Source organism: Thalassolituus marinus, from assembly GCF_020320395.1.
Classification (GTDB): domain Bacteria; phylum Pseudomonadota; class Gammaproteobacteria; order Pseudomonadales; family Oceanobacteraceae; genus Venatoribacter; species Venatoribacter marinus.
Genome location: NZ_JAEDAH010000099.1, coordinates 62,326 through 119,996, shown reverse-complemented (window position 1 = coordinate 119,996; position 57,671 = coordinate 62,326). Strand labels below are relative to the sequence as shown.

Sequence of the window (57,671 nt, the reverse complement as noted above, 5' to 3'; positions counted from 1 at the left end):
ACTTTTCCCAGCCCCGGCAAGGCCAGACGGTCGACTACCGGCGCCCAGAACACCTTGATGGAGTAGGTAATGCCAATCCAGGCGAAGAAACCGATAGCGGTGCGTTCTACGCCCACATCACGCAGCCAGGCGGTCAGTGTGGAAAACACCAGCAGGAAGGGTAAACCGGCAGAGAAGCCCAGCAAGGCAATCACCATCACCGGTTTACGCGTATAGATCGACAGGGCGTCCTGCCACCACTTAAACGACATCAACTGTCAGTGGTTCCGGATCAGTCTTTAAAGTTTTTGAATGCCAGCGGCATATCAATGCTTTCGTCAGTACGATACAGCGCCATCACCGCCTGCAGATCGTCACGACTTTTGCCCTGCACACGCACGGTGTCGCCCTGTACAGAGACCTGCACTTTGATTTTGCTGTCTTTTACCAGCTTAACCATCTTACGGCCCAGATCAGAGTCGATGCCCTGACGCATAGTGGCTTTAATCCGGGTCTGCTTACCTGAGCCTTCCGGCTTGCTGTATTCCAGGCAGGAAACCTTAATACCGCGCTTCACCATGGCACCGGCAAGCATAGGTTTCATCTGATCCAGCTGAAACTCCTGCTCGGCACTCATAGTCACCACCAGGTCATTCAGTTCAAAACCAGCCTGCACACCACGGAAGTCAAAACGGGTGCTCAGTTCACGATTGGCCTGATCCACAGCGTTCTGGGCTTCGTGCTTATCTACTTCCGATACAACGTCAAACGACGGCATAAAAATCTCCTGCGAATTCGATCATCCACCAGCCAGGTGTGGTGGCGGGAAAAGCGCATTCTAACCCGTTGGCGTACCGGAACGCCAAACTGGCGTATACAGAAAAGTCAGCTAAATTTTCTGTTATGCAAACGAAAATGACACTGCACGGTGCGGGGATCTACTACTTCGCTGTCACCGGTGCCAAAGACCAGCCCATATTCCAGTCAGTATTCGAGTTCGGATACGGCCTTGAGATTCTGTCGTCGCTGCGCGGCGCCCGCTTGATGGCTTACGTACTCGAAGAGTCGCGCATGCAGTTTGTGCTGCGTTGTCAGCGCGACTGGACCGAAGTGATGGATGATATTCAGGCTGCATTCGATGCCATGCACGAACGCTGCTGGAATAAGCGCCGCCAGACGCTGTCCGATCAGGGCGTTGTGCTGCTGGTTGATGAGCAAGCCTACCTGCGCGATCTGGTGATGCAGCTGCACGACTGGCCGCGCCGCAGTGGTCTGGTGGCCAGCGCCGATCTGTGGCCATGGAGCTCTGATCGCTACTATCGCCAGCCACAACCGCCAACATGGCTGGACACCGAATCCATGCTCAACCTGCTGGCACACAGTCGACGTAATCGCTCGCAGCACTACATCGACGTGATGCAGAAGCCCGTGACCACACAACTCGACCTGAACCACGGTACTCATCCGCTGTATCAGGCGCTGGCACGCGATATGTGGGTGGATCAGCATCTGAAGCGTGAAGCGCTGGTGCAATCCGCCTATTCAAAAGACGATATCCGCCATCTGTACGACGATGCTTGCCAGCTGGTTGCACGCCAGTTTGAACTGACTCTGGACGACTTACTCGACCGTGGCCAGCGTCGCCGCTTTCACCATCTGATGCCGCTGGTCGTGTGGCTGATGAACGAACGTGGTATCAGTGTTGAAGCCATAGCACCGCTGGTCGATGAAGATGAGTTCCGCCTGCAGTTATGGCTGCGCAATCTGCCAGCCGATCACACCGAAAACGTGCGCAGCAAGCTGCTGAACCTGTGGCTGCCACAACCCGGGGCAATAGCGCCGTCAGCGGTGGCAAGCACTACTGCGGCCCCCGACAACACAGACGAAAAGGACGCTTCGGCATCCGCTGTCGAAGCTCCGCCAGAGGCCAGTGCAGACGACGCCGACCTCGAGCAACCATTGGAACATCACGACGGCTGAGCCAACCCGGCTCAGCATCCCTCGCCTGCCGCTGGTAAGCGCCCTCCGGCGGGCCCTATAATCCTGCCATGAGCAACACATCCACACCCCGCATTGGCTTTCTTGGTCTGGGCGCCCTTGGCACCCTGATAGCCTGGCACAACCGCGCTCTGCAACCACTGGCGCTGCCGCGTCAACCGCAGTCCATCACCCCACGCCGTCTTATTGATCGCGATGGCATTGCCCATGACTTTGACCTGCCAAGCTGGGACGGCACTGATCTCGACTGGCTGATTGTCACGACTAAGGCCGGTGACACCCTGACAGCACTCACACCATGGCAAGCCCAACTGCCGGCGGTTAAACGTATCGTGCTGCTGCAGAACGGCATGGGTCAGCACGAGCAATGTGCTTCCTGGTTGCAGCAACAGAAGTCAGCATGTGAACTGTGGGCTGCGATATCCACCGAAGGCGCGTATCGCAGTAGCAGCGGCGATCGGCCTGAAGTTGTGTATGCCGGGAGCGGCTCAACCCTGCTCGGCAAACTGCACCCGCAGGACACAATTGAGCCAGCAGTTGTTCCTCTGCCTGCCGGTTTCAGTCTGTGTGACGATATTCAGCAGCCAATGCGTGAAAAGCTGGCCATTAACGCCGTGATCAATCCATTGACCGGACTGTACCTTTGCCCGAATGGCGAACTGTTGCAGCAGCCGGAGTATCGTCAGCATCTGCTGCAACTGGCGGGCGAAGTCGATGCATTTTTTGCTCACCAGCAATGGCCGCTGGCAGCTCCTCTGACCGAACGTGCCGTTGCTGTCGCCACAGCCACCGCCGCCAACCGCTCGTCGACCCTGCAGGATATTCTTGCCGGTCGTCCGACGGAGCTGGCATGGATTTGTGGTTATTTACTGCAATGTGCCGACGAAGCAGGATATTCACTGCCAATTACCGCTAAACTGTATCAACAGCTGCAGACGGACAGCGTCCGTTAACAGACCAACCGGCATCAGGGAGACGCCATGCTGCTGACACGCCAGAAAACCATGCTCGCAACTGTGGTGGTGTGTTCACTGATTATTTGCATCAGTACCCTGGCCTATGTGTTCGCCGCTGACCGGGTTGGACGCGAATACCTGGCGCCTCTGGTCAGCGACAGCTTTGCCGGCCTGCTGCAGATTCAGTTCACCCACAATGAACCGGAACAGGCCGAACTGCAGGCGGCACTGGAAATTTTCTGTAATCACTATCAGGTGATGGAAGCGGCGCTGTATAACCCGAATGGCCAGCGCGTCAGCCACTGCTATCGCGACACTCCAAACCTGCGCGCGACGCAAAGCGACACCCCTGACGAAAAAGCTAACCAGTATTCCCTGCACAGCAATGAAGGTGATTTCTCACTGTGGATAATCAGTGATTTATCGCTGGCCGAGTTTTTTGTGCTCGACACCCTGACCACCACGCTGTTCGTTATGAGTATTTCAGCACTGCTGATTTTTATGCTCTACCTGGTTACCCGACACTGGCAGAAACGTCCGTATCAGATTCTGCTGAACAGTATCCGCGCCACCAACCGCAGTAACCGCGATCGCGAGCATGTCAGTTACGGCAGCATCACCAGCCCTGACCCTGATTTCCGCCCGCTGACGCAAGAACTGAACGATCTGCTATGGCAGCACGAACAACGCACACTGAACCTGCGCAATGCACATCAGCAGGCAGAGAAAGCACGCCAGCGCGCCATTCGTTTATCCAGTGAAACACGCCAGATTAACGAACACCTTGCGCAGGAGATTGCGATTCGCCGTGGCGTGGAAAATCAGCTGAATAACACCCAGCATTTGCTCGACGATATTATTAACGCCATGCCGTCGGCGTTGTTCACCCTCGATGAAAATCTGCACATTCTGCAGTGCAACCAGCAAGCCGGAGAGTGGCTGAATACACCGCGAGAACAACTGTGCGGCCGCCATCTGACCCAGGTGCTGCCAGAACTGGAAGCGCTGCTGACTGATATGTGCGTGAATCAGCAAAGTCCTGCGGTATGCAGTCGCGAGCGCGTGCAGATTCACAGTTTCAGTCAGCCAATTATTGCCGATTTAATTATGTACCCGCTGAGTGGTCAGCAGCAGGCGCGTCAGGTACTGCGTATTGATGATGAATCCCAGCGTCAGCAGCTGGAAGAAGTGATGGTACAGAGCGAAAAAATGACCACGGTTGCCGGTCTGGCCACCGGTATTGCGCACGAAATTAATAACCCTTTAGGGGCGATTCTGCAGAATTTGCAAAACGTACGCCGCCGCCTGATGGATAACCTGCCGGCCAATCAACGCTGTGCCGAAGATAATGGCATCAGTCTGCCAGACCTGCAGCAGTACCTTGAGCAACGCGGTATCGCCCAGTTTATGACCAACATTCAGCAGGCCGGCGAGCGCGCTGCGGAAATTGTTGCCAATATGCTGCAGTTCTCACGCCCGGATCAGCACCAGAAACAGTGCCTCGATCTGAACCGCTTGATTAACGATGCCCTGGTCATCGCTCAGGGGGATTCCCACCTGCGTAATACCCGCACCGAATTTATTCCAGCCAGTGAGTCTGTTATGGCAGACGTACTGGCCAGCGAAATCGAACAGGTATTAATTAACCTGCTGCAGAATGCCGAGCAGGCGCTGCACAGCTCGCTGCAGGAAATGCAGCAGCAACAGCCTGACTGGCAACCGCATATCCGCATCTCCACCCGCCATCTGCACGGTCAGGCCTGCATTCTGGTGGAAGACAACGGTCCCGGCATCAGCGAGCAACTGCTTAACCACATTTTTGAACCCTTCTACACCACCAAAGAAATTGGTCAGGGCACGGGCCTTGGACTGTTCGTTTCCTATTTCATCATCACCAGCCATCATCAGGGCCAGATCCGCTATCAGACCTCTCAGCTGGGTGGTGCCGCGTTCGAAATTACCTTCCCGCCACCGTCGAACGTGAGTGGCCTTCATAATCAGGGCCAGTAATTTTCATTTGACCACCCCCAGCCCTGCCGTTACCCTGCGTCGCTTCAGGTGCCCTCATCCATTCGACTGATGAGAGTTAAACGGGAAGTCTGGTAAGCATAAAGCGAATCCAGCGCTGCCCCCGCAACGGTGATCGACCATACTGACAGCGTTATGCCACTGTGCTTTGCATGGGAAGGTGTTGTCAGCGAGCAAAGCTCAGGTCGTCAGCCCGGATACCGGCCTGAACATGTTCAACTCGTATTGCGGTGGGCGATACAGAAGAAGTGCTGCATTCTCCTGCCGCGCTTGTTTTGATTCCCGCCGATTGGAACTATTCCATCGGACTTACTATGAAAAAATCCCTGCTGACAGCTGCCCTGCTGTCGACCATGACAGCCTACGCCGACACCACCGAACTGGCTCTGCAAACCGTTACTGCGACCCGCCTGCCGGAAAACGTCATCAATGACTCTCAGTTTATAACCATCGATCGCGCTGCAATCGAACTGAGCAACGCCCATTCCCTGACCGAACTGCTGAGTCTGGAAGCCGGTTTCCAGTTCACCCGTAACGGTGGCCACCTGAACACCACCAACCTTTACATCAATGGCCTGGATAACAAGCGTATTCTGGTTCTGGTGAATGGCGAGCGCGTTGGCTCCGGCACCAGCGGTGCAGCAGATCTGCAATTAATAGCCCCGAGCCAGGTTGAGCGCGTAGAAATTATTCGCGGCACCCGAGGCGCTCTGTACGGTGCCGATGCACAGGGCGGCGTAATTAATATTATTACCCGTAAAAACAACGATGGCAGTGAAGTGGCACTGGCGCTGGGCAGCGATGAAAGCCGTGAAGTCAGCATCAACAGCCGTACAACCATTAATGACACACAACTGTATGCAGCATTGCAACATGACCAGAGCGGCGGCTACGACGTTAAAGCCGACGACGAGCGCGACAACGACGGCTACAAGCGCTACGGTTTATCGGCCGGTGTTTCCCAGCGTATTAATGATCAGCAGAATGTCTCTGTGGATTACCAGCGCAATCAGGGTAAATCTGAATACGACGGCAACAACCAGTTCGACAACACCACAGATTTCGTTAATCAGGCATTAAGTGCGGCTTACCGTTATAACGACGGCCGTCTGTCACTGAATGCCAGCGCAGGTCGCAGCGAAGACAACAGCTGGAGCTACAAAGGCTCTGAGTCACGCGGGGACGGTGGTCTGTTTGCTACCACCAAAAATACCGCCAGCCTGATCAGCAGTTACCAGCTGAACGATCATCACAGCGTCATTATTGGTGGTGATTATCTGTCTGCGGATGTCAGCGAATCCGATACTTCCTACGACGAGAAAAATGACAGTACCAGCGGCGTACTGACAGGCTATCGTTATCAGAAAGGTATTCTGGCGCTGGAGCTGGGCGCACGCTACGACGACAACAACCGCTTTGGTGACTTCTCGTCGTTCAACAGTTCGGCAACTGTTACCACCGAAAAAGGCACAGTATTCAGCGCCGGTCACGCCACCGCATTCCGTACCCCAACTTTTAACGACCTGTACTACCCGGGCTTCGGTAATCCGCAACTGAAACCAGAACACTCCCGTGTATGGTCGGCTGGTATTGCTCAGTCATACGCCAGTGGTGCACTGCAACTGAATGGCCAGCGTGCAATTTTCAGTAACCAGATTGCTTACGACGAAAACTGGGAAGCAAATAACATCGGTAAATCCAGTGTAAAAAGCGTCAGTCTGGTATGGCAGCAGGACTGGAGTCAGTTCGTAAGTTCGAAGATCAGCCAGGAATGGATTGATGCAAAAAATGACGAGACCGGTGATCGTCTGCGTCGTATCTCTCCCCGAGCCAGCAAAGCCGTGATTTATTACTGTGTGGATGCCATCACCGCGCAGACAGAAATTCTGTACTTTGAGGGTGCACCTAAAACCGATGGTGGCGCACGTCTGGAGAGTTACAGTCTGCTCAACGTCAGCCTGAACTACCACCTGACCAGCGCCGCCAGCCTCGGCCTGCGCGTCGATAACCTGGTTGATCGTGAGTACCAGAATATTTCCGGTTACAACGCACCGGGCCGTAACTGGATGGCGACCGCCCGTTACGCGTTCTGAGCGACTGGCGGCAGCCGGTTTCCCTAGCCGTGCTGTCGCCGTCATAATTGTATTTTTTGCGCGGGGTAATCCATGTCTGCATCGTCTGCCAGCAACCACTATCAGTGCCCCGCTCTGTTTCTCTCTGCTCCGGCCTCCGGTCAGGGTAAGACTACGGTTACCGCGATCATTGCCCGCTGGTTACGCAACCAGGGCATTCGCGTACGCCTGTTTAAAACCGGCCCGGATTATCTCGATCCACAGATTCTGCAACAGGCCAGCGGCCAGCCGGTTGAACAACTTGATATCTGGATGTGTGGCGAAGACTACTGCCGCCAGCGTCTGGCACTTGCCGCAGCCGAGAACGATCTGATCCTGATTGAAGGTGCAATGGGCATGTTCGATGGCGATCCATCCAGTGCCGACCTGGCAGCCCTGTTTAATCTCCCGGTAGCCGTGATTATGGACGTTAGTGGCATGGCACAAACCGCTGCGGCAGTGGTCAACGGTCTGGCGCGCCAGCGTGCCGATGTACAGGTTGCCGGATTAATTGCCAATCGCTGTGGCAGCCAGTATCACGCTGAGCTGATTCGCAACGCTCTGCCTGCCGACATTCCATTGCTGTTCAGCTTATTACGCGACGAACGTATCCGCCTGCCAGAGCGTCATCTGGGTCTGGTTCAGGCCAGCGAAATTGAACAGGAACTGGAAGCCCTTTTTGAACAGGGCGCAGAGCTGTTAGCCGACGTCGATGCCAGCGCTTTTATGCAGCTGGCACCGACTGTGGATTTTTCGTTTAACGACACCAGTGGCAACAGCGAATTAACGATACCGCAGCCCTTATCCGGGAAAACCATCGCCATTGCCCGAGACCAGGCGTTCAGTTTTATTTATTCCGCCAATACCGAATTACTGCAAACCCTGGGTGCACAGCTGGTGTATTTTTCACCACTGAGCGACCGCGAAATTCCCGCGGCCGATGCGCTTTGGTTACCGGGTGGCTATCCGGAACTGCACGCACAGAAACTGCAGGATAATCACAGCATGATTGAATCGCTGCAGCAGTTTCACCAACAGCACAAACCGATACTGGCGGAATGTGGTGGCTTTCTCTATTGCCTGCAGCAGCTGACCACCCTTGACGGTCAGAGCTATGACATGGCCGGCCTGCTGCAGGGGCAGAGCCATATGCGTGAGCGTGGCGGCTGTCAGGGTATGCAGGCGGCCCAACTGGCCAGCGGCGAAATTCGTGGCCACTCGCATCACCGGTCAATGGCCAGCGACCTGCCAGAGCCGGTAAGTTACGCTCGTCGTTCACGCCATCCGGCACCGGGAGAAGCCTTATATCAGCACAACGGCCTGACGGCGGGTTATCTTCATCTGTTTTTCCCGGCCAATCCACAGGCTGCTGCAAGCCTGTTTCTGCCGTCACCACAGAACAGCTAACAGCACAAACACATCCGTCACAGAGGTTTACAGGTTATGGGTAACCGTTTATCAAAAATTGCCACCCGCACCGGCGACCGCGGCGAAACCGGTCTTGGTGATGGCTCCCGTGTCAGTAAAAGCAGCGAGCGTATTCACGCCATCGGCGAGGTAGACGAATTAAATTCCTGGGTTGGATTATTGCGCGCCGAGCTGACTGGTGACGATGAACTGCAGCCGCTCTTGCATCAGATTCAGCACGACCTGTTTGATCTCGGTGGTGAATTATCGGTGCCAGGCTTCAACGCCCTGAATGAAGCACTGCTCACCGATATAGAAAATCAGCTGGAAATCCTGAACGACACACTGCCGCCACTGAAGGATTTTATTCTGCCTGGTGGCAGCCGCGCCGCTTCACTGGCTCATATGGTACGTACCGTATGCCGTCGTGCAGAACGGGCATTGGTAGCGCTGACTGAACATGAAGATATCAGTGGCCTGTCCCTTCAGTACCTGAATCGCTTATCCGACCTGATGTTTGTTATGGCGCGGGTACTGGCGCGGCGCGATAACGGCCAGGAAGTCCTGTGGCAAAGCCGTTATCAGAAGAAGGATCAGTGACACACAAAAAAAGAGCCTCAACTGAGGCTCTTTTTTCAGGTTATCAGTCAGGTCTAAACCCTGAACTGCTGTACCCGTTTCGCCAGGGCATCGGTCATCGACTGAGTTTCCCGAACGGCAGTCACAGTGCCTTCGGCGTTATCAGAGGTTTCCTGTCCGCTGTCACGAATGGCTTCGAGGTTGTTATCCAGATCCGACGCACTGCGTTTCTGCTCGTTGGCAGTAGTCACAATATGCGACGTTTTCGACTGAATATCGCCCATGCTGGTCTGAATTTCGTTCAGCGTGGTGCTTACCTGCTCAGAGTTCTCGACCGTACGCTCAACCATGGTTTTATTCACTTCCATGGTTTCCACTGCACTGACAATATTTCTCTGTACCTCGCTGATCAGACCTTCGATTTCCTGAGCCGAGCCCTGAGTACGGCTGGCAAGGGTTCGTACTTCATCCGCTACCACCGCAAAGCCACGGCCCTGTTCACCGGCACGAGCCGCTTCAATAGCCGCGTTCAGTGCCAGCAGGTTGGTTTGTTCAGCAATGCTCTTAATGGTTTCCAGAATGGTACTGATACTGGTCGAGTTTTCTGCCAGACGATTTACCGCTTCCATGGAATTCGACATTTCGTCCGACAGCCCTCGAACCTGATCCATTACCCGGGTCACAACCTTGCCGGCTTCATCCGATTTCTTCTGGCCGGTTTGCGCGGCATTTTCTGCTTCTTCCGCCAGTTGCGTCACAGTACCGGCGCGTTCTGCCATGGTACTGATGATATGTGAAACCTGATTGGTCTGGTCCAGCTGAATACGCACGGCTTCACGGCTCTGATTGGCAATATTTTCAACCTTATCGACATTGTGACTGACGGAGTCGGCTGTATCTTTTACCGCCGCCAGCGTCGAGCGAATATTGCTGATCATATCGTTGAAGGCATCGCGTAGCTGGCCCATTTCATCACGGCCGGAAAACTTAATGCTGTGGGTCAGATCACCCTGAGCAATGCTTTTCGCGGCCGATGAGAAACGCTTAATGGTGTAGCGAATCGACATAAAGAAGGCGAGATACAGATACACAATAATGGTCAGCGCTGCCAGCAATACCAGCGCCAGTACAGTAATACGACGCGTCTGCTCAGATAAGCGTACTTCCAGCTTGCGGGCAATCAGCGGATACACCAGATCGGATACCCGATGCAGCGGTTTTATCTGTTCGTTGTAGAAAGCATCAAATACATCCCAGGTTGACTCGATCTGAGATGCTGCAATGATTTCTTCATCGATTTTAAAGCGGATATTTTCCACCGCAGCTTTAGACTGCTCGGCGGAGGTAATCAGATCAGCATTACCAATGACTTTGGCATTGGCAATAATCAGCTCAATATCCGGCTCTGCGGTCAGCAACTGATCGTAGGTTGCATTCATCAGATCGTAAGTGGCTGACTGCAGATACTGCTCAACAAAAGCATAAATACCCGATGCGTGGCTCATACCTACCGTGGCATTAATTTCCGGCAGAGTATTGAGTACAACGGTCAGCCGCTGAATATCGCCATCTGCATCCAGTGAAATACCACTGGCTTGCATATACTGGCGTACCACCAGATAAAACTCGTCGATAATCAGCTGATAATACTTGTACTGGTCACGGAAGGTAGGCTGACGATGATCACCGTTCATCTTCAGGCGGCCAAGGTACTGTTCGCTCCAGCGAGTAAGCCAGCCGCGTAGTTCTTCATCTTCAACGCTGCTGATTAAGGCCGAGGCTTTTTCCGGTATGGAAGTCATCATAGCGGTGGCGCGGGCATTCAGCTCCGCTTCGCTTTTATGCGGTGCCACCGATGCCAGATCGCGGAATGTCTCCAGCTCGCGGGCAAAGGCAACCAGCTCGCGGCTGACATCCAGCCCCTGCATCTCGTTGCGGGTTTTTTCCAGCGACTCGAAAGCCGCCAGGAATACCTGGCCACTCAGAACCACCAGCGGCACCATAAACAAAAAGCTGATGATGCCGAATTTGGCGGCGTAGCTCAGCCTGCCCATCAGTTTGATGGCAGGCCACATCAGAGCTTTAAGCATAGACTCCTCACATATTGCTTATGCTTGTTTTTATTCGATCCCAGTGGGAACGGCTTGGCTTCCATGTGCTACATCAGGGTGTTTCTGAGATCCTCCAGACACCCAACCAGACTTTGTGAAAACCGCGCTGCTTCCGCACCATCAATGACCCTGTGGTCATACGACAGCGACAGCGGCAACATCAGACGGGGTTCAAAAGACGCTCCGTTCCAGACTGGTTGCATGGCCGATTTACTGAGCCCCAGAATCGCAACTTCTGGTGGTGAAACGATGGGGGTAAATGCGGTACCACCAATGCCACCGAGGCTCGACAAACTGAAACAGCCACCCTGCATATCTGATAAGGATAGCTTACCCTCACGGGCCAGCCCAGCTTTGTGACCCAGTTCCTGTGTGATTTCTGTAACTGACATCTGGTCAACGTTACGAATGACAGGTACCAGCAGCCCCTTTGGCGTATCCACCGCCACGCCGATGTTGACGTATTTCTTCAGAATCAGGGATTCGCCGTCTGCACTGAGTGAGGCGTTGAAGGATGGATATTCTTTCAGCGCCCAGGCCAGAGCCTTCATAACGAACGGCACAATGGAGAATTTAATTCCATCACGGGCAAAGCGCTGGTTCTGCAGCACTCGATAGGCTTCCAGCTCGGTAATGTCGGCCTGATCAAACTGAGTAACCTGTGGCACATTGAGCCACGCAGTGGTCATCGCACGGGCTGTCGCTCGCTTTATGTTGTTCAGTGCCACGGTTTCTGTTTCGCCAAACTGGCTGAAGTCGATGACCGGCACTGGAGGAATACCACTGCCAGTTGTGACACTGGCCACCGGCCCCTGCTTGAGAGCGGTTTTAACGAAGTTCTGTACGTCTTCCTTGGTTACCCTAGAGCGACGACCACTGCCTTTTACCAGCGCCAGATCGACGCCCAGTTCGCGTGCCAGCTTACGCACGGACGGACCGGCGTGAACCTCGGCGGATGATTCGCCCGCTAAGGCACCGCCATCGCTGCGGGCCACGGCGTCTGTTTTATTTGCGGCAGCTGGCGCTTGAGGAGCGACTTCGGCAGTGACAGACGAAGCGGCAGGCATGTCGGCCTTAGCGGCAGCCGGCGCACTGACCAGCACACGTACCATCGGTGCACCTTCCGCCAGCTTATCGCCGACACTGGCCAGCACTTCCAGAACCTTGCCACTGGCCTCCAGCGGAATTTCCATGCTGGCTTTATCGGATTCCAGTACCAGTACGGTATCGCCTTCACTGGCGTCATCACCGGCCTGCAGCAGCACTTCGATCACTTCGGCGCTACCACCGATATCGGGGACATTGAATACCTGCTCACTGGCAACCTCTGCTGCCTGGGCAACAGCTTGCGGTGCAGATAGGCTTGCCTGCTTTCCAGCTTCCTGTTTTTCGGCTTTGTCTGTTGGCGCAGCATCCGGCTCAGACACTGCAGCGTCAGCGCTGTTGATTTCACCATAGCTGTCACCGCTGCTGACCTTATCACCCACCTTAACGCTCAATGCGGTAATGGTACCGGCCTGCTCCAGAGGGATTTCCATCGTCGCTTTATCGGTCTCCAGCACCAGCGCGGGTTGCTCGGCTTCAACCTGATCACCAACCGCGACCAGTATTTCAATAATCTCAACCTGAGAAGCGCCGCCCAGATCCGGTATTACTAATGTTGTCATCGGCTCGTCCCTCAGCTGTACAGCGGATCTGGTTTAGCGGCATCAATGTTCAGCTCGTCGCGCCACTCTTGTAGTTGCGCCGGCTTCAGTTTGCCGTCTTCGACCAGAGCAACGGCCGCACTCCAGGCGACGTGTTGCCAGTCCACTTCAAAGAAACGACGCAGGTTCTCGCGCGAATCACTACGGCCAAAACCGTCGGTGCCCAGTACGTGATAAGCCCTGCCTTCAGGCATATAGGCACGAATCTGGTCCGCATACGCTTTCATATGATCCGTCGCCGCAACAAATGGACCTTCGCTGGCCGCCAACTGGCGAGTGACATAAGGCATTGGCGATTTTTCACCGGCCGACAGCATTTTTTCACGCTCACACGCCATACCATCACGACGCAGTTCATTAAATGAAGTAACGCTCCAGATATCGGCAATAATGCCTTTTCCGGTAAGCCAGTCGGCAGCCATTTCCACCTGACGCAGAATGGAGCCACAGCCCATCAACTGCACTCTTGGCGGATTTTTCGCCCGACCTTTTTTGCTTCCTTCGCGCAACCGGTAAATACCGCGGCGAATTCCCTCTTCGACGCCTTCCGGCATTGGTGGATGGGCATAGTTTTCATTCAGGCTGGTGATGTAATAGAAAACTTTTTCTTTTTTCTCATACATCCGCTTCAGGCCGTCCTGCACGATCACCGCCAGTTCGTAGGCATAAGTCGGATCGTAGCTGACACAGTTGGGGATAGTGGAAGCCAGAATATGACTGTGACCATCCTGATGCTGCAGGCCTTCACCGTTCAGTGTCGTGCGCCCCGACGTTGCACCAATCAGGAAACCCTGACACTGCATGTCGCCAGCGGCCCAGGCCAGATCGCCGACGCGCTGGAAGCCGAACATGGAGTAATAAATATAAAACGGAATCATGGCCAGACCGTTGGTGCTGTAGGAACTGGCAGCCGCCATCCAGGCGGCAAAGGCACCCGCTTCGTTGATGCCCTCTTCCAGAATGCGGCCTTTTTTATCCTCGCGATACACCATCACCTGACCGTGATCGACCGGCTCATATAACTGGCCTTCCGAAGAATAAATACCAATCTGGCGGAACAGCCCTTCCATACCAAAAGTGCGGGCTTCATCCGGCACAATTGGTACCACCCGCTCGCCCAGGGTTTTATCCTTGATTAACTGCGACATAATGCGCACGAACGCCATGGTGGTGGAGATTTCACGCTCACCCGTGCCTTCGGTCTGGGCCTTAAAGAAGTCAAGCTCAGGGGCTTTCAGCGCTGTCCAGTGTTCGTTGCGCTGCGGCAGGAAACCACCGAGTTTCTCCCGCTGTTTGCGCATATAAGTTAATTCCGGACTGTCTGACGGCGGCCGGTAAAATGGCAGATGCTGCAGGTCTTCATCCCGCACCGGAATATCGAAACGATCACGGAAGGCACGAATGCTTTCCAGATCAAGTTTTTTAACCTGATGGGCCTGGTTCTGACCTTCGGCTTCGGCACCCATGCCATAGCCTTTTACCGTATGCGCCAGAATCACAGTGGGCTGGCCCTTGTGATTAACCGCTGCGTGGTAAGCTGCAAACACTTTGTACGGATCATGGCCGCCGCGGTTAAGGCGGAAAATATCCTCATCAGACAGATCTTTAATCAGATCTTTCAGTTCCGGATACTTCTCGAAGAAATGCTCACGGGTGTATTTGCCACCCTTGGCTTTGTAGTTCTGATATTCGCCATCGACGGTTTCGTCCATGCGTTTCTGCATCACGCCCTTACGGTCTTTGGCAAACAGCGGATCCCAGTGGCGACCCCAGACGACTTTAATTACATTCCAGCCGGCGCCACGGAACTGACTTTCCAGTTCCTGAATAATTTTGCCATTACCCCGTACCGGGCCATCCAGCCGCTGCAGGTTGCAGTTGATAACGAAAATCAGGTTTTCCAGTTTTTCTCGACCGGCAAGACCAATAGCCCCCAGAGTTTCCGGCTCATCACATTCGCCATCACCAAGGAATGCCCACACTTTACGGCCCTTACGCGGCACCAGACCACGCGCCGACAGATAGCGCATAAAATGCGCCTGATAAATTGCCTGCAGCGGGCCTAAGCCCATAGAAACCGTCGGGAATTGCCAGTAATCCGGCATCAGTTTCGGGTGTGGATAAGACGACAGGCCCGGTGCCAGTGCTTCGCGGCGAAAGCGCTCCAGATCGCGCTCCTCAAAACGGCCTTCCAGATAGGAGCGGGCATAAATACCCGGCGCCACATGGCCCTGGTAATACAGCAGATCGCCCAGCGGCGAGACATCGCTGGCAGAATCCGGTGCCCGGAAGAAATGGTTAAAACCAACATCGTACAAGGTGGCGCTGGAGGCAAAACTGGAGATATGCCCCCCCAGATCACCGGCACCATCTTTATTGGCGCGCAGCACCATTACCAGTGCATTCCAGCGGATTAACGAACGGATGCGGCGCTCCATAAACAGGTCGCCCGGCATCGGTGCTTCGTTCTCGGGTGAAATGGTGTTGCGATAAGGCGTATTCAGCGCATAGGGCAGCGGCATGCCATCACGCGTGGCACGTTCGGCAATGCGTTCAATCAGGAAATGTGCCCGGTCTACGCCCTCGGCTCGAATCACCGAATGAATCGCATCGACCCACTCTTTTGTTTCCTGCGGATCAGGGTCGACCATAACTTCCTGATTTTTATTAGGTTCTTCCATAGCAATTCCTGGTTCAGGCGTAGTATTTATTTCAGTATAGTTAACGAAACCAGAAACAGACGTTCATCGTAATCCAACAGAGAAATGGCCTGAAATGAGTACTCAAGACGCGACAGACCGCCATCAGCAGAAAATGCAGAAACACAAAGAGAAGGTGGATGCGGCCATCGAACGTGCTCAGGAAGAGCGCGGTGTGATTATCGTGCTGACCGGCAACGGCAAAGGCAAAAGCAGTTCGGGCTTCGGCACCCTGATCCGTACTCTGGGTCACGGCTACAAGGCCGGTCTGGTGCAGTTTATTAAAGGCACCTGGGACTGCGGTGAAGCAAAAATTCTGTCTCAGCTGGATGGCCTCAGCCACGAAGTCATGGGTTCCGGCTTTACCTGGGAAACCCAGAGCAAAGAGAAAGACCAGCAGGCGTTTGACCAGGCATGGCCAAAAGCCAAAGCCATGCTGTCAGACCCGCAGCTGCGCACAGTAATGCTCGATGAAATTACCTACATGCTGTCGTACAAGCTGCTGAATTTTGACGATCTGAAAGAAGCACTGATCAATCGCCCCCCTATGCAGAATGTGATTCTGACGGGCCGCGGCGCGCCAACGGCACTGCGTGAGCTGGCCGATACCGTGACTGATATGAAAATGGAAAAGCATGCGTTTAAAGCCGGCGTCAAAGCCCAGCCCGGTATTGAATGGTAAGCTGACCACCGTGCCTGCTGCTGTGCAGCGGGCATTTTCTTTACTGCTCCCTCTTTTGCTTCTCCCCTGTTAAAAAACTGTAACCTCGCTGACACAGATGCTGGCCAGAATCGCCCCCGATTTCTCACCTTACTGAACGGGGCAATTTATGAAAATCAGCCGTCGTCGTTTCCTGACGTCTACCGGGGCCGGGGTTGCCGGAACCACCGCTCTGACACTGCCGGGCATGAGCCTTGCGATGAGCAGCACACCAGAAGAATCCACACTGAACTCGGGGGAATTCCATTACGGTGTTGCCAGTGGTGACCCGCGCCAGGACCGCGTGATTATCTGGACCCATTTCCAACCGGAAATTGTTATGCCGGTCACTGTTGAATGGCGTGTGGCCAGCGATGCCGCCATGAGTGATGTGGTGCGCAGCGGCGAATTCCGCACCGATGCTTCACGCGACTTTACCGTCAAGGTCGACGTTGATGGTCTGTTGCCGGGCAAGCAGTATTTTTATCAGTTTAATGTGCAGTCAAAATACTCGGTAATCGGTCGCACCAAAACTGCAGCGGCCGGCGATATCGATCAGGCGCGTTTCGCAGTGGTGTCCTGTTCCAGCTACGCCCACGGCTATTTTAATGTGTACAGCGCAGTGGCCGGTCGTCGTGATCTGGATGCCGTTGTACACCTCGGTGACTATCTGTACGAGTACGGCCAGAACGAATACGACGAGCTGCTGCTGCGCAGCAAACGTTATCTCGCACCGTCACACGAGATTGTCAGCTTGTCGGACTACCGCCGCCGTCATGCCTGGTACAAACTCGATGATGACTTACAGGCCGCCCATCAGAACCATGCGTTTATTACCGTATGGGATGACCACGAATTTGCTAACGACTCCTACGTCGATGGCGCTGAAAACCACAACGATGGTGAAGGCGACTGGGAAGTGCGTAAAGCCGCAGCCAAACAAGCGTATTTCGAATGGATGCCAATTCGCGAAAATACCGACGGCAGCATCTCCCGCACCCTGAGCTACGGCAACCTGCTCGATCTGATCATGCTCGACACCCGAATCGAAGGTCGTGTAATTCAGCCGTCCGGCAGCGATAAGCAGACCGAAGCAAAAGACAGCAACCGTACATTGCTCGGTTTTGAGCAGGAAGCATGGCTGCACAATCAACTGTCAGCCAGTCAGGCACGCTGGAAAGTACTGGGCCAGCAGGTGATGATCGCCCAGCGCTATTTTATCAACCTGCCGGATCATTTTGGTGGTGGTGCTTCATTGTGGCTGGATGGCTGGGATGGCTATGCCGCTGGCCGTGATCGCTTGCTGACGCATATTCGTCAGAACCGTATCGATAACACCGTCATTCTGACCGGTGATGTTCACAGTTCATTCGCGTCGGATATCAGTGATGATCCGTACGATTGTGACAACTACGACCGCACCACTGGCGAAGGCTCTCTGGCGGTTGAATTCGTTACGCCATCGGTGACATCACCCGGTTTTCCGCCGGTCATCGCCGAAGCCGGTGCCGATACCATTATGAACGCCAGCCCGCACATCAAGTACGCAGAGCTGCGCGCCCATGGTTTTATCCTGCTGACCGTCACACCACAAGCCACTCAGGCTGACTGGTACTACGTGCCACAAATCCTGCAGCCGTCTGCCGATTATTATCATGGCCGCAGTTATCGCACACGCGATGGTCAGAACCGGGTAGAGGCAGTAGAACAACCGCTGCTGTAAGCGCTCCCTCTCAGACATGCGCTGCCTGCAGTAAATGACACGTCGTCAATTGCTGCAGGCTTTTTCAGCGCTGCCCAGGTGTGCTGTCACAAAGGCTGACCATAGCCGTATGCGGTAATCACTTTTTGCGCCTGCGCACTGCGCAGGAAGCGCATAAATTGCTGCGCAGCAGCGTTATCTTTTGCCCGACTCAGCAAAACCGCATCCTGCAATACCGGTTTGTGTAAGCTGTCCGGCACCCGCCAGACGCTGCCCTGACGTACTTCTCCATCGACCATAACCTGCGACTGCGCGACAAAACCCAGCTCCGCATTGCCGCTCTGAACGAAATGCCAGGTCTGCGCAATATTTTCGCCCATCACCCATTTGTCTTGTGTCGATTCACTGATGCCCAGCGCCGCCAGTGTCTCGGCTGCTGCCTGCCCATAGGGTGCCAGACGCGGATTCGCCAGCGCCAGATGACGAAAATTACCGGCCATTAACCGGGCCTTAACATCAGCAGCATCACTCAGCGACCAAAGCACCAGCTGACCACGGGCATAAGTAAAGCGACTATCTGCCAGCCCATGACCCGAGGCGATCAGCGCCGCTGGCTTTTGCTGGTCGGCTGACAGAAAAATATCAAACGGCGCACCATGCTGAATCTGCGCCAGTAATTTACCCGATGAACCACTGATAATATCCATCCGAATACCGTGTTGCTGAGCGAACTGATCGGCGAGCACTTTGGCTGGCTGTACAAAATTCGAAGCCACGGCCACCCTCAGCGCCTCGGCATAACTCAGATTAAATGCCAGCAGCGACAGAAAAAATACAAGTCCGCGTTTCATCATCCGATGAAGTTTCCTGTTATCAATAAGCAAAAAAAGGGCATAAAAAAGCGGAGACTAACCTCCGCTTTTTTATCAGGCGTCGTCGAAAACCAGCTCCGCGCCGGGATGAAACTGGTCGCTGCCATACAGCTCTGACAACAGCTTGGCCTCACCGTTCGGCTGCACCATACGGGCATGATGACGGGTTAATTTACGCGGTTCGTCAACGCCACAGGAGTGAGCAATAATACCGACTTCCTGCAGCATAGTTTCAACGAAATGCGCAACCCTGGCCGCTTTATCTGCCGGAACCAGACCGCGCTGCAAGCGTGGATTATGAGTGGTAATACCCGTCGGGCAGGTATTTTTATTACACTGAAATGCCTGGATACAGCCCAGTGCAAACATAAAGCCGCGAGCGCTGACGACAAAATCGGCACCAACACACAAAGCCCAGGCGACACGGTCCGGCGTAATCAGTTTACCGGAGCAGATCACGCGGATACGCGGGCGCAGATTAAATTCATCAAGAACATCCACCAGCATGGGTAGGGCCTGAGCCAGTGGCAACCCCATATAATCCATTAATGCCTGTGGCGCAGCACCGGTGCCACCTTCGGCACCATCCAGAGTAATAAAATCCGGAGCACTTTCAGGACCGCGCATCTGAATCGCGCGGCACATATCGCGAATCCAGTTGATGTCGCCAATTACCGTTTTAAAGCCGGTGGGCTTACCCGTTACCGAACGAACCCGGGCAACCATATCCAGTAAGTCATCGACTGAACGAATTTCCGGGTGACCATTGGGGCTGATCGAATCTTCGCCCACCGGAATATGACGAATAGCGGCAATTTCTTCAGTCACTTTTTCACCGGGCAGAATGCCGCCCTTGCCCGGCTTGGCACCCTGACTCAGTTTGATTTCAAACATGCGTACCTGCTCGTGTGCCGCAGCAGCACGCAGCTTATCGTCGTCTAACTCACCGAAATCGTTACGTACCCCGTATTTAGCGGTACCGATCTGAAATACCACATCACAGCCGCCCTCCAGATGATAAGGAGACAAGCCACCTTCACCTGTGTTCATCCAGCATCCGGCCAGTTTTGCCCCGGCCGACAATGCACGTACTGCCGGCTTCGACAAGGCACCGTAACTCATACCGGAAACGTTAATAATGGATGACGTGGTGTACGGCGAACGACAATGCTCGCCAATCGTCAGCGGGCGCGATTCAGCGAATTCTTTTTTCAGCGCCGGAAACGGGCTGTTCACAAAAATGACGGTACCCGGTACATCCAGGCGGCGGGTTGAGCCGAAGGCAATGGTGGTGTTTTCTTTTTTCGCGGCACGATAAACCCAGCTACGCTCGGCGCGGTTAAAAGGCATTTCCTCACGATCCATGGCAAAGAAATACTGGCGGAAAAACTCGCCCAGATGCTCGAATACATAGCGAAAACGGCCTATGACCGGAAAGTTGCGGCGCACGGTATGGCGCGTCTGACGAACGTCAATAATGTAGGCAACGATAACCCAGGCAACAATGGCCAGCGTCAGTGTTGTCAGCAATCCCAGCAGAACGATCATGCCATAGGCGGCTATGGTAAAAATCTGATCACTCATTCCTTACTCCGTGGTGCCTGCAGAAGAATCCGCCAAGCTTAGTGTTTTATCGGCAAAGTGTCATGACATCGGCCATGCTACCTGGAAAAAAGGCAAAAAAAAGAGAGCAGAATCTGCTCTCTAAGGCGGAAAGACATCCATGCTGAACCATCGATCGGGTGCTGCGATCAAATTAGTGCCAGGACTCTTCTCACCGTCTCCTGGCAGACGGGGGTCCGTTACGCCGTCGGCGTGATGTTCTTGACGTTCTTGGCAGTGAAGTAAGCAAAACCACCTTCCACATCGCCGACTTCTACGCGGTTTGGCGACAGAGGTGAACTTTTGATGGCGGCAATATAGAGGCCGTGGCTGGCCACCAGATTTTTGTCGACATCATTGAAATGAGGTTGTGAGAACGCGAAGGTCTTACGCTCGCAGTCGCGCTCAAGAGTCAGAATCAACTGGGCATCGGTCAACTCATTAGCACGTGAATAGTTCACGTAAGTGACCCGGTAACCCTGATCGAATTCGTATAAGTATTGATCGAGTGTTTGGCGACTGATGCTCATGTATGAAAAAACCTGTATCGGTGATCTGCTGGATTACTTTAGGTTTAGTCGCTAAAACGAGGGCCCGCAATGCGCAATAACACAAATCTACAGACTTTCCTGACCTGTCAGATTTCAGTTACCCGAATGGTACTTTTTCCTGCAAATTCAATAGATTGCCAGTTATGACAGGTGTCAAACTTTTGGATAGTTACAGGCTGGCAACAAGAACTTACAAAGGACGGCGCAGTTGGCCCGTTACAACAATACGGGCCAGAAAAAATACGCGACTAGCGACCAGCTTCGATCGCTAATGCGGCCTGGATGTCAGGATAGTCAAATTGAAATTGATGGCTCTGTAATACGCCGGGAACAACCCACTGCCCCTGCAACAAAAGACAGGACATTTCACCGAACAAAATCCTGGCGATCAGCGCAGGCATAGGCATCAGTGCTGGTCGCTTCATTGCTGCTGCCAGCGACTCGGTAAACTCACGGTTGGATACCGGCATTGGCGCGGTCATATTCACCGGCCCTTCAATCTCGCTGCCGAGTAGCCAGTGCACTGCCTTACGGTAGTCACTGAGATGAATCCACGACAACACCTGCTCGCCATCACCGATGATGCCGCCCAGCCCGATACGGAACGGCAGCCACAGGCGCTTAAGCATGCCGCCATGTCGTCCCAGTACGATGCCAGTACGGAGTATGACCAGACGCTCACTCATTGACGCCAGATCTGCAGCTGCCAGCTCCCAGTCCTGACACAACTGCGCAGCATAATCCTGTCCGCCAGGTGCCTGCTCCGATAACGGCTGACTGTCGCTCCCATCGAAGCCGCCGTACCAGCCAATGGCAGACCCCGATAACACCACGCGAAAGCACTGACCACTGTCCTGCGCCCAGCTCACCAGTTCACGGGTAAGATCAACGCGGCTTTCGTACAGCTGGCGTTTGCGTTGCTGGCTCCAGCGCTGGTCGGCAATGCCTTCACCAGCCAGGTTAACCAGTACCGAAAAATGATCGCGCAGGGTGTGCACGTCGTCGGTCGCGGCGACCCGCCCCTGCCAGCGACGCTCCACCCAGCCAGGACGGCGCGAGAGCACGGTGACCTGATGGCCCTGAGCGAGCCAGTCATCCACCAGTGCCTGACCGATAAATCCACTACCACCGGTAATCAGAATATGGTCCTGCATATGCCCTCCTCCGCCACTATCGGCGTGATCAGAACTGCTCGGCGGTCATCGCCATCAGACTGTCTTTACCGCTCTCGATCTCCGCCATCAGTGCCAGACTCTGCGGCAGGATGCGATCAATAAAGAATTGCCCTGCAGCCAGTTTAGCCTGATAGAAGTCGGTTTCGGTACTTCCGGCATCCAGTTGCTGACGGGCCACCAGCGCCATACGGCTCCAGAAGAACGCCACCGTAGTCAGAGCAAACAGACGCAGGTAAGGCGTTGCCGCAGCACCGGCCTGTTCACGGTCGGTCATGCCGTTCTGCATCAACCACAAAGTGGCTTTTTGCAGACGCTCCAGCGCGGCCTTCAGTGCACCAGCGTAAGGGGCATCCGGATGTTCTTTAAGGAAGCCATCGACCATGGCAAAGAAGCGTTTCACCGAACGACCGCCGTTCATACCCATTTTACGACCCACCAGGTCCAGCGCCTGAATACCGTTGGTACCTTCATAGATACGGGTAATACGCGCATCGCGCACGAATTGCTCCAGCGGCCAGTCCTGGGTAAAACCAGAGCCACCCATCAGCTGCAGACCATCGTTGGCACAGAAGAAACCTTCATCGGTAAGGAATGCCTTCACCACCGGCGTCAGCAGTTGCACCATGTCGTCGGCACGCTCACGCGCCTCTTCGTCAGCACCGTGCTGAGAGATGTCCAGCTGCATCACGGTGTAGTATGCCAGCGCCCGGCAGCCTTCAATGGTGGCTTTCTGGCGCAGCAGCATACGGCGAACATCAGGATGCACGATAATCGGATCGGCAGCCTGATCCGGAGCCTGCGGACCTGCCAGTGAGCGGCTCTGCAGACGCTCCTTAGCAAAACCCAGCGATACCTGATACGCCGCTTCAGCCAGCCCCAGCCCCTGAATGCCCACCATCAGTCGGGCACTGTTCATCATTACGAACATGGCCTGCAGACCTTTATGCGCTTCGCCAATCAGCCAGCCTTTGGCACCTTCGAAATTCATTACACAGGTGGCAGAACCACGGATACCCATCTTATGTTCCAGGCCACCACAGAAGGCGGTATTGCGACTGCCATCCGGCAGTACTTTAGGCACCAGGAACAGCGAGATACCTTTCGAACCACCCGGCGCATCCGGCAGTTTGGCCAGCACCAGATGTACGATGTTGTCAGTCAGATCCTGCTCGCCGCCGGTAATCCAGATTTTGGTGCCGGTTACCGCGTAGGAACCGTCTGCCTGCGGCTCCGCTTTGGTGCGGATCAGACCCAGATCGGTACCGCACTGCGGTTCAGTCAGACACATGGTGCCGGTCCACTCACCGCTGATCAGGCGTGGCAGGTAGTAGTCCTTTTGTTCGTCGGTGCCATAGCTGAGCAACGCATTCACCGCACCGTGGGTCAGACCCGGGTACATCCCCAGCGACAGGTTGGCGGAGCACATCATCTCTTCGGCAACTGTATTCAGCAGATGTGGCATGCCCTGACCACCGTATTCAAGCGGCGACGACAATGCGGTCCAGCCGTTTTCAGCAAACTGCTTGTAGGCCTCCCTGAAACCGTCCGGCGTTTTTACCGACTTGGTTTCCGGATCGTACACGCAGCCCTGGCGGTCGCCCGGTACGTTGGTTGGTGCGATCACGTTCTGGGTCAGCTTCGCGCCTTCGTTCAGCATGGCATCCATGATGTCGCGGGTGGCGTCTTCGTAGCCCGGCAGTGCCGGCAGCACCTCATCGCTGTGCAGAAGCTCGTACAGGACAAACTGCATTTCACGTAATGGGGCCAGATAACTCATAGTGTTACTCCTCAGATAACGCCGCTGTGACATGAATCAGCGGCTTGATAACAAGTGTCGTCGCTAAATAGTTATACATTAGTTATACACGCACAACAAAACATGTACAATAGGCGTCCGCTTACTCAGGAGTTCTGTATGGCTCATATCGCTGTTATTGGTGCAGGCCTGGCGGGCCTGACTGCGACCCAACAGCTGGCGACTGCCGGCCACCAGGTCACCGTGTTTGATAAAAGCCGCGGTTCCGGCGGGCGCATGGCAAGCAAGAAAGTGGGCGATGCCAGCTGGGACATGGGCGCTCAGTTTGCCCGTGCACACTCAGCAGACTTCGCCCGGCAACTGGCAGAGTGGTCACATCTGGGCGTAATACAGCCGTGGCAACCGCAGATTGCCAGTGTTTCCCGGCAAGGTGTTCAGGCATCGGCAGATGACGTGCGTCGTTATGTGGGGATGCCACGCATGACCGGCCTCAGCCGCCACTTGCTGGCCAGCGCTCACCACTTTGAAGCCTCTACCCGTATCGTCGATAACCGCCAGCTGGACAATGATCAGTGGTTGCTGGAAGCGGAGGACGGCCGCCATTTTGATGGCTTCGACGCTCTGATCATTAACACACCACCACAACAGGCAATTCCCCTGTTGTCACACAGCCCGCAACTGCAGCAGCGCTGCAGCACAGTAGCAATGAGCCCATGCTGGACCCTGCTACTGGCCACGGAAGATCTGCCACAGCTACCGGATGCTGCCTTTATTGAGGAAGGGCCACTGGCCTGGGTGGCGAGAAACAACAGCAAACCCGGACGTGAACCGGGCGAAAGCTGGGTTCTGCAAGCCAGCCATAGCTGGAGCGATGAACACCAGGACGCGCCACGCGAAGAGGTAATGCATCAGTTACTTGAAGCCTTTGGAGCGATCTTTAAACTGTCGGAGTTTAAGATCATGAATCATTGGTTGCACCGCTGGCTGTACGCAATTCCTAACAACCCGCTGAGCGAAACCTGCCTCAGTGACCGGCAGCGCAAACTGGCGGTCTGTGGCGACTGGTGTGGCGGCCGCAGTCTGGAGGCGGCCTGGATCAGTGGCCGCTCAGCCGCCACCGAATTACTGCAACAACTCAACTGAACGAGTCGATATGTCTGATACGCAACGCGCTTCTCTGCTGCTGGCCCACGGCAGTTCTGACCCCCTGTGGCTGGAGCCATTCAATCACCTGCTGGCGCAGATTCGTGACCAGCTGAAGGATTCCGGCAGCCGTGTCGAAATGGCGTATATGGAATTGGCTGAGCCCTCCATGACGGGGCAGATTCGCACCCTGGCTGCGGAAGGTATCCGCCATATTGATGTGCTGCCGCTGTTTTTCGCCGCAGGCCGTCACCTGCGCAAAGACGTACCGGCGATGATCGACGCTGTGCAGCAGGAGCTGGCCAGTGAAGGACACATACTGGAGATCAACCTGCACAAACCGGTTGGCCTGGAGCCGGAAGTTGCCAGCGCCATCAGCCAGGTCGTTATACGTCAGGTGCGCTGAGCAGCGCATCTGATCCATCCGTAACCGTCCCCTCGCCACCGTTCCTATACAAAGAAGTGTAAATACTTATACAAAAGTGTTTGACTTGTACAACCTGATGCCGCTTAAATAAATCTTATACATAAAGTGGTGCAGGAGTTATACAAATGGGTCAGTCACTGCCTCTTCGTCCGGCTTCGCCGGCGCGTATCCCGGTCGGTATCAGCGCTTGCCTGATGGGTCAGCCTGTACGCTTTAACGGTTCACACAAACGTTCGCGCTTCTGTACCGATACGCTCAGCGAGTACTTCGACTATGTGTCCCTGTGCCCTGAAGTGGCGATCGGCATGAGCATTCCGCGTGAACCGATCCGCCTGGTGTCTGACAACAGCGCCAGCACCGAAGTGCGCGCCGTAGGCGTCGATGATCCGTCGCAGGACGTCACCGATGCTCTGATCGACTACGCCCATGAACAAGCCAGCAAACAGACTCAGCTGTGTGGCTACATCTTCATGCAGAAAAGTCCCAGCTGCGGCCTGTTCAACGTTAAGCGCTACCTGAAAAACGGTCATCCGGAAGGCACCACCATGGGCGTGTATGCCAAAGCGTTCAGCGAAGCGAACCCGCTGCTGCCAGTGGAAGAAGCCGGTCGCCTGAATGACGCCGCCCTGCGTGAGAACTTCCTTACCCGGGTATTCACCTATCACGACTGGCAACAGTTTCGCGCTCAGGGCATTACCGCCCGTGGCCTGATTGATTACCACTCACGCTACAAGTATCTGGTAATGGCCCACAGCCTGGTGCACTACAAATCCATAGGGCGCATCCTCGCCAACCTACGCGAGCGTGATATTAACGACGTTGCCGACGAGTATTTCCGCCAGCTGATGACAGCACTGGCCAAACCCGCCAGCCGTAAAATGCACACCAATACCCTGATGCACCTGCAGGGCTATCTGAAGAACTTCCTGAGCAGTGGCGATAAAGCCGAACTGAGTCGTCTGATCGACGAGTACAGGCGGGGCATTGTGCCCCTTATCGTGCCGCTGACATTGCTGAAACATCACCTCAATCATCACGAGGAGATCGATAGTTACGCCCGCCAGCAGGTGTATCTAGATCCGCATCCTTATGAACTGGGATTGAGGAACGCGCTGTGAACAGACTGGATGATGTGCACGCATACCCCATCCGGGAATTTGCGCGCCTGACCAACGTAAACCCAGTCACCTTGCGTGCCTGGGAACGACGCTACGGCATCATCCGTCCTGAGCGTACTGAAAAAGGTCATCGTTTTTATACCGAGCAGCACATCCAGCAGGTACGCAACATTCTGTACTGGCTGGATCAGGGCTATCCCATACGCCAGGTGAAGTCGCTGCTGAAAGACGACGCGCCACGTGGCATGCAGGAAGAAGATGACGAATGGACCGAACGCCGTGCGCGATTGCTGAATGCCGCCACTCAGTTGTCGATGCATCAGCTGGATAAATTATGGAGCGACGGCTTTTCCAGTTACCCGGTCGCCGTCTATTTCGACTTCTGTTTATTACCGGTTATCCGCAGCCTGCGTGCCGACAGCTCACATCCGGCCATTGTAAAAGGCTTCGAATATGCACTGAAACAGAAGCTGAGCAGCTTGCTGCATATGCAGCAACTGGCCTGTTCCGGCGACAGTGTCCTCTGTTGCTGTACCCACCCATTAGCCGAGCTTTCGACTCTCGCCGCAGCCTGTGCACTGGGCGGAGCAGAATATCAGGTTGATTATTTCGGGCCCGAACTGAGTAGCGAAGATGCAGGCTACCTCAGTGAAAGCGGTCGCTGGCAAGCGTTATGGCTGCAATTTCACCCACTGGTTGAAGACACCACAGAACAGCGCTGGACCGAACAATTAAGCAGCAGTGAACTGGCACTGTATTGCAGTGACCTTAGTGATAGCTGCAACAGCCAATCCAAACAAATCAGGGCGATGAAAGGCTCTCTGTCACAACAGATCCGCCAGTTTATTCAGTGCCAGAAACAAGGAGATATGCAATGAACAGACTGATGTGGTTTCGCAGCGATCTGCGTGTACGTGACAACCCGGCCCTGTGGCACGCCTGTCAGCAGTCGCAACCAGTCATCGGCCTGTATTTTATCTGCGAACAACAATGGCAGAAACACGGCCTAGGCCCGCGCCGGATCAACCTGATGAAAGCGCGTGCACAAGAGCTTAAAAAACAGCTGGCCGAATTAAATATTCCGCTGATTATTCTTGCCGCCGACGATTTCACTCACAGTACCGACATTCTGAAAGCACTGATTTCAGACCTCAGTATTGCTGCCGTGAATTTTAATATTGAATACGAAATTAACGAACGTCAGCGCGATTATCACGTCAGCCGCTGGCTGCGTGAGCAGCAGATTGAAGTTAATAAATTTCACGATCAGTGTCTGTTGCCACCGGGGGATGTGCGTACCAAAACGGATCAGCCTTTCCGGGTTTTTTCGCCGTTTAAGCGCGCCTGGCTACCGAAAGCAGATGACGCAATCAGCGCACCGTTCGGCACACCAACCGCCCTTCCGCAGTCTGCACAGGCACTGCTGCGTCTTCTGCCTGCTGACAGAGAGCCTTACCAGCATACAGCACAGTCAGATAATTTATGGTCGGTCGATGAAAATAACGCCCACGATAAACTCGAGCGTTTTATCGATGAACAGATAAAAGCCTACAAAACGCTGCGTGACCTTCCGGACACCGACGCCACCAGTCGCCTGTCGTTTGAACTGGCGCTGGGCATACTGTCGCCGCGCCAGTGTTTCTATGCCGCCATGCAAAAAAATCATGGCTTACTCGCTGGCGGCAATCAGGGCATTGACTGCTGGATCAGTGAATTAATATGGCGTGAATTCTATCGCCATTTACTGGTCGCCTACCCAGAGCTGTGCAAACACCGGGCATTTAAACCGGAAACTGAGCAATTGCAGTGGCGTCAGGCGGACGAAGATTTTGCCGCCTGGTGCGAGGGACGTACCGGTTATCCGATTGTCGACGCCGCGATGAAGCAACTGCTTGAGCAAGGCTGGATGCATAACCGCCTGCGTATGATAACCGCGATGTTTCTGACCAAACACCTGCTGATCGACTGGCGCCGCGGTGAAGCCTTCTTCAACTACTGGCTGGTTGATGCCGATCTAGCTTCCAACAATGGCGGCTGGCAGTGGAGTGCATCAACCGGTGCCGATGGCGCGCCCTATTTCCGCATTTTTAACCCCACCAGTCAGTCAGAAAAATTTGACGCCGATGGCCGCTTTATCGCCCGCATGCTGCCGGAGCTTGCAGCCCTACCGGCACCATCCCGTCACAACCCTGATGCTTTCAGTCGTCAGCAGGTGGGGTACCCACAACCCATTGTCGATCATAAAGCCGGACGCGAGCGTGCGCTGGCCGCATTTAAAAATCTCACCCCAATTGAAGAGGGCGAATAACATGATCACCGGCCTGAGAAAACAGGATATTCTGCGCTGGTTTGACAGCCATGCCGGTTCAGAACAGCCGATGACCAGCACCGAGTTCAACTGGGTGCGGGTTATTCCTTTTATCTTTTTACACCTTGCCTGTCTGGCGGCCTTTTACACCGGGGTCAGCACGACAGCGATAGTGGTTTGTCTGGGCCTGTACTGGCTACGCCTTTTCGCGATTACCGCCTTTTACCACCGTTATTTTTCTCATAAATCGTTTTCGGCCAATCGCTTCTGGCAATTTATCTTTGCATTGCTGGGCAATATGTCGGCCCAGCGTGGACCTCTGTGGTGGGCTGCTCATCATCGTGCACACCATCAGTATTCCGATACAGAACAGGACCTGCACTCGCCGGTTAAACGTGGCTTCTGGTGGAGTCATGTTGGCTGGTTTACCTGTGACGCCTCCTTTCGTACCAATATGAAACGCATTGGTGATTTTGCCCGCTTTCCGGAACTGGTGTGGCTCGACCGCTTTGATGCCTTCGCACCTTTGCTGCTGGTTTGCCTGTTGTTTGGCGCTGGTGAGATTCTGGCAACCACCCATCCGCAACTGGAAACCACAGGCCTGCAACTGGTGGTGTGGGGCTTCTTTATTTCTACAGTATTGCTGTTTCACTCCACCGTGACGATTAATTCACTGGGCCACATATGGGGTAAAAAACGCTTCGCCACTGAAGATGACAGCCGTAACAATGCGTTTCTTGCACTGCTCACTCTGGGGGAAGGCTGGCACAACAACCATCATCGCTGGCCGGCATCGGCACGTCAGGGCTTTTACTGGTGGGAAGTGGATATTACGTACATGGTGCTGAAAGCCATGAGCTGGCTGCGCATTATCCGCGACCTGCGCCCTGTTCCCGCACATATTCTTGCTGAAGGCCGCCAGGCCATGGAGAAACACCATGGCTGAGCAGGCTAAACGATTTTCTGAGCTCTACCAAAAGCTCAACCGTGACACCGTAAGCGAGCCATTACTGGGTTCGGTTTATCACCCGGCGATAGAGTTTTCCGATCCGTTTCACAGTATTCAGGGTCTGGAACAACTGACCCGCTATTTTGCCGAGCTGTACCTCAACGTCAGCCATATTCATTTCGAGTTTGGCGCTATTTACGAAAACGGTGACAGCAGCATGCACCGCTGGCAAATGACGTTCGTTCATCCGCGCATTGCCGCTGGCAAACCAGTCACCGTACGCGGTTGTTCAGAACTGCACTGGCAAGATGGGCTGATTATTCGCCACGAAGATTTCTTCGACGCTGGCGCCATGCTTTACCAGCACTTGCCGCTACTGGGCTGGTTAATTCGCCAGGTGAGGAGACGAATGCAATGAAAGCACTGCCACTGGAACAACAGGTTATCTGGCTCACTGGCGCGTCCACCGGCATTGGTGAGGCTCTGACACAGGCGTTAGCCGGACGTTGCAAACGCCTTTACATCAGCGCCCGTAATGAACAGAAACTGCAGCAACTGGCGGCCGGTCAGAAGCACATTATTCCTTGCCCTGCTGACGTGACCAGCGAGCAGGAATTACAAACGGTTGCTGCCCGCATTGAACAGGAATGCGGTCAGCTGGATATGCTGATTACTAACGCCGGCACCTGCGAATATGTGGATGCCGGTGCACCAGATCCCGCCATGTTCAGGCGGGTAATGGACACCAATTTCATGGGAACCATCAATGCCATAAGTGCGGCATTGCCCTTACTGAAGAAGAGTTCGCGCGCCATGATTGCCGGTGTCAGCAGCAGCGTTACCGCACTGGCAATGCCAAGAGCACAGGCCTACGGAGCCAGTAAAGCAGCGGTCACTCATTGTTTGCAGAGTTTTGCCGCCGACCTGCATACACACGGCATTGATGTATCAGTCATCTCACCCGGTTTTGTGCGTACACCGCTGACCGACGTTAACGATTTTCCGATGCCTTTTCTGATTGAAGCCGATGAAGCCGCCCGGACCATCATTGACGGACTCGAGCGACGTCAGCGTGACATTCATTTTCCTAAACGTTTCACCCTGGCACTGCGCCTGCTGGGTCTGCTGCCGGAAGCCTTACGTTTCCGCATCAGCAGAGCTATGAGTCGCCAGAATAACAACCCGCGGAAACTCAGCTCATGAAAGAAAAAATAGCCATTATCGGATCCGGAATTTCCGGCCTGACCTGCGCCTGGTTGCTGCGGGAAAAATACGACGTTCATCTGTTTGAGGCCAACGACTACATCGGTGGTCACACCCAGACAACCGATGTCGACGTTGATGGTGTTACATACCCGGTAAATACCGGCTTTATTGTTTTCAACGACTGGACCTACCCGAACTTTATTCGCCTGATGGAACGTCTGGGCGTACCTACCGAAGCTTCGGATATGAGCTTCAGCGTCAAAAGTGAAGCCAGCGGGCTGGAATATAACGGTCACACACTGAACACCCTGTTCTCACAACGACGTAATATTTTTAATCCGGCCTTCTGGTTCATGATTAAAGACATTCTGCGTTTTAACCGTGAAACCCGAGCGGAGTTAGCCGACGGCAGTATCAGTAGTGAGGAAACGCTGGGCAGCTATCTGAAACGCAAAAATTACGGGCGCTACTTCTGTCAGTACTACATTATCCCGATGGGCGCGGCGATCTGGTCAGCCAGTGAAGATATGATGATGGAGTTTCCGTTGTATTTCTTCCTGCGTTTTTTCAATAACCACGGCATGCTCAGTGTAGATGAACGCCCGCAGTGGCGGGTTGTCAGTCAGGGTTCACAATCCTACGTGCGCCGTATTCTGCTGGACCTGCCACAGCATCAGGTTCATGTGTCGACTCCGGTACACCGCATTACTCGCTCAGAGCAATCCGTGACTATTCATTCCAGCCGTGGCGAAGAAAGTTTCAGTCAGGTTATTTTTGCCTGCCACAGCAATCAGGCGCTGGCCATGCTGGAGGATGCCAGTGACGATGAACAGGCAATTCTCGGTGCTATTCCCTATCAGCCAAACGATGTGGTTCTGCACACCGATGCTTCTGTACTGCCACAGAAGAAACTGTCATGGGCAGCCTGGAATTACCATATAGGGCGAAATAAACAGGAAACGGTAGCGGTTACCTATTACATGAATCGCCTGCAGAATTTCCATCACTGCCCGGTGGATTTCTGTGTCACGCTGAATAAGTCTGCCGATATTGATGACAGCAAGGTCATTCGTCGTTTCACGTATGACCATCCGGTATTCACCCTCGAAGGCATGAAGGCACAACGCCGCCACGCTGATATCAGTGGACGTAACCGCACCCACTACTGCGGTGCATACTGGTTCAACGGTTTTCATGAAGATGGTGTGGTCAGCGCCTTGCGTGTCACTGACGCCCTGGGAGTATCCCTGTGAGCGATCACAGTGCCATTTATCAGGGCTGGGTGCGGCACCGCCGCTTCACCCGCGCAGGCAACAGTCTGCGCTATCAGGTGTTTATGGTGCTGCTCGATCTGGATGAGGTTGAAACTGTTTTCAGTCGCCATGCCTGGTGGAAGGTGGGTCGTGGCGGGCTGGCACTGGCACGTTTTTTACGTGGCGATTATTTTGCCGCCGATAAAGCGCTTAACGACTCGGCAGAAGACCTTAAGCACCGGGTACAGGATGCGTTTGAGCAGCAAAGCGGTGAGCGCCCTGAGCGTATTTGCCTGCTGACCAACCTGCGCTATTTCGGCTACATCATTAATCCGGTGAGCTTTTATTACGGCTACCGAAAAGATGGTTCCCTGTGTGGCATTGTGGCGGAAATCACCAATACCCCCTGGGATGAACGTCATCACTATACCCTGCTGGCCGATAAATCAGATCGTCCATCAACAGCCATTGAACCCTTTCGTACCATAGTCGGCTCTGCGCTGCGCTATGAGTATCGCTTCGCCAAAAGCTTTCACGTATCACCATTTAATCCGCTGGATATGCAGTATCGCTGGGTACTGCAGGACCCGGCCGATGACCTGCTGATTCATATGGATACGCTGAACCGGGACGGCCACAGAGATATGGATGCCACCATGCGTCTGCAACGTCTGCCCTTTACCACAGCCAGTATGGGTGCCGTGTTACGACGCTATCCATTTATGACACTGAAAGTTTTCTGGGGCATTTACTGGAATGCTCTCAAGTTATGGCTACGCCGTAGCCCGTTTTACGATCACCCCGAAAGCGATAATAAAAACCTTAAGAAACCCGATGCCGCCAGCGGCAAGGAGCGCATATCATGAAAACTCTGTCTGTTAACGCTGCGAATATTCACTGGCTCGACCGCATCTGTCGCAATGGCCTGTTCGCAACCTTAAATAAATTGCATACAGGCCGACTGACAGTGATTGAAGCCGACGGCCAGACAACCTTCGGCGAGGCAGATAGCTCCGGGCTGAATGCCACTCTGCATATCCATGACTATGAGGCCTATCGCAATATTGCTCTCAGCGGCAGTGTCGGTGCGGGTGAGTCGTACATGACCGGCGACTGGAGCAGTGACGATCTGCCAATGCTGGTACGCCTGCTGGCACGTAATAATGATGTAGTCGACGAAATCGACGGTGGCCTTGCCAATATAGGGAAAGCGTTTCTGCAGATTTTTCACTACTTCAATCGTAATACTGAAAAAGGCTCGCGCCGCAATATTGCCGCTCACTACGATCTTGGCAACGACATGTTTGAGTTGTTTCTTGATCCGACCATGATGTATTCCAGTGGTATTTTTCCACACCAGGATGCCAGCATGGAGGAAGCATCGCTATACAAGCTGCAGCGCATCTGTCAGAAGTTACAACTGAAAGAATCAGATCACCTGATTGAAATTGGTACCGGCTGGGGCAGCATGGCTATTTATGCAGCGAAGCATTATGGCTGCCGCGTAACCACCACAACCATTTCCGAAGAACAGTACGCCTGGGCCGAACGACGTATCGCCGAAGAAGGCCTCGGCGACCGTATTACACTGTTAAAGCAGGACTACCGTGCGCTGGAAGGCCAGTTCGACAAACTGGTGTCCATAGAAATGATTGAGGCCGTTGGCTATCAGTATCTGCCGGTGTATACCGAAACCATTTCACGCTTACTGAAGGACGATGGTATTGCCCTGATTCAGGCCATCACCATTGATGATCAGCGCTATCACCAGGCACGTAAAGAAGTCGATTTTATTAAGCGTTACATTTTTCCCGGCAGTTTCATCCCCTGTGTTACCGCCATTACCCAGGCATTCACAGCATCTTCTGATATGAAAATGATTCATATGGAAGACATCACACCACACTATGCCCGTACACTGGCCGCCTGGCGTTCAGACTTTCTGAAAAATCAGGACGAAATCAGAAAACTTGGCTATGACGATACCTTTATCCGTCTGTGGGATTTCTATTTTTCCTACTGCGAAGGTGGCTTTGCCGAGCGCGTAATCGGTGATGTGCAACTGATGTTTGCCAAACCACTGAATCGTCGTGAGCCTGTCCTTGGTGGTCTGCAGGACTGACGTTATGGAACGCCATTACCCGCTGATTAATATGCTGGCTTTTCAGGGTTGCTGGTTCGCCTGCGTGCTTGGTGGCGATCTTATTGGTAGCAGCAGTGTACTGGCGTTCCTGTTGCTGCACCTGTGGATTACTCGGGGAAAAGGGCTGGGCTTTTCGCTACTACTCGCCAGTGTCGGCATATTATTTGATTCTCTGCTCAGCCTGCTGGGGCTGATGAGTTTCGGCCCGGGAATCTGGCCCCCCATTCCACTATGGTTGGCAGCACTATGGCTGGCATTCAGTCTGACGCCGCGCCACGCACTTGGCTGGTTGCAGGGCAGAAGTCGTCTGGCAGCCGCACTGGCGTTAACTATGGCACCACTCAGCTACTTTGCCGGTCAGCGGCTGCAGGTTCTGGAAATAGGTGAGAGCGGATATCTGATGATTGCACTGGCCTGGGCGATAACCTTTGCCGCCCTGTTCCGTCACAGGAGGGTTAACCATGCGACCTGCTGACATTTTTACAGCGTTTATTCTGGCGATGCTGGCGGCTTCAGCTTCAGCGGCTACTCAGTCTTACTACGGAGAGGCTGAAGATCTCGTGACCGGCAAGCTGTTGTACCGCGAATACCACACAGTGGAATACGGGGGTGGCATACCGGTAAAACGTACGGTCGACTATAAAAACCCACAGGGTGAGTTAATCGCCGAGAAAATTAACATTTATGCAGATAATCCGTTAACACCGTCGTTCAATCTGATTGAACCAGACACGGGCTACCGGGAAGCGCTTAGCATGATGGGCGATCAGCTGCAGATGATACTGCAGCAACCCGGTGAGCCTGTGCAGCGTGATCGCCTGACATTGCCGGATGATTTGCTGGTTGTAGATGCCGGGTTCGATGAATTGATCCGCAGCCACTGGGAAACTCTGGTCGCTGGCGATGACCTCACCTTTTATTTTGCCTCCGTGGCTCGTTTTGACCTCATTCGTTTCCGGGTAGAGCGGGTTAACAACAGCGATCAGGGCAAGGTCGTCATTCGCATGCAGCTGGCTTCCCGTCTGCTTGCCTGGCTGCTTGACCCCATTCAGTTAGAGTACGATGCCGAAAGCCGCAGACTGCTGAGCTATCGCGGCCTGACCAATATCCGCTCGGCCAGTGGGGATAACTATATCGCCAGCATTACATATTTTTATCCCTGACAGGCCGATTGTTCATTCTGCATTCATCTTTCTGTGTGATACTGCATTTCACACTGCTACTGTTGTGGCCCAGGACACGCACTTTCCGGGAACGATAAAATGAAAGCGTTGATCATTACACCCGCACTGATTCTTGCGCCATTACTGGTGCAGGCTGAGGATACAGATTCCGTTGCTCTGGATACGGTAGAGATTACCGGCCAGCAGGAACCATTAACCGAAATTTCTGTACAGAAATTACTTAAGGTGCCGGGTAGTGGTAATGATCCACTTGGCGCAGTCAGTACCTTACCCGGCGTTACTTTTGGTGGTCGAACGTCTGAGCCTGCTGTGCGTGGTTCCTCGCCGGATGACAACCAGTACCTGGTCGATTTCCTGCCTGTTGGCTACATATTTCACAGCGATAACAGCAGCATTCTCAGTGACAACGTAATTGAGGATTTCCGTCTGGAAACCTCCGCCTGGTCGCCTCAGTACAACAATGCCACTGGCGCCGTCATTGAAGCAACCTCGCGCTCCCCTTACTACGATCAGAGCCAGTTGGTTATAGATGCCAGCTTTCTTAAAGCCGGAATTTTCTACGAGCAGCCGGTAACGGAAAATCAGAGCTTCTATATCGCTGCACGTCAGAGTCTTTTTCAGTTTTATATCGACAATCTGCTCGATGATGAGGACTTCGCATTTACCACATTACCGGAATACTACGATTATCAGGGCAAGTACGAATATCGCCCGAACGATACCGACCGTATTTATTTCCAGGTGATTGGCTCGCGCGATAAAGCCGGTATTAAATTTGAGGACGATGCCGACCTGGTTCAGCAGGACCCCGGACTCAGTGGCAACATTCAGTTTGAAGCCTTTTTTAACAGTCAGGGGCTGGCATGGGAAAAGCTGTATGCCAGCGGCATGAGCCATAAAATTGGTTTATCACATCTGGAACAGAAGTTTGCTTTTAATATCGGCACCGATAATGCCATTGATGTAAAAGTGGATGACTTCAATCTGAAAAGTCATTTTCTTGCACCTGTTGGCTATCAGCACGAGGTTGGGTTCGGTGTTGAAATCAGCGAAAGCCATATCAGCTATGATGGCACTCTGACAGCACCACCAAGCGATAAGCTTGGGCCGGACCCCCGCATCGTCGACGGCGACGAAACCGTTACTGGTTCAGGCAAGCCGGTGGTCTACAGCTACGATGCCTTTGTGCAGGACATCTGGTCGGTATCACCAGACTGGACGCTGACCCCGGGGCTGGCCTTCGCCTATGACGACTACACCGAAGAAACCTTTACTGAACCACGCCTGCAAAGCCGCTGGCAATTCTCGGATGCCTGGTGGTTCACTCAGGCCTATGGCCAGCATCATATTCTGCCTGCCAACCTTGGCAGCTACATCGAACCGTTCGGTAACAAAGACCTGAAACAACAAACGGCAGAGCATTATGAGCTGGGACTGGAGCATCAGTTGCGTCCGGATCTGCTGTGGAAATTCGAGGTTTATTACAAGCAACTCGACAACATCATTATTGCCAAAGCGGCTCAGGACCCTTACTACGCCGATCTTTCTGATGCTCAGTACGCTGCTCTGCCACGCTACAGTAACGAGGCTGATGGTCACGCGTTTGGCGCAGAAGTCTTTATTAACAAGAACCTGACCGATCGCTGGTATGGCTGGCTCTCCGTCGCCTGGTCACGCACCTTCCGTCATAACGAGGTGACAGACAGCGATTTCAGCTACAACTATGATCAGCCGGTTATCATCAATATGGTGGGCAACTACAAGATCAGCTCAGGGCTGGAGTTCGGTCTGAAATGGCGCTATCAGAGCGGTCAGCTGATTACACCACTGGAAGATGCCGTTCAGGATGCGGACAATCCGGATTTGTATAACCCGGTGTATGGCAGTGTGAACTCCGAGCGTCTGCCGGCTTACCATCGACTGGACGTACGTCTCGAACGTGCTTTCACGACCCGCTCCGCCTGGGATATTAACCTCTACGCTGAGGTACTTAACCTCTATAACCGCGCCAACGTTATCTCTTACGAATACACAGGCGCCGACTACAGTGGTAAAGAGGATGTCACCGATCTGCCACTGATTCTGTCCTTTGGCATCAAGGCCCGTTACTAACGGGCCTCTGGCCCTGAGCGACCAGCAGAATCCTGAACGATAGTAACAATCGAGCAATTTTAGCTACCATTGTTCCAAATACATGGTTAAAGTAGGGATTCACTCGATCATTCAGACTGCGGGTAGCTCATATGCTGATAGGAAAACGGGAAGAATTTGACCTTAACGAGATGGCGATCTTTGTGCACGTCGTGGAAGCCGGAAGCTTTACCGGTGCGGCGCGTAACCTGAGTCTGCCGAAGTCGACGGTCAGCCGTAAGATCACCCAGCTGGAAGAACGTCTTGGCGTGCGCCTGATTCAGCGCACCACCCGCAGCCTGCGTCTCACCGATACCGGCAATGCTTACTACAACCAGTGCGCGCGTATCCTCAGTGAAATTGAAGAAGCGAACATCGCCGTTACTCAGATGCAGAGCACGCCAACCGGCACGCTACGCATTACCGCACCCGTCTTGTTTGGTTCTACCGTACTGTCCGGGCTGATTGCCGAGTACATGGAACAGCATCCGCAGGTCATGGTGGATCTGGTGCTGTCTGATCAGCGTCTGGACCTGGTACAGGAAGGCATCGACGTCGCCTTCCGCATCGGCCAGCTGGAAGACTCCTCTCTGATCGGCCGTTACCTCGGTGATGTTCGCGCTATTCTCTGTGCCAGCAGCGACTACGCTGAACGCTTCGGTCTGCCAGCAGAGCCTGAACAACTCAGCGAGCACCGCCTGCTGACCGGTAGCAACTGGGCTCAGTGGCAGATGACCGGACCGGGCGGACGTGAGTTCAGCCTGCAGGTAAAGCCACGTCTGCAGGCGAATGATTTTGCCAGCCTGTACACCCTGGCATTGTCAGGTACCGGTATTGCGCCGCTGCCAATGCTGGTTGCGGCACCGGCGATCCGTTCTGGCAACCTGTTGCCAGTACTGTGCGACTGGCCGTTTGAAGCCAGTCCGATTCATGCCCTGTATCCAAGTAACCGTCACCTGTCGGCCAAAGTACGTAGCTTCGTTGATTTTGTTATCGACAGCATCCGCCCTAACCCGCCCTGGGAGGTTGAACTGGCAGAGGGCAGCTGCGGCGCAAAACAGGCATAAAAAAAGGCAGACTACGGTCTGCCTTTTTTATGTCTGGACGTTAACGCTAATGGCCGTTACTGGGCATACTGCTCAACAGACTCTGAATCATCTGCGGATCTGTTTTCTCACTGGAGAATACTTCATCAAGGCGCGTGAGGAAGCCTTTCAGGCCTTCATCCAGTCGCATGCCGTCGTTAAAAATACGATTGGTATCGACGATGCCGGTTTCCATAATTTTCTGCAGTGCAGCCTCCTGCTGCTCGTCCATGCCCAGAAACTGAATGCTGCTCTCAACGCCGTCCGCCATATTTTCCACCACATCGGCAATATCGCGCATGACTTCCTGATAGCTTTCATCAACATGTGCCATTACCGAACGCAGGTGAGTACTCAGACGTTTTACCAGCTCACTTTCCAGCGCCAGAGACTGCAGGTTATCCAGTGCATCAATTCGTGCGTCACACCCCTGCAGCAGTGAGAACACGTTGTCCTTGATGGCACCGTACTTCTTTTCATCATCCACCGGCATATTCTTTACCAGCAGCGATACCTTTTCATAATTCATGATCGAGCGCTTACCGAAATCAACGTAGCGCCCCTGATCCTTACACTCTGCAAGCAGTACTGATTCCATTTCCTTAGCCATACCGTTGGCTTCCATATTCTTCACGGTATAACGGCTGCGCATCTGCAGGCTGCAGTTAAGGCCATAACTGGCCAGTGCCTGATACAAACGCATGCCCAGCTCATCAAGGTTGCTGCAGTTATTTACATCCAGCAGAAACTGAACGTTGACCCCCAGATCTGAGGTATCGGACATGGCAATAAATGCCATCTCATTAGCCTGCTTCAGTTGCAGGCGCAGCTGATCATTCGCCACCTTGTTGAACAACACCCGATCCAGTCGGGCTTTCAGTTCAAACATGGCATCGCGGGTGAGGAAGTCGTCACAGCCGGCTTCGTACGCCTGCATTTTGTAATCGAGTGAATCCTGATCAGAGAGAATCACAACAGGTGCGTCCTGCTGCTCCTTACATATCTGACAAGCTTCCAGGGCCTTTTCTTCCCCCAGAACGACAGCGTCAATCATGATCAGCTTTGCTTCATGCCGGGCCGCTGTTTCGATCACCGCTGAGATGGAGTCCACCGTCAACAGCCGGCATTTTTCACCCAGCAAGGATTCCAGTTGCCGGTCGTCATCCCGACCGAGAACGACTGCTATATATCCCTGGCTCATACTCTGTCCATTCAACCAATGTGCGTGAGAAACCAGTGAATAACGACCTACAGCGTCAGAAGTGCTGCAACAATCCGGCCACCGTCTGGCTCTACGAATTATTCACAGATAGATTAATTGATAGTCGAAACTGCTTATAAATGCCAGCCCAACTGCAGAGAATGGAATAAATAGAAGAAAATAACCTTATAAATTAAAGGGCTGAGAAATATTTATTTTTAATAATAAAATTAAAAATAAATGCTGTTATTCCATACTTTAAATAAGGTTAAGTTCCTGTGCTTTCCGAATCGCCTGAGTACGACTCTTCGCGGCGAGTTTGACGTTAATTTTTCGCGCGTGCGTTTTAACAGTATGTAAGGATATAAAAAGCTGGTCTGCTATTTCCTGGTTGGAATAACCCTGAGCAATTTTTCTTAGCACTTCCAATTCTCGTTCACTCAGACTCCCTTGCGCATCGGTTACTTCTGATACCAATGACTGAGTCAGTGCAGCAGTTGGAATCCACTGCAGTAAGTGAGCACCAACACCTTCCCGTTCCAGTAACTTGAGAACCTGCTGTATGGAGTTGCCATCGCCGGACTGCTGACGCATGGCCGTGGCCCGGATAATCTGCAGAATGAGAGTTACAAAGGTCCCATGCCCACCACGCACGGCCTGCTCTGTCTGCTGCAGGCATTCTCCGTACTGCGCCGCCGCCAGAAATAATCGCCCCTGAGTAACCACGGCAAAGCCAGGTAGCATCGGAAACAGTTCTGGTCGCGGTAACTGTGCCAGCGTACGGCCATTCAGGTACTCATCCAGCGCCTTCTGTGCGCGGCTGATTTTGCCTTCTGAAATCCACACATTCACTTTTACTAACTGCAACCACTGATAGCTGTCAGGTTCCACCCGCCAGCGTTGCATCAGTCGCTCGGCAACCCCTAACGCATTCAGAGCCTGCGCGTACTGACCGCTCATGCTGTTGCGCATGGCCGCTACGGCGTAACCGTAGCAGACGCAGACGTCGTGCACGCTGGCGGCGGCTGCAATCCCCTGCTGCAAGGTTTCATCAATATGAGGAGCCTCGCCATTGTGAAGCCATTGCAACATAGCGCGGTACAGCAATAGTCGGCCACGCGGCAGTCGTTCCGACTGACGGGCGCCATCTGCCAGCAACGTGAGCCCCTGCTCAACCACGTCGCCGCTATGACGAATATGACCACGGTTCAGTTCAATCCGGGCGTAATCGAACAATGACAGAGCTTCCATTGCCGGCGCCTGATACTGACGCGCCAGATCCTGTGCCAGACGGTTCCAGATACGTGCCCCGTCAGCGTCCTGCACTGCCAGGCTGAGCTGCGCCAGCGTAGAGCTCATCAGAATACGCAGGGTATAACGCTCCTGTGGCAGGTGCTCCAGCGCCTGCCGACAGGAATGCTGTGCTGCATCCAGTTGACCTTTCAGGCGCGCCAGATAACCTTGCAGAGCGTCGGCTTCATAAGCCGGCAGTTCACCGCTGCGCAGCAATCTGTCCATAACCCGCTCTGCTTTTTCTCGCTGATGTGTCAGCAGCCAGGCCCAGGCGGCAATCGCCATCAGGCGCGGCGACTGATGCAACAGATCATCACCGAGTACATCAAACCAATCGAGCAGACCGGCAATATCCAGGTTGGCGAGAATATTCTCTGCCTCGGCGGCAACCCACTGCAGTACTTCCGGGCCCATTTCTGCCTTACGCGCATGGTACAGCGCCGCGACGGGTTCTTTACGCTGACTCAGCCACTGAAAGGCACGGCGATGCAACATCTGGCGCTCAGTCAGAGGCAATCCGGCAGCCATCAGCGAGGCCATCACCGGATGCATGCGATACCAGCCAACATGGTGCTGCAGAGGCTCAACAAACAGATTCAGGCGCAGGGCCTGCTGCATTGGCTGATGATAATTTTCCGACCCTGTGCAGTGGGTCAGCAGCATCTCATTGAAGGTGCCCAGCACAGAGGCCTGCTGCAGAAAGTGACGCAGCGGTTCATCAAGGCGTAACAGTGTTTCGCCGTTCAGGTAATCCTGCAGCTCCTGCTGCGCCAGCATTGGCGAAGGATCGGCTGGACGCCCGGCAGCGCGGTAACACAACAACCAGATAGCGATACCCGCTGGCCACCCCTGTAAACGCTGCATCAGATCCGGAACCAGCGCGGCAGAATGATCGATGCCGTGTAACAACAGCAGTTGCTGGACATCGTCATCAGTGAAACTCAGTTGCGGTGGGCGCAGCCAGCCCAGCCGGCTGCTCAGTTGCAGTCGTCCCAGATGCTCAGGAATAAAACGTGAGGAGAGAACCATCCGGGCTTTAGCGGGCAACTGCTCAATCATCAGCATCACCACCTGAAAGCTGTCACTGCCATACAGGTTGTGCAGGTCATCCAGGCAGATCAGCAGTGGCTCATCAAAAGCCGTCAGCTCCTGCAGCCACAGCATCAATACCTGTTCGGTATCGGCACGCCCACGCTTACTGGTCTCATGCCAGTGAGCCAGTGCATCCGTCGCTATACCCGGTACCTGATGCTCAGCGGCTTCGAGGAAATGGCGCAGAAATATATCGGCCGGTGCATCCCGGTTATCCACCGTCAGCCAGATAACGGCTGTAGCAGGCTCCTGGGAACGCGCGTATTCGCCCATCAATACGCTTTTCCCATAACCAGCGGGAGCGTTCAGCCAGGCGATTGGCTGGCGGGACAGAGTATCGCCCAGCAGTGAAACACGGCTGAGACCATTGAGCGGGAAATCGGCTTTGCGTCCTTTAAGCGATACCCAGGCACTGACCGCCCGCTGATCAAGCGACTCAAGCCATGACTGACCCGGAGACGGCTGGATTGTGTTGGACGCCATAGTGACCTTGCTCGCTGCGGAAGGGAGTTACGCTGAAAGCAGGCAGTTTACCCCAGAGTCCTGTGAGTTTCCTGCACAGCTGCCGGGATTAAGACGAAATTGCGGGCTATGTCCGCTTAAAGTGAACGGGCAGGCGAATGCCTGCCCGGATACGATCAGAAGCTGTAACCAACGCCCAGGTTATACCCGGTAGCATTCAGGTCATCAGCCAGTTCCTCGCGGAAGTAGTCAGCTTTCAGCACTGCTGTCGGTGCCAGCCAGTAGTTCACACCGATATCCTGACGCTGGTAATCAGAGTCGCTGCTGTTGCCAGCGGCATTGTCCCAACCACTCAGACGATAGAAGACACCGACGTTATTCATGCGGTAAGAAGGCTCAATGTAGAAACCATTCTGCTTTGAAGCACCGGCACGGATCGCATTCACAGCCTTATCCAGACTCCATTCAGCGTACAGAGCCTTCAGACCGAAGCCATCGTTGGCGTAGGCTACGTGCGCCTCAATCAGGGAAGCACTGATTTCACGCTCACCGCCGCCCTGCATCAGGTCATCCTGATACTGAGCAGAGACACCCACCTCCATACCAGCAACGCCGGTGTAGCGGATGCGTCCGGTGTAGGCCGCTTTATTGGCCGTCGCTTCCGCAACCTTCTGGCGTCCCTTACGAATGGTGCCGTCAGCGGTGTTCAGACCGGAATGCATCGCCAGGTCATAATTCACACCCGGTGCCAGTTCGCCAGTCAGCGCCACACCACCTTCCCACCAGGTGGTCGGAATAATGTTTTTCTCTACGTTGTTACGTTCAACACCATAGAAGGTTTCCGGCTCGTGCGTTTCGTTCAGCAAGCCGACCGGCAGCAGGAACAAACCCGCTTTGGCACGCATACCCGGGCGGATATCCTGCTCGAGATAGGCCTGTTCCAGTTCAATTTCACCCGGCTTTCCGTCGCCCGCCAGGCTGTGCTCCAGCTCAAGCTCTGCAAAGAAGCGCGTACTCTCAGACAGTTCAGCACCGAGGAACAATACAAAGCGGTGGAAGTCGATTTCGTTATCGTCACCATTGTTCAGATTAAGGTGCATTTCACCATAGCCACCCAGCGATACGCGGGACTGATGGGCGTCCTGCGGAGCACTTTCCACAGCGTCAGCCAGCGCTGCAAGCTGCTGTTTAAGCGCCTGCATTTCAGCACGCAGTTCGTCAGTTTCACTGGCTGCCACGTTGGCAGATGCAACGGCAGCGGTCAGCGCCAGAGCTGGCAGAAAGCGAATATCACGGTTTTGCATCGGTTTTCGTCCTGTCGTTATGCGGGCCTGCGCTGCTGAACAGACAGACCTCTTTTTACTGAAAATTCTTAGGAATATGGCGCTTCACGTTTCTGTGAGCAGCCCCTCAGCGGGTATCCGGCGGCCAAACTAACAAGAGGAATATTCATTGTCAAAAGCAATATAAAGCATTCTCATTGGCATTAAATTTATCAGTATTTAACAGCGTCTCTTCTGTGCTGCAGGCATAAAAAAACCAGCCCGGAGGCCACTGCTGTCCCACAGTTTTAAAACTATCTGTTTTCTATAAACGACTTTTAAATCCGCAGAGCCTACTGCCTACCAGGGGAACTTATCCCCTGGCCGGCAGGGCCGACCCCAGCTTTTCGCTCCTGAAGCGTCACCTTCATTCTCTCGATTTTTCAGGCCTCACGCCCATGCGACATCCCTGTCGCCGTCCGCTCGTCGGGCATCCATGCCCGGCGGACCGGAAAAATCATCGTTCATTTCAGCGCTCCAGGAGGCGAAGGAATGGCTTCCTCTATGCTGCTTTTTACTACAAGGCCATCACTGAATTTCAGCCAGAGACATTAAATTCAGATTCTTCGTGATGTTTGAAATAGGGCTGTGAGATTCACTAAAACAGCGCCTCTGCGCTCGCCGCAGAAAGCGAAGATACTTCCGACCTGCCCGAAAGGACTCGGGCAAGCGGCCCCGGCCATGGATGGCCGATGGGACGTGCGGTCAGTAAATATCAAGGTTTCAAGGGTAAACGAGCCAGAACAGCGCGAAGCGGGGAGATAGCCCGTCCGGCGAGAGGGGTAAGGCCCCTCTATGAGGACAAAGGGCCCTGAATATCCCACAAAAGTTCAAATGAAAATTTGTGGGACACTAGTGAGCCCGGAGGCTGGTTTTTATGAGGCGATACGCAAGGCGATTATTCTTGCGGAGCAGCTGATTCGAGCAGCTCTTTCAGTTCACCTTTGGCGTGCATTTCAGTCACGATATCGCAGCCACCAACCAGTTCTCCGTTTACCCACAGCTGTGGGAAGGTTGGCCAGTTAGCATAAGTAGGCAGATTGGCGCGGACTTCCGGGTTCGACAATACGTCAACGTATGCGAACTTCTGACCACACTCCATAACCGCCTGCACAGTGCGTGCAGAGAAACCGCACATTGGCTGGTTAGGGGAGCCTTTCATGTACAACAGAATAGCGTTGCTTTCGATCTGGTCTTTAAGGACCTGCATGATATCCATAGCACTTCTCTCTCGGGCTGGGATGACGATGGCGGCGATTCTAGCACAATGCAAAAGCCTACCCCAGCGGTCAGATTAAATCAGTGAAACTGCACCACCAGATCATGCAGTTCCTGGGCAATCTGGCGGATACCGCGTACGGTTTCAGCCGATTGACCGCCGGATTCCATGCTCTCACGTGACAGCTGATTAATACGTACAATCTGCTGACTGATTTCACCGGATACCTGTGACTGCTGTTCAACCGAGGTCGCCATCTGAATCGACATATCAGCAATCTGTGCCACCGAGTCGACAATGGAACTTAGCATTTTCTCGGCTTCACGCATGCGCTCGAAGCCGACATCAGCCGCTTCTGAACCACGCGTCGCTACTTCGACCGATTCATTACTGCGTGTGATCAGACCACTGACCACAGAATGGATATCCGCCGTGGATTCGCGGGTTCGCATCGCCAGACTACGCACCTCATCCGCCACCACAGCAAACCCACGACCCTGCTCTCCCGCTCGTGCAGCTTCAATGGCAGCATTCAGTGCCAGCAGGTTGGTTTGTTCTGCAATCTGTTCAATATCCTGTGCCGATTTGGCGATAGTCTGTGTCTGCTGCGCCAGTTCATTCACCGATTGACGGATCTCATCAACGGTTCGCTTAAGCCCCTCAATGGACTCACGTGTCTGTAGCACCACCTGACGACCACTGGCCGCCTGTTTACGCACGGCATCCGCCTGTTCGGCAGTATGCTGAACGCTTTCTGAGACACCAGCGATGGTGGCCGACATCTCCTGTACCGCGGTAGCAGTCTGTGCGGTCTCATCCTGTTGAATCTGCAGACTGGCACAGGTTTCTTCCACCCGCATCAGGCCTTCACGTGCATGGGCATTCACCTCGTCAGCAGACTCCTCCAGGCGGGTCAGTACCGTATCCAGATGCCGGGCCTGACTGAGGATCGCCACCTTTACCTTGCCAGTGAGAATATCGTCATCCGTAAATGCCCGCGCCGCCAGCGCATCGGAAAACGCATGATCCATAATTTTCATCAGATCTTTAGGCATTTGTTTCTTCTGATACATGGTCAGCACCGCATAACAGACAGAGCTGCCAGCCAGTACCAGCCAGGCCGCCAGCGGAGATGAGGCCAGCCAGTACAATCCGGCCGACACCACTCCTGACGCCGTAAACAGCAGAGCAGACAATGGAAAGTCTTCACGCAACGACGGACGCAATTGTCCGGCATTGATTCGCTTATAGAGCGTTTCGGCACGTTTGACGTCTTCCCGGTTCGGGGTAACACGCACCGATTCGTAACCGACAACCCGGCTCTGCTCAATTAACGGCGTGACGTAAGCACTGACCCAATAAAAATCACCACTTTTTGTGCGGTTTTTTACCAACCCCATCCACGGACGCCCGGCCTTGAGATGTTTCCACATATTCTCAAACGCGGCCGGTGGCATATCCGGATGACGGATCATGTTGTGGGCTTTGCCAATTAATTCGGCACGGGTAAAGCCACTGATAACGGCAAAGGCGTCATTACAATGCGTGATAACGCCTTTCAGATCAGTGGAAGATATGAGTTTTGTGTTTTCCGGAACCAGAATTTCTTTCTGAGTGACCGGCTGATTATTTTTCATAGTCGTGCAGCCTTCTACGCTAAGGCTTTAAGCATAGACGGCTGCACAGGGTTCGTTGGGTTTTATGACAGTATTTACCGTTATTTACAGGCCGGTGCCTTCACCATAGCCACCACCTCCCGGCGTATGAATACAGAACACATCGCCAGCGTCCATCTCAACGTCGGCACAACCGGATAACCAGTCAATACGGCCCTGATGCCGTTTCACGAAGTTCACCCCGCAGTGCCCATCGCCACCACCATTCAGCCCTTGCGGAGCCTGCTGGCGGTGACCGCTGATGATATTGGCCCGCATCGGTTGTAAAAAGCGGATATGGCGCTCAACACCATCACCACCAGTGTGCAGACCATTTCCCCCGGACTGAGGCCGGAGGTGAAAATGATCGAGCACTACCGGGAAGCGCTGTTCAAGAATTTCCGGATCCGTCAGACGCGAATTGGTCATATGCGCATGTACACCACTGGCACCCGGTCCCTGAGCACTGGCACCGATGCCGCCGCACAGGGTTTCGTAGTACTGATGCGTCGCATCACCAAAGGTGAAGTTATTATTGGTTCCCTGACAGTTAGCCATCAAGCCCAAAGCCGCCATCAACACATCGACCAGATACTGAGCGGTTTCAACATTACCGGACACCACCGCTGCCGGATATTGCGGAGCAATCACGGATACTTGTGGAATGCGCACATCCAGCGCGCGAAAGAAACCGGCGTTAAGCGGCATCGGTTTATTCACCAGCGCACGGAAGCTGTACAGCACCGCAGCCATGACGACGGATGACGGCGCATTAAAATTCCCCGGATGCTGTTTCTGCTCAGCCCGGTACTCAGTGCCGCTGAAATCAACAACCGCAGAACGCGCTTGCTGATCGACCTGTACTGCCACCTTAAAGGTTGTGCCATCGTCCATCTGAGACTGCCAGGTTCCGGATGGCAGCCCGGCCAGACACTGACGCAGTGTTTCCTCGGCGTTATCCATTACGTGCTGCATATAAGCGTGCATACACTCGGTACCATAACTGTCGCACAAGCGCTGTAATTCACTGGCGCCTTTTTCACAAGCCGCCAACTGCGCCATTAAATCGGCAATATTCTGGTCGGGATTACGCGCAGGGTAACGTGCTGCAGCTAATACTGAGCGGATTTCTTTTTCCTGCAGCTGACCATTACGCATCAGCAGCAGGTTATCGAGCAGCACGCCTTCTTCCTCAATGTGACGACTATCGGCCGGCATTGAACCCGGCGTAATACCACCAATATCAGCGTGATGACCACGAGCTGCCACATAGAAATCCGGGTGGCTATTCATTTTTTCCGACTGAATAAACACCGGCTTAACCACAGTGACATCGGGCAAGTGCGTGCCACCGTTATAGGGGGTATTCAGCACAAAAGCGTCGCCGGGGCGCATCTCGGGTTGATCGCGCATAACGACTTTAATGCTTTCGCTCATAGAGCCTAAATGAACCGGGATGTGCGGAGCATTGGCAACCAGCTCACCCTGCTTATCAAACAGCGCACAGGAAAAATCCAGACGCTCTTTTATGTTGACGCTGCTGGCGGTTTTTTCCAGCACAAAGCCCATCTGCTCCGCCACAGACATAAACAAATTATTAAAGATTTCGAGTTGAACGGGATCACGCTCGCAACGATTGCTGACAGGCGGTTGCCGGATGTCACTGGTATCTTTAATCAACAGTAACGCACCACTTTCCAGCACCTGTATTGACCAGCCTGGCTCCACCACAATGGTGCTGTTGGCATCGGTAATCAGTGCAGCACCACTGTAGCTGAAACCCTTCGCCAGTTGCTGCCGATGAAACACCGGTACCGATTGCCAGGCAGCGTTAAAATACAGTTGCGCGTGTTCATCACCGGTCGATGTTTCAGCGGCCAGCTCCAGTGCCGGTGCGGCCGCCGACGAACCAACCATTTCGAGCTGCACTGCATCAATCTGCAATGCTTTATCGCTACTGATAAATCCAAATAACTGCTGGTGCTGACGTTCAAACTCTGCGCGCATATCGGCAACGTCTGCTGCTTCCACCAGCAATTGGGTATCACTACCCAGATATCGCAAATACACGCGTTGAATTTCGGTTTCAGGCTGCGCCATATCGCTGCGTTGCCGGAGATTGTTAAATGCCTGCTCTATCGCTGCCAGACTTTCGTCCTGCAATGGCATCTCTACGGCTTCTTCAGCCAGCCAGCGCTGTTCTGCCAGACCGATACCAAATGCCGATAACACACCGGCAAAGGGGTGCAGGTAGACTTTATCCATATTGAGAGCTTCAGCGACCAGACAAGCGTGCTGAGCACCTGCACCACCAAAGGCATTCAGCACGTAATCACGCGTATCGTAGCCACGCTGCACCGATATTTTCTTTACCGCCAGCGCCATACTGTCGACGGCTACAGCAAGAAAACCTTCGGCCAGTGCCTCGGGCGTGTAATCGTGCCCTGTCTGCTGCTTTACCTGTGCCGCCAATTCGGTAAATTTCCGCCGCACGATATCGCTATCCAGCGGACTGTCTTGCTGTGGGCCAAACACATTAGGAAAATGCTGCGGCTGAATTTTTCCCAGTAATAAATTGCAGTCAGTAATGGTCAGTGGTCCGCCGTTGCGGTAGCAGGCAGGTCCGGGAAATGCACCCGCAGATTCAGGACCTGCCTGAAAACGGCCATCCGTGAAGTGCACCACCGAGCCACCACCGGCGGCGACCGTATGAATATTCATCATCGGCACACGCAGTTTTACACCATTTACTTCGGTCAGACTTTCACGTTCAAGCTCACCGGCATAATGGCTGACATCGGTAGAGGTTCCTCCCATATCAAAGCCAATAATGCGTTCAAAGCCGTCGGCCAACGCGGTTTGCACCATGCCTACAACACCACCGGCCGGGCCGGATAAGATGGCGTCTTTACCGTGAAAATCGGCAGCATCGCTGAGGCCACCATTAGACTGCATAAACTGCAGTTCCGTTGGCGGCAATGCGTCACTTACCTGCTCTACATAGTGGCGCAGCACCGGTGATAAGTAGGCGTCGGCTACAGTGGTATCACCACGCGGCACCAGTTTGATTAACGGGCTGATCCGGTGGCTGAGGGAAATCTGTTTAAAGCCCAGCTGTTGTGCCAGTTCACCGACACGCTGCTCGTGCTGCGGGAAGCGATAGGCATGCATCAGTACAACCGCCACACAATCAAAACCCAGTGAACGCGCTTCCAGTAACTGCACCACCAGCGCTTCTTCGTCCAGTTCGTAGTCGATGGTGCCATCCGCCAGAATTCGTTCCGGCACTTCGTACACCCGTTCGTACAGCGGTGCAGGCTTATCAATATCGATGGCGAAGATATCCGGACGGGTCTGGTAGCCGATGCGTAGCTGGTCTTTCAGACCTTTACTGATCATCAGCAGGGTACGCTCACCTTTGCGCTCCAGCAGCGCATTGGTGGCCACCGTCGTACCCATTTTCACCTGCCCGATGGCAGAGGATAACTGTGGAAAACGTGCCTGAATCTGACGAATTCCTTCGACCGCCGCGTCTTTGTAATGCTGAGGATTTTCCGACAGTAATTTATGCGTCAGCAGTTTGCCTTCCGGGGTAATGGCCACGATATCGGTAAAAGTACCACCGCGGTCAATCCAGAATTGCCATCGTAATTGCGAGTCGGTATGGGACATGGGAAAACCTGCTGCCAGACGAAGCAGGCATTTTAACCCAGCGCAGGATCAGGCTACAGCTCGGTCTCGATGGGTAAAAAACCCAGCACCCAGGACTGCAGACGGCGCCAGACAGATGCACGCGGGTCCTGCTCCCGCACCACGGTGCCATTGAGGGTATTCCGGCTCCAGCGCAGCTCTCCATTCTGCAAAGACAGCATCCAGGCATTTTCACTGATCACCTGCATAAAGCCGTTAGCGGTCATTTTTCCCAGTATCGGCTGACGGAACAACATCCCCATTTCTGTGTTCTGCAGCACGGATCGCGGATCGAAATTCATAGAGCCAACGTAAAAGAATTCATCATCCACCACCAGCGCTTTGGCATGCAGGCTGACCGATGACGACCCCAGCCAGCTGCGTTCCGTTGCCCCCTTACCGGCTTTCGCATCCAGCTCATACAGTTGCACGCCCGCTTTCAGCAGAGACTGACGGTATTTTTTATACGCTGAATGCACCGCTGGCACATCGGTACTGGCCAGTGAGTTGGTCAGAATAATCAGCTCGACACCACGTTGAGCCAGCGCCTGCAGAAATCGGGTCCCCTCCTCACCTGGCACAAAATAGGGGGAAATCAGAATCACCCGCCGCTGCGCGCTGTTCAGCAAACCGCCAACGCTCAGCATCAATGGAGAAACCTCCGGAGTCTGTGAAATTTTTTGCGGGGAATCTGTCAGCACATAGGCCTGCCCCCAGAACAATGCATTCTGGCCAGTGTTCAGCCACTGATCTGCACGGCCACGCAATGCCACAGCGTAGGGATGCTGCTGATTTGAATCCAGCCACAGCTGCAACTGGTCGCGTAATCGTTGCAGCGACTCATGGCCGGTACCCGCTGGCTCCCCCAGGTGTTCTGCGACCGGAATTGAAAACGGATGATTCCAGAAGGTGTCGAATGCCTGTGACACATCACTGACCACCGGCCCCAGGGTAAGAACATCAAGGTCGCCAAAAACCACCGCATCGGTCGCAGCATCAAAGTATTCATCACCGATATTACGACCACCGACAATCGCGACACAATTATCGGCCACCATAGCTTTGTTGTGCATACGCCGGGTCGAAACGCCGTAGCGGGTCAGTAATTGCAGGTCACGGGAATATTCGCGCCGGAAAGGATTAAACAAACGAATATTTACATTCGGATGAAGGGCAAGAATACGCAGATAATCATCTTTATTGCGGCTGGCCATATCGTCCAGCAACAGCCTGACGCGAACGCCACGGTCAGCCGCATTAAGCAGCGCCCAGGCCAGTAAACTGCCGGATAAATCATCATGATAAAGATAATACTGGAGATCCAGAGACTGCTTTGCGCTGGCCGCCAGCAGAAGACGCGCGATCAGTGCGTCACGGCCATCAGTGAGCAGGGAAAAGCCATTCTGGCCCGGGTGGTGTTGCAGAAGTTGTGCACTGGCTTGCACCAGAGGGGCATCTGCCGGAGGCTCAAGATACTGGCTGTTGCCAGCTGACTGACGCAGTGCGTGCCCGGAACACGCACTCAGAAGCCCCACCAGTGTGAGGCAAAGTATTTTGCTATTGCATATTCGCAACATAAGCAGCCACATCGGACAGCTGTGCTTCCGACATACCGCGAATTACACCCATCATTGGTGAGTTCTGACGCTCCGGATCGTTATTACGGAACTTCATCAATGTGGCTTTCAGATAATCATATGGCTGACCCGCGATACGCGGATATTGCTGACTACCCTTGCCTTCTTTGCCGTGACATACAAAGCACACACTGTTGTAGACAGTTGCGCCTTTTTCACTGGAAGCTACAGGCTGAGGACGCGCTTTTACTTCATTGCGTGAAAAGTACAGAGCAATTGCAATACGCTCATCCTTGGTCAGGTTGGCGGCCAGTTTACTCATAACATAGTTTTTACGTGTGCCATCGGCAAAATGTTCGAATTGAGTAAATAGGTATGAAGCATTCTGATCAGCCAGATTCGGAATGTAATCACGCTTACTGTTACCGTCTTCGCCATGGCAGTGAATGCACAAACTCGCTCGCTCCTGGCCATCTTCCAGGGCGGCACCTAACAGCGCCGTATTTTTCTCGATAATGGCCATTTCCTGCAGCATGGATTCCACACTATCAGCCTGCGCTGCGAACGGCAGCATCACCAACAATGACAACAGAAATCCCCGGTACATAGATCGACACCCTAAATGACAATGATTCAAATTTTCTGGAAGGCGATACCTTACGCGCTGCCAGATAGTAAGCAAGCATCGCGGGCTGCCTGCTTTAGGAATCTCTAATAAAGTGTGACCTGAATCAAGCGACACCTTCCCGCAGTGTGACGGAATCCGCCAGAGAGCGGAAAAATGCGGTGAAATCCAGCCAATTGGCCTTACCAAAGCAAAGGGTTTAACCCGCAATCCTCCTAGGCTACAGCAGCGCATTCAGGTACACTTGCGGGCTTTCTAAACTGCACTCAGATCCGATTATTACGCCATGATGCAAGAGACCTACAGCCCACGCGATATTGAATCTTCCATTCAGCAACAATGGGAAGAAAATCAGGTATTTAAAGCCGTCGTCGACAGCAATAAAGAGAAATTCTACTGCCTGTCCATGTTCCCGTATCCAAGCGGCCGGCTACACATGGGTCATGTGCGTAACTACACCATCGGTGACGTAATCTCCCGCTACCAGCGTATGCAGGGCAAGAATGTGATGCAGCCAATGGGCTGGGACGCATTCGGCCTGCCAGCGGAAAATGCTGCGATCAAGCATCAGGTGGCTCCGGGCAAGTGGACTAAAGAAAACATCGCCTACATGAAAGGTCAGCTGAAATCACTGGGCTTTGGTTATGACTGGAACCGTGAACTGGCCACCTGTGACCCGGAATACTACCGCTGGGAACAGTGGTTCTTCACCAAACTGATCGATAAGGGTCTGGCCTACAAGAAAGTGTCTGCGGTTAACTGGTGTCCGAATGACCAGACCGTACTGGCCAACGAACAGGTCATCGACGGCTGCTGCTGGCGCTGTGATTCCGCCGTTGAGCGTAAAGAGATTCCACAGTGGTTTATCCGTATTACTGATTACGCTGAAGAACTGCTGAACGACCTTGATCAGCTGGATGGCTGGCCTGATCAGGTTAAGGCCATGCAGCGCAACTGGATTGGTAAATCCCGTGGCGTGCAGATGACCTTCGGCCTGAAAGACCGCGAAGACGCGCTGGAGATCTACACCACCCGTCCGGATACCGTGATGGGTGTAAGTTATGTCGCTGTCGCCGCCGGTCACCCGCTGGCGAAAGAAGCGGCAGAGAACAACGCCGATCTGGCTGCCTTCATTGAAGAGTGCAATAAATCCGGTACTGCTGAAGCCGATCTCGCCACCGCCGAGAAAAAAGGCATGGCTACCGGATTCACCGCCATCCACCCGCTGACTGGCAAAGAAGTGCCGGTTTGGGTTGCTAACTTCGTGCTGATGGAATTCGGTACCGGTGCGGTGATGGCCGTTCCGGCTCACGATCAGCGCGACTGGGAATTTGCGCAGAAATACGGCATCGACATTCAGCAGGTTATCCAGCCAGCAGAAGGTGAAGAGTACGATCTGAATAAAGCGGCTTACACCGAAAAAGGTACGCTGATTAATTCCGGCGAATTCGACGGCCTCGACTTTGACGCTGCTTTCGATGCCATCGCCGCCAAACTGGCCGCTGAAGGCAAAGGCGAAGTGAAAACCAACTACCGTCTGCGTGACTGGGGCGTTAGTCGTCAGCGTTACTGGGGTGCGCCGATTCCGGTTATCCGCACTCAGGACGGTGACACCATTGCCGCACCAGAAGAACTGCAGCCGGTTATTCTGCCAACCGACGTAGTGATGGACGGTGTGAACTCACCGATCAAGAACAACCCGGAATTCGAAAACATCGAATACAACGGTGAGCCGGCCTTCCGTGAGACCGATACCTTCGACACCTTTATGGAGTCGTCCTGGTACTACGCGCGTTACTGCTCACCACGTGACGACACGCAGATGCTGAACCCGCAAGAAGCCAACTACTGGCTGCCTGTGGACCAGTACATCGGTGGTATCGAACACGCCATTCTGCACCTGCTGTATGCGCGTTTCTTCCACAAGCTGCTGCGTGATGCCGGCTTAGTGAACAGTGATGAGCCATTCAAGAACCTGCTGACCCAGGGCATGGTACTGGCGGAAGCCTTCTTCTACGTGACCGAAAACGGCGCTAAAGAATGGGTTAACCCGACCGAAGTGGAAATCGAAACCGACGACAAAGGCCGCGTGGTATCTGCCAAGCGCTCAAGCGACGGCAAAGAACTGCAGGCAGCGGGCATGAGCAAAATGTCCAAGTCGAAAAACAACGGCGTTGATCCACAGGAAGCTATCGATCAGTACGGTGCCGACACCGTGCGTCTGTACACCATGTTCGCAGCGCCACCAGAGCAAACTCTGGAATGGTCTGATTCCGGTGTTCAGGGTGCCCAGCGCTTCCTTAACCGAGTATGGCGCCTGAGCTACGATCTGCTGCAACAGGCCGACCGTGGTGATCTGTCCGCGCTGAGCAAAGACGAGAAAGACGCCCGTCGTAAAACCCACGAAACCATTCAGAAAGTAAGCGATGACGTTGGTCGTCGTTACAGCTTTAACACTGGTATCGCAGCCGTCATGGAGCTTATGAACACGCTGCAGAAAGTCGATCTGGCTTCTGCCGGTGGCCGTGCGGTTGTCGCCGAAGGTCTGGACGCCAGCATTCGCATGCTGGCCCCAATTGCTCCGCACATCGCTCAGGCCCTGTGGGTTGCTTTTGGTAACGACGGCCTGGTGGTCGATGCTGCCTGGCCAGAAGTGGATGAGTCCGCACTGGTAAAAGACAGCATCCTGCTGGTTGTTCAGGTTAACGGTAAAGTCCGCGCCAAGCTGGAAGCACCGGCCAGTGCCTCGAAAGATGAACTGGAAGCCATGGGCAAAGACGCTGTGGCCAGTCATCTGGATGGTCTCACCATTCGCAAGGTGATTGTAGTGCCAGGCAAGCTGGTGAATATCGTCGCTAATTGACCAGCTATTCGTAGCTGGCTGCGTTGCCCTGGCGGCGTTAAAAACCAGATTCAAATGCTCATTTATAACTTATAAACTGCGCTTTAAATCTGGTTTTTGCCTTGCCATAGCGGCCTCGCCGACGCTCCGGAAACATCTGTACCAGCTCAACCAGATTCAGCAAGGAATAGATAAATATGCGCCACCTGATTTTCGTTTTATCGCTGACTCTGATTACCAGCTGCGGCTGGCATCTGCGTGGCGTGATGCCACTGCCAGACAGCTATCAGGTGCTCAACCTGCAAAGCCAGGCTGGCAACAGCTTCAATCAGCAACTGACCCTGCAGCTTGAATTCAATGGCGCAACACTGACCAGCACAACTGAAGATGCACAGGCGATTCTGTCAATCGACCCGGTGGATATCGAAAAGCGCACACTGTCAGTCAGCAGTACCGGCCAGATTGCTGAATACGAACTGAACGCCCGCCTCAACGCTCGGGTCATCAGTGTGGCTGATGGCAACGAAACCGCACTGGAGTTTAAAGCACGCCGCCGCCTGACCAACGATGTGGACAACGTCGTGGGCACCGCCAGCGCTGAACGTGAACAACGTGCTGACATAGAAAAAGAACTGGTGCGTAAACTGCTGCGCCGACTGCAGGCTCTGGGCAACAAACCGACCAGTGCTGCCAGCGCGCAAAACGGAGTAGCACAGTGAAGATCCGTCAGGATCAGCTGACCGCCACCCTGAGCAAAGGCCTGGCGCCCTGCTATCTGATATCCGGTGACGACCCGCTGCTGGTGATGGAAGCCTGTGACGAGATTCGTGCTGCCGCCCGCGCGGCCGGCATTGAAGATCGTGAATTATTCCATGCCGAAGCCGGATTTGACTGGCGCTCCCTGCTTGAAGAAGCCAACGCTATGTCGCTGTTTTCCAGCCGCCGCATTCTTGAAGTGCGTATCGGCAACGGTAAACCTTCCGACAAAGGCAACGCCATTAAAGAAATCATCGACCACCCGAATCCGGATAACCTGCTGCTGATCGTTTGCCCGCGCCTGGACGCCACCGCTCAGCGCAGTGCCTGGTTCAAAGCGGTCGAAAGTGCCGGTGTCTTTCTGCCGGTATGGCCGATTGAACGGAATCAGTACCCCGGCTGGCTGAAGCGCCGCCTGCAACAGGCAGGTCTGCAGATTGAGCCTGCCGCACTGGCCACCCTGGCCCACCAGACCGAAGGTAACCTGCTGGCCGCGGTGCAGGAAATCGAGAAGCTGCGCCTGCTGAATGTCACCACTGTCAGCGAGGAGATGATCCTCGACGCCATTGGTGACAGTTCCCGCTTTGACGCTTTTTCTCTGGCCGATACCTGTTTGCTGGGCAACCTCGCCGAAGCCAGCCGCATCCTCTCCCATCTGCGCGCGGAAGGCGTTGAAGCCCTGATGATTCTTGGCGCCCTGACGCGAAAAATACGCCAGCTGATTGCCATGCACGGCATGGGAGGCCAGCAACTGAGTGAAGCCTTCAAGAAGCAGAACATCTGGCCTAAACAGCAGCCACCTTATAAAAAGGCGCTGCAGAACCTCTCCCTGAAAGATTTACACAAGGCTTTACATAAAGCGGAAGCCGCGGATTCTGCGGCCAAAGGCAGTGGTGAAGACCCCTGGCTTTTGTTAAGCGAGTTGACTGTATTGTTAACAGGTGTAAAGCTGCCAACCACTTAACACTTTTGGCGTAATCGAACGCACAGTTTCGTTTGACCAATGAGTGCATACTGCCTTCTATAGTAGTAACAACTTTGAAAAGGCAAGCTGACACA

The 57,671-nt window shown here is 53.9% G+C and carries 44 protein-coding genes and 1 riboswitch (1 of these 45 running past the window's edge); of the genes, 26 read left to right on the top strand and 18 right to left on the bottom strand.

Annotated features, from left to right (window positions below; all coding sequences use genetic code 11):
* Positions 1-251, bottom strand: partial view of an AmpG family muropeptide MFS transporter gene (locus tag I9W95_RS16380; protein ID WP_225676837.1) — the 5' portion only. It extends 1,117 nt beyond the left edge of the window; the window shows 251 of its 1,368 coding nt (coding positions 1-251); it begins with the start codon at positions 249-251; its stop codon lies off the left edge, out of view.
* Positions 252-271: 20 nt separating this feature from the next.
* The gene (locus I9W95_RS16375) at positions 272-757 is read right to left on the bottom strand and encodes a YajQ family cyclic di-GMP-binding protein (protein ID WP_225676835.1); all 486 of its coding nucleotides are present in this window, start codon (positions 755-757) and stop codon (positions 272-274) included.
* Positions 758-894: 137 nt separating this feature from the next.
* Between I9W95_RS16375 and I9W95_RS16370 the strand changes: the two genes are divergently transcribed.
* From I9W95_RS16370 to I9W95_RS16345, 6 genes are all read left to right on the top strand, one after another.
* Positions 895-1,959: a hypothetical protein gene (locus I9W95_RS16370; protein WP_225676832.1), complete on the top strand. Its 1,065-nt coding sequence runs from the start codon at positions 895-897 to the stop codon at positions 1,957-1,959.
* A gap of 68 nt (positions 1,960-2,027) precedes the next feature.
* Entirely contained in the window at positions 2,028-2,930 is a 903-nt protein-coding gene (locus I9W95_RS16365; protein WP_225676830.1) for a ketopantoate reductase family protein, read from the top strand.
* 27 nt (positions 2,931-2,957) lie between these two features.
* Positions 2,958-4,943, top strand: coding sequence for a two-component system sensor histidine kinase NtrB (locus tag I9W95_RS16360; protein WP_225676828.1), 1,986 nt, complete (start codon positions 2,958-2,960; stop codon positions 4,941-4,943).
* Between the two features lie 29 nt (positions 4,944-4,972).
* Positions 4,973-5,184, top strand: a riboswitch (cobalamin riboswitch).
* A 91-nt stretch (positions 5,185-5,275) separates the two neighbouring features.
* On the top strand, positions 5,276-7,054 hold the full coding sequence (locus tag I9W95_RS16355) for a TonB-dependent receptor domain-containing protein (RefSeq protein ID WP_225676826.1): 1,779 nt from the start codon (positions 5,276-5,278) through the stop codon (positions 7,052-7,054).
* Positions 7,055-7,126: 72 nt separating this feature from the next.
* Positions 7,127-8,479 (top strand): cobyrinate a,c-diamide synthase, encoded by a 1,353-nt coding sequence (locus I9W95_RS16350; protein ID WP_225676823.1) that lies wholly within the window; start codon positions 7,127-7,129, stop codon positions 8,477-8,479.
* Between the two features lie 36 nt (positions 8,480-8,515).
* Positions 8,516-9,079, top strand: a complete 564-nt coding sequence (locus tag I9W95_RS16345; RefSeq protein WP_225676821.1) for a cob(I)yrinic acid a,c-diamide adenosyltransferase — start codon at positions 8,516-8,518, stop codon at positions 9,077-9,079.
* Between the two features lie 53 nt (positions 9,080-9,132).
* Here the strand turns inward: I9W95_RS16345 and I9W95_RS16340 are convergent, their stop codons facing one another.
* From I9W95_RS16340 to aceE, 3 genes are all read right to left on the bottom strand, one after another.
* A complete protein-coding gene (locus I9W95_RS16340) occupies positions 9,133-11,148 on the bottom strand; it encodes a methyl-accepting chemotaxis protein (RefSeq protein WP_225676819.1) in 2,016 nt (671 codons plus the stop codon).
* A gap of 68 nt (positions 11,149-11,216) precedes the next feature.
* Positions 11,217-12,836: a dihydrolipoyllysine-residue acetyltransferase gene (locus I9W95_RS16335; RefSeq protein ID WP_225676817.1), complete on the bottom strand. Its 1,620-nt coding sequence runs from the start codon at positions 12,834-12,836 to the stop codon at positions 11,217-11,219.
* 11 nt (positions 12,837-12,847) lie between these two features.
* Positions 12,848-15,556, bottom strand: coding sequence for a pyruvate dehydrogenase (acetyl-transferring), homodimeric type (gene aceE / locus I9W95_RS16330; protein WP_225676815.1), 2,709 nt, complete (start codon positions 15,554-15,556; stop codon positions 12,848-12,850).
* Positions 15,557-15,650: 94 nt separating this feature from the next.
* Here aceE and cobO point away from each other — a divergent pair, with 94 nt between their 5' ends.
* The gene (gene cobO, locus I9W95_RS16325; protein ID WP_225676813.1) at positions 15,651-16,256 is read left to right on the top strand and encodes a cob(I)yrinic acid a,c-diamide adenosyltransferase; all 606 of its coding nucleotides are present in this window, start codon (positions 15,651-15,653) and stop codon (positions 16,254-16,256) included.
* A gap of 148 nt (positions 16,257-16,404) precedes the next feature.
* Entirely contained in the window at positions 16,405-17,997 is a 1,593-nt protein-coding gene (locus I9W95_RS16320; RefSeq protein WP_225676811.1) for an alkaline phosphatase D family protein, read from the top strand.
* 86 nt (positions 17,998-18,083) lie between these two features.
* Here I9W95_RS16320 and modA read toward each other — a convergent pair whose 3' ends face one another.
* The 5 genes from modA to I9W95_RS16295 form a co-directional block, all read right to left on the bottom strand.
* The gene (modA, locus tag I9W95_RS16315) at positions 18,084-18,830 is read right to left on the bottom strand and encodes a molybdate ABC transporter substrate-binding protein (RefSeq protein ID WP_225676809.1); all 747 of its coding nucleotides are present in this window, start codon (positions 18,828-18,830) and stop codon (positions 18,084-18,086) included.
* A gap of 72 nt (positions 18,831-18,902) precedes the next feature.
* The gene (locus tag I9W95_RS16310; protein ID WP_225676806.1) at positions 18,903-20,432 is read right to left on the bottom strand and encodes an FMN-binding glutamate synthase family protein; all 1,530 of its coding nucleotides are present in this window, start codon (positions 20,430-20,432) and stop codon (positions 18,903-18,905) included.
* Positions 20,433-20,650: 218 nt separating this feature from the next.
* Positions 20,651-20,980, bottom strand: coding sequence for a hypothetical protein (locus tag I9W95_RS16305; RefSeq protein WP_225676804.1), 330 nt, complete (start codon positions 20,978-20,980; stop codon positions 20,651-20,653).
* Positions 20,981-21,249: 269 nt separating this feature from the next.
* Entirely contained in the window at positions 21,250-22,155 is a 906-nt protein-coding gene (locus tag I9W95_RS16300; RefSeq protein WP_225676803.1) for a TIGR01777 family oxidoreductase, read from the bottom strand.
* Between the two features lie 28 nt (positions 22,156-22,183).
* A complete protein-coding gene (locus I9W95_RS16295) occupies positions 22,184-23,953 on the bottom strand; it encodes an acyl-CoA dehydrogenase C-terminal domain-containing protein (protein WP_225676801.1) in 1,770 nt (589 codons plus the stop codon).
* A gap of 138 nt (positions 23,954-24,091) precedes the next feature.
* On the opposite strand from I9W95_RS16295, the gene I9W95_RS16290 reads away from it, so the two are divergent.
* From I9W95_RS16290 to I9W95_RS16220, 15 genes are all read left to right on the top strand, one after another.
* Complete coding sequence (locus I9W95_RS16290; protein WP_225676799.1) at positions 24,092-25,075, top strand: NAD(P)/FAD-dependent oxidoreductase; 984 nt, start codon at positions 24,092-24,094, stop codon at positions 25,073-25,075.
* 10 nt (positions 25,076-25,085) lie between these two features.
* On the top strand, positions 25,086-25,481 hold the full coding sequence (locus tag I9W95_RS16285) for a sirohydrochlorin chelatase (protein ID WP_225676797.1): 396 nt from the start codon (positions 25,086-25,088) through the stop codon (positions 25,479-25,481).
* A gap of 146 nt (positions 25,482-25,627) precedes the next feature.
* Positions 25,628-26,620, top strand: coding sequence for a YbgA family protein (locus tag I9W95_RS16280; RefSeq protein WP_225676796.1), 993 nt, complete (start codon positions 25,628-25,630; stop codon positions 26,618-26,620).
* Positions 26,617-27,498: a MerR family transcriptional regulator gene (locus tag I9W95_RS16275; protein WP_225676794.1), complete on the top strand. Its 882-nt coding sequence runs from the start codon at positions 26,617-26,619 to the stop codon at positions 27,496-27,498. The genes I9W95_RS16280 and I9W95_RS16275 overlap by 4 nt, the downstream gene beginning before the upstream one ends.
* Positions 27,495-28,928 carry a deoxyribodipyrimidine photo-lyase gene (gene phrB, locus I9W95_RS16270; protein ID WP_225676792.1) on the top strand — a complete coding sequence of 478 codons (1,434 nt, stop codon included), beginning with the start codon at positions 27,495-27,497 and terminating at the stop codon, positions 28,926-28,928. Before I9W95_RS16275 ends, phrB begins: the two co-directional genes overlap by 4 nt.
* Before the next feature lies 1 nt (position 28,929).
* Positions 28,930-29,874 carry an acyl-CoA desaturase gene (locus I9W95_RS16265; protein WP_225676790.1) on the top strand — a complete coding sequence of 315 codons (945 nt, stop codon included), beginning with the start codon at positions 28,930-28,932 and terminating at the stop codon, positions 29,872-29,874.
* Entirely contained in the window at positions 29,867-30,295 is a 429-nt protein-coding gene (locus I9W95_RS16260; RefSeq protein ID WP_225676788.1) for a nuclear transport factor 2 family protein, read from the top strand. The genes I9W95_RS16265 and I9W95_RS16260 overlap by 8 nt, the downstream gene beginning before the upstream one ends.
* A complete protein-coding gene (locus tag I9W95_RS16255; protein ID WP_225676786.1) occupies positions 30,292-31,080 on the top strand; it encodes an SDR family NAD(P)-dependent oxidoreductase in 789 nt (262 codons plus the stop codon). The genes I9W95_RS16260 and I9W95_RS16255 overlap by 4 nt, the downstream gene beginning before the upstream one ends.
* Positions 31,077-32,336, top strand: a complete 1,260-nt coding sequence (locus I9W95_RS16250) for an NAD(P)/FAD-dependent oxidoreductase (protein WP_225676784.1) — start codon at positions 31,077-31,079, stop codon at positions 32,334-32,336. Before I9W95_RS16255 ends, I9W95_RS16250 begins: the two co-directional genes overlap by 4 nt.
* A complete protein-coding gene (locus I9W95_RS16245) occupies positions 32,333-33,202 on the top strand; it encodes a DUF1365 domain-containing protein (RefSeq protein ID WP_225676782.1) in 870 nt (289 codons plus the stop codon). The genes I9W95_RS16250 and I9W95_RS16245 overlap by 4 nt, the downstream gene beginning before the upstream one ends.
* The gene (locus I9W95_RS16240) at positions 33,199-34,458 is read left to right on the top strand and encodes an SAM-dependent methyltransferase (RefSeq protein ID WP_225676781.1); all 1,260 of its coding nucleotides are present in this window, start codon (positions 33,199-33,201) and stop codon (positions 34,456-34,458) included. Before I9W95_RS16245 ends, I9W95_RS16240 begins: the two co-directional genes overlap by 4 nt.
* Before the next feature lie 4 nt (positions 34,459-34,462).
* Positions 34,463-34,954: a DUF2878 domain-containing protein gene (locus I9W95_RS16235; RefSeq protein WP_225676779.1), complete on the top strand. Its 492-nt coding sequence runs from the start codon at positions 34,463-34,465 to the stop codon at positions 34,952-34,954.
* A complete protein-coding gene (locus I9W95_RS16230) occupies positions 34,941-35,642 on the top strand; it encodes a hypothetical protein (RefSeq protein WP_225676777.1) in 702 nt (233 codons plus the stop codon). The genes I9W95_RS16235 and I9W95_RS16230 overlap by 14 nt, the downstream gene beginning before the upstream one ends.
* 99 nt (positions 35,643-35,741) lie before the next feature.
* Positions 35,742-37,775: a TonB-dependent receptor plug domain-containing protein gene (locus tag I9W95_RS16225; protein WP_225676775.1), complete on the top strand. Its 2,034-nt coding sequence runs from the start codon at positions 35,742-35,744 to the stop codon at positions 37,773-37,775.
* 131 nt (positions 37,776-37,906) lie between these two features.
* Positions 37,907-38,860 carry a LysR family transcriptional regulator gene (locus I9W95_RS16220; RefSeq protein WP_225676773.1) on the top strand — a complete coding sequence of 318 codons (954 nt, stop codon included), beginning with the start codon at positions 37,907-37,909 and terminating at the stop codon, positions 38,858-38,860.
* 46 nt (positions 38,861-38,906) lie between these two features.
* Here I9W95_RS16220 and I9W95_RS16215 read toward each other — a convergent pair whose 3' ends face one another.
* From I9W95_RS16215 to I9W95_RS16175, 8 genes are all read right to left on the bottom strand, one after another.
* Positions 38,907-40,079, bottom strand: coding sequence for a PleD family two-component system response regulator (locus I9W95_RS16215; RefSeq protein WP_225676772.1), 1,173 nt, complete (start codon positions 40,077-40,079; stop codon positions 38,907-38,909).
* A 258-nt stretch (positions 40,080-40,337) separates the two neighbouring features.
* Positions 40,338-42,947, bottom strand: a complete 2,610-nt coding sequence (locus I9W95_RS18555) for a LuxR C-terminal-related transcriptional regulator (RefSeq protein WP_318653628.1) — start codon at positions 42,945-42,947, stop codon at positions 40,338-40,340.
* Between the two features lie 155 nt (positions 42,948-43,102).
* The gene (locus tag I9W95_RS16200) at positions 43,103-44,230 is read right to left on the bottom strand and encodes a porin (protein WP_225676769.1); all 1,128 of its coding nucleotides are present in this window, start codon (positions 44,228-44,230) and stop codon (positions 43,103-43,105) included.
* A 916-nt stretch (positions 44,231-45,146) separates the two neighbouring features.
* Complete coding sequence (gene grxD / locus I9W95_RS16195; protein ID WP_225676768.1) at positions 45,147-45,467, bottom strand: Grx4 family monothiol glutaredoxin; 321 nt, start codon at positions 45,465-45,467, stop codon at positions 45,147-45,149.
* An 80-nt stretch (positions 45,468-45,547) separates the two neighbouring features.
* Positions 45,548-47,104: a methyl-accepting chemotaxis protein gene (locus I9W95_RS16190; RefSeq protein ID WP_225676766.1), complete on the bottom strand. Its 1,557-nt coding sequence runs from the start codon at positions 47,102-47,104 to the stop codon at positions 45,548-45,550.
* A gap of 84 nt (positions 47,105-47,188) precedes the next feature.
* Positions 47,189-50,794: a hydantoinase B/oxoprolinase family protein gene (locus tag I9W95_RS16185; protein WP_225676763.1), complete on the bottom strand. Its 3,606-nt coding sequence runs from the start codon at positions 50,792-50,794 to the stop codon at positions 47,189-47,191.
* A gap of 53 nt (positions 50,795-50,847) precedes the next feature.
* Positions 50,848-52,389, bottom strand: coding sequence for a phospholipase D family protein (locus I9W95_RS16180; RefSeq protein ID WP_225676761.1), 1,542 nt, complete (start codon positions 52,387-52,389; stop codon positions 50,848-50,850).
* Positions 52,370-52,996: a c-type cytochrome gene (locus I9W95_RS16175; RefSeq protein WP_225676759.1), complete on the bottom strand. Its 627-nt coding sequence runs from the start codon at positions 52,994-52,996 to the stop codon at positions 52,370-52,372. Before I9W95_RS16175 ends, I9W95_RS16180 begins: the two co-directional genes overlap by 20 nt.
* Positions 52,997-53,303: 307 nt before the next feature.
* Here I9W95_RS16175 and leuS point away from each other — a divergent pair, with 307 nt between their 5' ends.
* The 3 genes from leuS (at position 53,304) to holA (ending at position 57,576) form a co-directional block, all read left to right on the top strand.
* Positions 53,304-55,877 (top strand): leucine--tRNA ligase, encoded by a 2,574-nt coding sequence (leuS, locus tag I9W95_RS16170; RefSeq protein WP_225676858.1) that lies wholly within the window; start codon positions 53,304-53,306, stop codon positions 55,875-55,877.
* Between the two features lie 176 nt (positions 55,878-56,053).
* Positions 56,054-56,575 (top strand): LPS-assembly lipoprotein LptE, encoded by a 522-nt coding sequence (locus I9W95_RS16165; RefSeq protein WP_225676757.1) that lies wholly within the window; start codon positions 56,054-56,056, stop codon positions 56,573-56,575.
* Positions 56,572-57,576, top strand: a complete 1,005-nt coding sequence (gene holA, locus I9W95_RS16160) for a DNA polymerase III subunit delta (protein ID WP_225676755.1) — start codon at positions 56,572-56,574, stop codon at positions 57,574-57,576. Before I9W95_RS16165 ends, holA begins: the two co-directional genes overlap by 4 nt.
* Positions 57,577-57,671: the final 95 nt, after the last annotated feature.

Coding starts and splice junctions, on each gene's coding strand:
- I9W95_RS16375 (WP_225676835.1), bottom strand. CDS start 757: ATGCCGTCGTTTGACGTTGTATCGGAAGTAGATAAGCACGAAGCCCAG.
- I9W95_RS16370 (WP_225676832.1), top strand. CDS start 895: ATGACACTGCACGGTGCGGGGATCTACTACTTCGCTGTCACCGGTGCC.
- I9W95_RS16365 (WP_225676830.1), top strand. CDS start 2,028: ATGAGCAACACATCCACACCCCGCATTGGCTTTCTTGGTCTGGGCGCC.
- I9W95_RS16360 (WP_225676828.1), top strand. CDS start 2,958: ATGCTGCTGACACGCCAGAAAACCATGCTCGCAACTGTGGTGGTGTGT.
- I9W95_RS16355 (WP_225676826.1), top strand. CDS start 5,276: ATGAAAAAATCCCTGCTGACAGCTGCCCTGCTGTCGACCATGACAGCC.
- I9W95_RS16350 (WP_225676823.1), top strand. CDS start 7,127: ATGTCTGCATCGTCTGCCAGCAACCACTATCAGTGCCCCGCTCTGTTT.
- I9W95_RS16345 (WP_225676821.1), top strand. CDS start 8,516: ATGGGTAACCGTTTATCAAAAATTGCCACCCGCACCGGCGACCGCGGC.
- I9W95_RS16340 (WP_225676819.1), bottom strand. CDS start 11,148: ATGCTTAAAGCTCTGATGTGGCCTGCCATCAAACTGATGGGCAGGCTG.
- I9W95_RS16335 (WP_225676817.1), bottom strand. CDS start 12,836: ATGACAACATTAGTAATACCGGATCTGGGCGGCGCTTCTCAGGTTGAG.
- aceE (WP_225676815.1), bottom strand. CDS start 15,556: ATGGAAGAACCTAATAAAAATCAGGAAGTTATGGTCGACCCTGATCCG.
- cobO (WP_225676813.1), top strand. CDS start 15,651: ATGAGTACTCAAGACGCGACAGACCGCCATCAGCAGAAAATGCAGAAA.
- I9W95_RS16320 (WP_225676811.1), top strand. CDS start 16,405: ATGAAAATCAGCCGTCGTCGTTTCCTGACGTCTACCGGGGCCGGGGTT.
- modA (WP_225676809.1), bottom strand. CDS start 18,830: ATGATGAAACGCGGACTTGTATTTTTTCTGTCGCTGCTGGCATTTAAT.
- I9W95_RS16310 (WP_225676806.1), bottom strand. CDS start 20,432: ATGAGTGATCAGATTTTTACCATAGCCGCCTATGGCATGATCGTTCTG.
- I9W95_RS16305 (WP_225676804.1), bottom strand. CDS start 20,980: ATGAGCATCAGTCGCCAAACACTCGATCAATACTTATACGAATTCGAT.
- I9W95_RS16300 (WP_225676803.1), bottom strand. CDS start 22,155: ATGCAGGACCATATTCTGATTACCGGTGGTAGTGGATTTATCGGTCAG.
- I9W95_RS16295 (WP_225676801.1), bottom strand. CDS start 23,953: ATGAGTTATCTGGCCCCATTACGTGAAATGCAGTTTGTCCTGTACGAG.
- I9W95_RS16290 (WP_225676799.1), top strand. CDS start 24,092: ATGGCTCATATCGCTGTTATTGGTGCAGGCCTGGCGGGCCTGACTGCG.
- I9W95_RS16285 (WP_225676797.1), top strand. CDS start 25,086: ATGTCTGATACGCAACGCGCTTCTCTGCTGCTGGCCCACGGCAGTTCT.
- I9W95_RS16280 (WP_225676796.1), top strand. CDS start 25,628: ATGGGTCAGTCACTGCCTCTTCGTCCGGCTTCGCCGGCGCGTATCCCG.
- phrB (WP_225676792.1), top strand. CDS start 27,495: ATGAACAGACTGATGTGGTTTCGCAGCGATCTGCGTGTACGTGACAAC.
- I9W95_RS16265 (WP_225676790.1), top strand. CDS start 28,930: ATGATCACCGGCCTGAGAAAACAGGATATTCTGCGCTGGTTTGACAGC.
- I9W95_RS16260 (WP_225676788.1), top strand. CDS start 29,867: ATGGCTGAGCAGGCTAAACGATTTTCTGAGCTCTACCAAAAGCTCAAC.
- I9W95_RS16255 (WP_225676786.1), top strand. CDS start 30,292: ATGAAAGCACTGCCACTGGAACAACAGGTTATCTGGCTCACTGGCGCG.
- I9W95_RS16250 (WP_225676784.1), top strand. CDS start 31,077: ATGAAAGAAAAAATAGCCATTATCGGATCCGGAATTTCCGGCCTGACC.
- I9W95_RS16240 (WP_225676781.1), top strand. CDS start 33,199: ATGAAAACTCTGTCTGTTAACGCTGCGAATATTCACTGGCTCGACCGC.
- I9W95_RS16235 (WP_225676779.1), top strand. CDS start 34,463: ATGGAACGCCATTACCCGCTGATTAATATGCTGGCTTTTCAGGGTTGC.
- I9W95_RS16230 (WP_225676777.1), top strand. CDS start 34,941: ATGCGACCTGCTGACATTTTTACAGCGTTTATTCTGGCGATGCTGGCG.
- I9W95_RS16225 (WP_225676775.1), top strand. CDS start 35,742: ATGAAAGCGTTGATCATTACACCCGCACTGATTCTTGCGCCATTACTG.
- I9W95_RS16220 (WP_225676773.1), top strand. CDS start 37,907: ATGCTGATAGGAAAACGGGAAGAATTTGACCTTAACGAGATGGCGATC.
- I9W95_RS16215 (WP_225676772.1), bottom strand. CDS start 40,079: ATGAGCCAGGGATATATAGCAGTCGTTCTCGGTCGGGATGACGACCGG.
- I9W95_RS18555 (WP_318653628.1), bottom strand. CDS start 42,947: ATGGCGTCCAACACAATCCAGCCGTCTCCGGGTCAGTCATGGCTTGAG.
- I9W95_RS16200 (WP_225676769.1), bottom strand. CDS start 44,230: ATGCAAAACCGTGATATTCGCTTTCTGCCAGCTCTGGCGCTGACCGCT.
- grxD (WP_225676768.1), bottom strand. CDS start 45,467: ATGGATATCATGCAGGTCCTTAAAGACCAGATCGAAAGCAACGCTATT.
- I9W95_RS16190 (WP_225676766.1), bottom strand. CDS start 47,104: ATGAAAAATAATCAGCCGGTCACTCAGAAAGAAATTCTGGTTCCGGAA.
- I9W95_RS16185 (WP_225676763.1), bottom strand. CDS start 50,794: ATGTCCCATACCGACTCGCAATTACGATGGCAATTCTGGATTGACCGC.
- I9W95_RS16180 (WP_225676761.1), bottom strand. CDS start 52,389: ATGTTGCGAATATGCAATAGCAAAATACTTTGCCTCACACTGGTGGGG.
- I9W95_RS16175 (WP_225676759.1), bottom strand. CDS start 52,996: ATGTACCGGGGATTTCTGTTGTCATTGTTGGTGATGCTGCCGTTCGCA.
- leuS (WP_225676858.1), top strand. CDS start 53,304: ATGCAAGAGACCTACAGCCCACGCGATATTGAATCTTCCATTCAGCAA.
- I9W95_RS16165 (WP_225676757.1), top strand. CDS start 56,054: ATGCGCCACCTGATTTTCGTTTTATCGCTGACTCTGATTACCAGCTGC.